Origin of the sequence: Megamonas hypermegale, assembly GCF_900187035.1 — a bacterium.
In the GTDB taxonomy this organism is placed as follows: domain Bacteria; phylum Bacillota; class Negativicutes; order Selenomonadales; family Selenomonadaceae; genus Megamonas; species Megamonas hypermegale.
Genome location: NZ_LT906446.1, coordinates 1,614,796 through 1,672,466, shown reverse-complemented (window position 1 = coordinate 1,672,466; position 57,671 = coordinate 1,614,796). Strand labels below are relative to the sequence as shown.

Annotated in this window: 54 protein-coding genes, 3 tRNA genes, 2 pseudogenes and 1 riboswitch (2 of these 60 only partly in view); of the genes and pseudogenes, 42 read left to right on the top strand and 17 right to left on the bottom strand. The window is 34.0% G+C overall.

Going from position 1 to position 57,671, the window contains the following annotated elements:
- The 6 genes from CKV65_RS08110 to CKV65_RS08085 all read left to right on the top strand — a co-directional run.
- A protein-coding gene (locus tag CKV65_RS08110; protein ID WP_027890538.1) for a MurR/RpiR family transcriptional regulator crosses the window boundary here: on the top strand, nt 1-659 show its 3' portion. The gene continues 229 nt to the left of window position 1, outside the view; only the last 659 of its 888 coding nucleotides appear in the window; its start codon lies off the left edge, out of view; its stop codon occupies nt 657-659.
- Nucleotides 660-1,103: 444 nt separating this feature from the next.
- Nucleotides 1,104-1,406 (top strand): PTS sugar transporter subunit IIA, encoded by a 303-nt coding sequence (locus tag CKV65_RS08105; protein ID WP_036254872.1) that lies wholly within the window; start codon nt 1,104-1,106, stop codon nt 1,404-1,406.
- A 15-nt stretch (nt 1,407-1,421) separates the two neighbouring features.
- The gene (locus tag CKV65_RS08100) at nt 1,422-2,876 is read left to right on the top strand and encodes a 6-phospho-beta-glucosidase (protein ID WP_027890540.1); all 1,455 of its coding nucleotides are present in this window, start codon (nt 1,422-1,424) and stop codon (nt 2,874-2,876) included.
- A gap of 9 nt (nt 2,877-2,885) precedes the next feature.
- Nucleotides 2,886-4,331, top strand: coding sequence for a 6-phospho-beta-glucosidase (locus CKV65_RS08095; protein WP_027890541.1), 1,446 nt, complete (start codon nt 2,886-2,888; stop codon nt 4,329-4,331).
- Nucleotides 4,332-4,482: 151 nt separating this feature from the next.
- Nucleotides 4,483-5,691 carry an MFS transporter gene (locus CKV65_RS08090; RefSeq protein ID WP_027890542.1) on the top strand — a complete coding sequence of 403 codons (1,209 nt, stop codon included), beginning with the start codon at nt 4,483-4,485 and terminating at the stop codon, nt 5,689-5,691.
- Nucleotides 5,692-5,837: 146 nt separating this feature from the next.
- A complete protein-coding gene (locus CKV65_RS08085; protein ID WP_231922657.1) occupies nt 5,838-6,980 on the top strand; it encodes an MFS transporter in 1,143 nt (380 codons plus the stop codon).
- A 44-nt stretch (nt 6,981-7,024) separates the two neighbouring features.
- Here CKV65_RS08085 and CKV65_RS08080 read toward each other — a convergent pair whose 3' ends face one another.
- Nucleotides 7,025-8,641 carry a bifunctional metallophosphatase/5'-nucleotidase gene (locus CKV65_RS08080; RefSeq protein WP_027890544.1) on the bottom strand — a complete coding sequence of 539 codons (1,617 nt, stop codon included), beginning with the start codon at nt 8,639-8,641 and terminating at the stop codon, nt 7,025-7,027.
- Nucleotides 8,642-8,755: 114 nt separating this feature from the next.
- Between CKV65_RS08080 and CKV65_RS08075 the strand changes: the two genes are divergently transcribed.
- On the top strand, nt 8,756-9,919 hold the full coding sequence (locus CKV65_RS08075) for an MFS transporter (RefSeq protein WP_027890545.1): 1,164 nt from the start codon (nt 8,756-8,758) through the stop codon (nt 9,917-9,919).
- Nucleotides 9,920-9,988: 69 nt separating this feature from the next.
- Here the strand turns inward: CKV65_RS08075 and CKV65_RS08070 are convergent, their stop codons facing one another.
- Nucleotides 9,989-11,608 carry a potassium/proton antiporter gene (locus CKV65_RS08070; protein ID WP_231922655.1) on the bottom strand — a complete coding sequence of 540 codons (1,620 nt, stop codon included), beginning with the start codon at nt 11,606-11,608 and terminating at the stop codon, nt 9,989-9,991.
- Nucleotides 11,609-11,750: 142 nt separating this feature from the next.
- On the opposite strand from CKV65_RS08070, the pseudogene CKV65_RS08065 reads away from it, so the two are divergent.
- Nucleotides 11,751-12,692, top strand: a pseudogene (locus CKV65_RS08065) (IS30 family transposase).
- A 101-nt stretch (nt 12,693-12,793) separates the two neighbouring features.
- Here CKV65_RS08065 and CKV65_RS08060 read toward each other — a convergent pair.
- The gene (locus CKV65_RS08060) at nt 12,794-14,689 is read right to left on the bottom strand and encodes a fructose-bisphosphatase class III (RefSeq protein ID WP_027890576.1); all 1,896 of its coding nucleotides are present in this window, start codon (nt 14,687-14,689) and stop codon (nt 12,794-12,796) included.
- A gap of 239 nt (nt 14,690-14,928) precedes the next feature.
- Here CKV65_RS08060 and CKV65_RS08055 point away from each other — a divergent pair, with 239 nt between their 5' ends.
- The gene (locus tag CKV65_RS08055) at nt 14,929-16,212 is read left to right on the top strand and encodes an LCP family protein (RefSeq protein WP_051177646.1); all 1,284 of its coding nucleotides are present in this window, start codon (nt 14,929-14,931) and stop codon (nt 16,210-16,212) included.
- 46 nt (nt 16,213-16,258) lie between these two features.
- Here the strand turns inward: CKV65_RS08055 and CKV65_RS08050 are convergent, their stop codons facing one another.
- From CKV65_RS08050 to CKV65_RS08030, 5 genes are all read right to left on the bottom strand, one after another.
- Entirely contained in the window at nt 16,259-16,471 is a 213-nt protein-coding gene (locus tag CKV65_RS08050) for a DUF2905 domain-containing protein (RefSeq protein ID WP_027890577.1), read from the bottom strand.
- 17 nt (nt 16,472-16,488) lie between these two features.
- Nucleotides 16,489-18,936 carry a DNA gyrase subunit A gene (gene gyrA, locus CKV65_RS08045; RefSeq protein ID WP_027890578.1) on the bottom strand — a complete coding sequence of 816 codons (2,448 nt, stop codon included), beginning with the start codon at nt 18,934-18,936 and terminating at the stop codon, nt 16,489-16,491.
- A gap of 177 nt (nt 18,937-19,113) precedes the next feature.
- On the bottom strand, nt 19,114-20,022 hold the full coding sequence (locus CKV65_RS08040) for a Ppx/GppA phosphatase family protein (RefSeq protein WP_027890579.1): 909 nt from the start codon (nt 20,020-20,022) through the stop codon (nt 19,114-19,116).
- Nucleotides 20,023-20,038: 16 nt separating this feature from the next.
- Entirely contained in the window at nt 20,039-20,806 is a 768-nt protein-coding gene (locus tag CKV65_RS08035) for a TSUP family transporter (protein WP_027890580.1), read from the bottom strand.
- Between the two features lie 108 nt (nt 20,807-20,914).
- The gene (locus tag CKV65_RS08030; protein ID WP_027890581.1) at nt 20,915-21,940 is read right to left on the bottom strand and encodes a pyridoxal-phosphate dependent enzyme; all 1,026 of its coding nucleotides are present in this window, start codon (nt 21,938-21,940) and stop codon (nt 20,915-20,917) included.
- A gap of 207 nt (nt 21,941-22,147) precedes the next feature.
- Here CKV65_RS08030 and CKV65_RS08025 point away from each other — a divergent pair.
- The 3 genes from CKV65_RS08025 to CKV65_RS08015 all read left to right on the top strand — a co-directional run bounded on the left by CKV65_RS08025 (nt 22,148) and on the right by CKV65_RS08015 (nt 23,634).
- Nucleotides 22,148-22,224: transfer RNA gene (locus tag CKV65_RS08025), tRNA-Pro, on the top strand.
- Nucleotides 22,225-22,280: 56 nt separating this feature from the next.
- Nucleotides 22,281-22,357, top strand: a tRNA-Pro gene (locus tag CKV65_RS08020).
- Nucleotides 22,358-22,428: 71 nt separating this feature from the next.
- Entirely contained in the window at nt 22,429-23,634 is a 1,206-nt protein-coding gene (locus CKV65_RS08015) for an MFS transporter (RefSeq protein ID WP_071601716.1), read from the top strand.
- Between the two features lie 46 nt (nt 23,635-23,680).
- Here the strand turns inward: CKV65_RS08015 and manA are convergent, their stop codons facing one another.
- Nucleotides 23,681-24,646 carry a mannose-6-phosphate isomerase, class I gene (gene manA, locus CKV65_RS08010; RefSeq protein WP_027890583.1) on the bottom strand — a complete coding sequence of 322 codons (966 nt, stop codon included), beginning with the start codon at nt 24,644-24,646 and terminating at the stop codon, nt 23,681-23,683.
- A 248-nt stretch (nt 24,647-24,894) separates the two neighbouring features.
- Between manA and CKV65_RS08005 the strand changes: the two genes are divergently transcribed.
- The 8 genes and pseudogenes from CKV65_RS08005 to yedF all read left to right on the top strand — a co-directional run bounded on the left by CKV65_RS08005 (nt 24,895) and on the right by yedF (nt 31,759).
- Entirely contained in the window at nt 24,895-25,803 is a 909-nt protein-coding gene (locus tag CKV65_RS08005; protein ID WP_027890584.1) for a cation diffusion facilitator family transporter, read from the top strand.
- A 25-nt stretch (nt 25,804-25,828) separates the two neighbouring features.
- Nucleotides 25,829-26,014 carry a DUF951 domain-containing protein gene (locus tag CKV65_RS08000; RefSeq protein WP_027890585.1) on the top strand — a complete coding sequence of 62 codons (186 nt, stop codon included), beginning with the start codon at nt 25,829-25,831 and terminating at the stop codon, nt 26,012-26,014.
- Between the two features lie 53 nt (nt 26,015-26,067).
- Nucleotides 26,068-26,155: transfer RNA gene (locus tag CKV65_RS07995), tRNA-Ser, on the top strand.
- A 298-nt stretch (nt 26,156-26,453) separates the two neighbouring features.
- Nucleotides 26,454-27,410 (top strand): annotated as a pseudogene (locus CKV65_RS07990) (IS30 family transposase).
- Between the two features lie 102 nt (nt 27,411-27,512).
- Nucleotides 27,513-28,733 (top strand): molybdopterin molybdotransferase MoeA, encoded by a 1,221-nt coding sequence (locus CKV65_RS07985; RefSeq protein WP_027890408.1) that lies wholly within the window; start codon nt 27,513-27,515, stop codon nt 28,731-28,733.
- Between the two features lie 17 nt (nt 28,734-28,750).
- A complete protein-coding gene (gene moaA / locus CKV65_RS07980) occupies nt 28,751-29,713 on the top strand; it encodes a GTP 3',8-cyclase MoaA (RefSeq protein ID WP_027890409.1) in 963 nt (320 codons plus the stop codon).
- Between the two features lie 65 nt (nt 29,714-29,778).
- Entirely contained in the window at nt 29,779-31,095 is a 1,317-nt protein-coding gene (locus CKV65_RS07975; RefSeq protein WP_027890410.1) for a nucleobase:cation symporter-2 family protein, read from the top strand.
- A 52-nt stretch (nt 31,096-31,147) separates the two neighbouring features.
- On the top strand, nt 31,148-31,759 hold the full coding sequence (gene yedF / locus CKV65_RS07970) for a sulfurtransferase-like selenium metabolism protein YedF (RefSeq protein WP_027890411.1): 612 nt from the start codon (nt 31,148-31,150) through the stop codon (nt 31,757-31,759).
- Here yedF and CKV65_RS07965 read toward each other — a convergent pair.
- Nucleotides 31,754-32,332: a nucleotidyltransferase family protein gene (locus tag CKV65_RS07965; RefSeq protein WP_027890412.1), complete on the bottom strand. Its 579-nt coding sequence runs from the start codon at nt 32,330-32,332 to the stop codon at nt 31,754-31,756. The genes yedF and CKV65_RS07965 overlap by 6 nt on opposite strands.
- Before the next feature lie 27 nt (nt 32,333-32,359).
- On the opposite strand from CKV65_RS07965, the gene yqeC reads away from it, so the two are divergent.
- The 3 genes from yqeC to CKV65_RS07950 all read left to right on the top strand — a co-directional run bounded on the left by yqeC (nt 32,360) and on the right by CKV65_RS07950 (nt 34,919).
- The gene (gene yqeC, locus CKV65_RS07960; RefSeq protein ID WP_027890413.1) at nt 32,360-33,082 is read left to right on the top strand and encodes a selenium cofactor biosynthesis protein YqeC; all 723 of its coding nucleotides are present in this window, start codon (nt 32,360-32,362) and stop codon (nt 33,080-33,082) included.
- 62 nt (nt 33,083-33,144) lie between these two features.
- Nucleotides 33,145-33,948: a selenium-dependent molybdenum cofactor biosynthesis protein YqeB gene (gene yqeB / locus CKV65_RS07955; protein WP_036254818.1), complete on the top strand. Its 804-nt coding sequence runs from the start codon at nt 33,145-33,147 to the stop codon at nt 33,946-33,948.
- Complete coding sequence (locus CKV65_RS07950) at nt 33,945-34,919, top strand: XdhC family protein (RefSeq protein ID WP_027890414.1); 975 nt, start codon at nt 33,945-33,947, stop codon at nt 34,917-34,919. Before yqeB ends, CKV65_RS07950 begins: the two co-directional genes overlap by 4 nt.
- Before the next feature lie 56 nt (nt 34,920-34,975).
- Here CKV65_RS07950 and CKV65_RS07945 read toward each other — a convergent pair whose 3' ends face one another.
- The 6 genes from CKV65_RS07945 to CKV65_RS07920 all read right to left on the bottom strand — a co-directional run bounded on the left by CKV65_RS07945 (nt 34,976) and on the right by CKV65_RS07920 (nt 39,577).
- On the bottom strand, nt 34,976-35,368 hold the full coding sequence (locus CKV65_RS07945) for a pyridoxamine 5'-phosphate oxidase family protein (RefSeq protein ID WP_027890415.1): 393 nt from the start codon (nt 35,366-35,368) through the stop codon (nt 34,976-34,978).
- 14 nt (nt 35,369-35,382) lie between these two features.
- The gene (locus tag CKV65_RS07940) at nt 35,383-35,871 is read right to left on the bottom strand and encodes a MogA/MoaB family molybdenum cofactor biosynthesis protein (protein ID WP_027890416.1); all 489 of its coding nucleotides are present in this window, start codon (nt 35,869-35,871) and stop codon (nt 35,383-35,385) included.
- The gene (locus tag CKV65_RS07935; RefSeq protein WP_027890417.1) at nt 35,872-36,309 is read right to left on the bottom strand and encodes an MOSC domain-containing protein; all 438 of its coding nucleotides are present in this window, start codon (nt 36,307-36,309) and stop codon (nt 35,872-35,874) included. It abuts the gene before it with no gap.
- A gap of 3 nt (nt 36,310-36,312) precedes the next feature.
- A complete protein-coding gene (moaC, locus tag CKV65_RS07930; protein WP_036254820.1) occupies nt 36,313-36,795 on the bottom strand; it encodes a cyclic pyranopterin monophosphate synthase MoaC in 483 nt (160 codons plus the stop codon).
- A gap of 21 nt (nt 36,796-36,816) precedes the next feature.
- On the bottom strand, nt 36,817-37,011 hold the full coding sequence (tatA, locus tag CKV65_RS07925) for a twin-arginine translocase TatA/TatE family subunit (RefSeq protein WP_027890419.1): 195 nt from the start codon (nt 37,009-37,011) through the stop codon (nt 36,817-36,819).
- 94 nt (nt 37,012-37,105) lie between these two features.
- Nucleotides 37,106-39,577, bottom strand: a complete 2,472-nt coding sequence (locus CKV65_RS07920; RefSeq protein WP_081654863.1) for a heavy metal translocating P-type ATPase — start codon at nt 39,575-39,577, stop codon at nt 37,106-37,108.
- Between the two features lie 192 nt (nt 39,578-39,769).
- Between CKV65_RS07920 and CKV65_RS07915 the strand changes: the two genes are divergently transcribed.
- From CKV65_RS07915 to CKV65_RS07865, 11 genes are all read left to right on the top strand, one after another.
- A complete protein-coding gene (locus tag CKV65_RS07915) occupies nt 39,770-40,360 on the top strand; it encodes a GNAT family N-acetyltransferase (RefSeq protein ID WP_036254821.1) in 591 nt (196 codons plus the stop codon).
- A gap of 49 nt (nt 40,361-40,409) precedes the next feature.
- Nucleotides 40,410-40,579, top strand: a riboswitch (cobalamin riboswitch).
- Between the two features lie 119 nt (nt 40,580-40,698).
- Complete coding sequence (gene cbiD / locus CKV65_RS07910) at nt 40,699-41,805, top strand: cobalt-precorrin-5B (C(1))-methyltransferase CbiD (RefSeq protein WP_027890421.1); 1,107 nt, start codon at nt 40,699-40,701, stop codon at nt 41,803-41,805.
- Complete coding sequence (gene cbiE, locus CKV65_RS07905) at nt 41,790-42,416, top strand: precorrin-6y C5,15-methyltransferase (decarboxylating) subunit CbiE (protein WP_027890422.1); 627 nt, start codon at nt 41,790-41,792, stop codon at nt 42,414-42,416. The genes cbiD and cbiE overlap by 16 nt, the downstream gene beginning before the upstream one ends.
- Nucleotides 42,417-42,449: 33 nt before the next feature.
- Nucleotides 42,450-43,031 carry a precorrin-6Y C5,15-methyltransferase (decarboxylating) subunit CbiT gene (cbiT, locus tag CKV65_RS07900; protein ID WP_027890423.1) on the top strand — a complete coding sequence of 194 codons (582 nt, stop codon included), beginning with the start codon at nt 42,450-42,452 and terminating at the stop codon, nt 43,029-43,031.
- A gap of 24 nt (nt 43,032-43,055) precedes the next feature.
- Entirely contained in the window at nt 43,056-43,814 is a 759-nt protein-coding gene (cobM, locus tag CKV65_RS07895) for a precorrin-4 C(11)-methyltransferase (protein WP_027890424.1), read from the top strand.
- Nucleotides 43,814-44,866, top strand: a complete 1,053-nt coding sequence (locus tag CKV65_RS07890; protein WP_027890425.1) for a cobalt-precorrin 5A hydrolase — start codon at nt 43,814-43,816, stop codon at nt 44,864-44,866. The genes cobM and CKV65_RS07890 overlap by 1 nt, the downstream gene beginning before the upstream one ends.
- Nucleotides 44,857-45,594, top strand: coding sequence for a precorrin-3B C(17)-methyltransferase (gene cobJ, locus CKV65_RS07885; protein ID WP_027890426.1), 738 nt, complete (start codon nt 44,857-44,859; stop codon nt 45,592-45,594). Before CKV65_RS07890 ends, cobJ begins: the two co-directional genes overlap by 10 nt.
- Nucleotides 45,591-46,358 carry a precorrin-6A reductase gene (gene cobK, locus CKV65_RS07880; RefSeq protein WP_027890427.1) on the top strand — a complete coding sequence of 256 codons (768 nt, stop codon included), beginning with the start codon at nt 45,591-45,593 and terminating at the stop codon, nt 46,356-46,358. The genes cobJ and cobK overlap by 4 nt, the downstream gene beginning before the upstream one ends.
- A gap of 31 nt (nt 46,359-46,389) precedes the next feature.
- Nucleotides 46,390-47,025 (top strand): precorrin-8X methylmutase, encoded by a 636-nt coding sequence (locus CKV65_RS07875; protein WP_027890428.1) that lies wholly within the window; start codon nt 46,390-46,392, stop codon nt 47,023-47,025.
- Nucleotides 47,026-47,064: 39 nt separating this feature from the next.
- A complete protein-coding gene (locus CKV65_RS07870) occupies nt 47,065-48,450 on the top strand; it encodes a cobyrinic acid a,c-diamide synthase CobB (RefSeq protein ID WP_027890429.1) in 1,386 nt (461 codons plus the stop codon).
- A gap of 70 nt (nt 48,451-48,520) precedes the next feature.
- On the top strand, nt 48,521-50,041 hold the full coding sequence (locus tag CKV65_RS07865; protein ID WP_036254826.1) for a cobyric acid synthase: 1,521 nt from the start codon (nt 48,521-48,523) through the stop codon (nt 50,039-50,041).
- 55 nt (nt 50,042-50,096) lie between these two features.
- On the opposite strand, the gene CKV65_RS07860 is transcribed toward CKV65_RS07865, so the two are convergent.
- Nucleotides 50,097-50,375 carry a metal-sensing transcriptional repressor gene (locus tag CKV65_RS07860; RefSeq protein WP_027890431.1) on the bottom strand — a complete coding sequence of 93 codons (279 nt, stop codon included), beginning with the start codon at nt 50,373-50,375 and terminating at the stop codon, nt 50,097-50,099.
- Between the two features lie 193 nt (nt 50,376-50,568).
- Between CKV65_RS07860 and CKV65_RS07855 the strand changes: the two genes are divergently transcribed.
- The 8 genes from CKV65_RS07855 to CKV65_RS07820 form a co-directional block, all read left to right on the top strand.
- Nucleotides 50,569-51,051, top strand: coding sequence for a MarR family winged helix-turn-helix transcriptional regulator (locus CKV65_RS07855; protein WP_027890432.1), 483 nt, complete (start codon nt 50,569-50,571; stop codon nt 51,049-51,051).
- Nucleotides 51,052-51,105: 54 nt separating this feature from the next.
- Nucleotides 51,106-52,218, top strand: a complete 1,113-nt coding sequence (locus tag CKV65_RS07850) for an HlyD family secretion protein (RefSeq protein ID WP_027890433.1) — start codon at nt 51,106-51,108, stop codon at nt 52,216-52,218.
- Nucleotides 52,196-53,332 carry an ABC transporter permease gene (locus CKV65_RS07845; RefSeq protein WP_331715166.1) on the top strand — a complete coding sequence of 379 codons (1,137 nt, stop codon included), beginning with the start codon at nt 52,196-52,198 and terminating at the stop codon, nt 53,330-53,332. Before CKV65_RS07850 ends, CKV65_RS07845 begins: the two co-directional genes overlap by 23 nt.
- Nucleotides 53,332-53,775 carry a universal stress protein gene (locus CKV65_RS07840; RefSeq protein WP_036254825.1) on the top strand — a complete coding sequence of 148 codons (444 nt, stop codon included), beginning with the start codon at nt 53,332-53,334 and terminating at the stop codon, nt 53,773-53,775. The genes CKV65_RS07845 and CKV65_RS07840 overlap by 1 nt, the downstream gene beginning before the upstream one ends.
- 95 nt (nt 53,776-53,870) lie before the next feature.
- Nucleotides 53,871-55,124 carry an Nramp family divalent metal transporter gene (locus CKV65_RS07835; protein ID WP_027890436.1) on the top strand — a complete coding sequence of 418 codons (1,254 nt, stop codon included), beginning with the start codon at nt 53,871-53,873 and terminating at the stop codon, nt 55,122-55,124.
- A 183-nt stretch (nt 55,125-55,307) separates the two neighbouring features.
- Nucleotides 55,308-56,582 carry a DAK2 domain-containing protein gene (locus CKV65_RS07830; RefSeq protein WP_027890437.1) on the top strand — a complete coding sequence of 425 codons (1,275 nt, stop codon included), beginning with the start codon at nt 55,308-55,310 and terminating at the stop codon, nt 56,580-56,582.
- Nucleotides 56,583-56,655: 73 nt separating this feature from the next.
- Nucleotides 56,656-57,393 (top strand): C40 family peptidase, encoded by a 738-nt coding sequence (locus CKV65_RS07825; RefSeq protein WP_036254827.1) that lies wholly within the window; start codon nt 56,656-56,658, stop codon nt 57,391-57,393.
- Between the two features lie 66 nt (nt 57,394-57,459).
- Nucleotides 57,460-57,671 carry the 5' portion of a sigma-54-dependent transcriptional regulator gene (locus CKV65_RS07820; RefSeq protein WP_027890439.1) on the top strand. It continues 2,512 nt past the right edge of the window, so only the first 212 of its 2,724 coding nucleotides appear in the window; its start codon is at nt 57,460-57,462; its stop codon lies off the right edge, out of view.

The following is a 57,671-nucleotide window of genomic DNA, read 5'->3' as shown; positions in this document are numbered from 1 at the left end:
CCGATTTTGAAAATGATGAACTGGAAAAGCCGATTAGGGATTTACACAGACCGATTAACGGCAAGGACGATGTAAAATCAGTGGTGCGGAGAATGGCTTTTTTGCAGATTGAAGCAATAGAGGAAACAAAGAATGAAATAAATTATAAACAGCTTGAAAGAGTAGCCGATATGATGAATGCGGCTGGTCAGATAGTGTTTTTTGGATTTGACCTAAATTATTATATATCGCAGTCCACCGTTTATCATCTGGTGCGGACGGGAAAGCCGGCAGTCGTATATGAAACAGTAAATAATCAGGTAGCAAAGGCGGTCATGTTCAAAAAGGAAGATATAGCTATTTTAATTAGTCGAACAGGAGAAAATAAAAATTTAATACGGATATCGCAGGTATTGAAACGAAAGGGGGCAAAAATTATTCTGCTTTCGGCAAGCAAGGATACATCACTGGACAAACTCTGTGATGAATTTATCTATATCGCCAATGTTATAGATTATCTGAGTATGGGAGGCGTTATTTTCAGTGTCGGCTGCCGGTATATTCTTGACGTATTGTTCGGTATACTGTTCAGCAAAAATTATAAGAGTGTGGAAAAATTTGTAGGTGAATTTGAAACCGTCAATGGAAAAAGTGTACATGACCCCAATCGTTTATGGTGATTTTGAGGTAAAACAGCTATTGGAACATTGTTTCAGAGAAATAAAAACACAGTTAGAGTTAGATATAACTTTCTGGCTGTGTTTTTTATGTTTTGCGCAATTTATGCGGTTTGCGTTAATGATATGAATTGTGTGAAAATCGTAAAAAATAATGAAACATTATTCCAGAAAATGGCGAAAGTATTGAGCTGGTAAAAAGGCTGTGGTATATTAAACGCAGTTGATGAGATGAAGATGTGCACAGATAAACTCAGAAAATAAATTTTTAGAGAAGTTTAGGAGAGGGATTTTCTGGAGAGGAGTTTATTATGTCTAAGCAGGCAATATTTGATAAGTTTATAGAATTAATGGGCAGATTTGCAGAGATTAAGGAAGTCGCGGCACTTAGGGACGGATTTATCTGACATTTTAGTTGAGCTTCTTAAGAATCCCCTGTCTTTAGACATGGGGAGTGTCAATTCCACAGTTGGAACGGCAAGAAGCTGTTATATTGAAGCCATTCAGAAGGCTAAAGAAGGTAAATGGGAAGAAATAGACGAACTTTTTAAAGCCGGCGACGAAGCATTCAATGAAGGTCATGATGCCCATATGGGTCTTTTGATGAAGGAAGCGGAAGGCAAATCGGAAGGAGTAAATCTGCTCTTACTGCATGCAGAAGACCAGCTTATGAGTGCGGAAGGATTTAAAACGGTAGCTTTGGAAATGATTGATGTCTATAAAAGATTGGAAAAACTTGAGAATAAATAAAAAAGAGGTGTTATAATGCCATTTTGTGAAGGCTTTTTATGGGGCGGCGCAGTGGCGGCGCACCAGCTGGAAGGCGGTTGGAATGAAGGCGGCAAGGGCGTAAGCATCGCCGACGTGATGACGGTTGGCGGCTACGGTAAGCCGCGCCGTATAACGGACGGAGTTGTCGCCGGCGAAAATTATCCTAATCATGAAGCGATTGATTTTTATCATAGATATAAAGATGATGTGAAATTATTTGCCGATATGGGCTTTAAGGCGTTCCGCACGAGTATCGCATGGACGAGAATTTTCCCGAACGGCGATGAAACGGAGCCGAATGAAGAAGGGCTGAAATTCTATGACGATTTGTTTGATGAATTGTTAAAGTATAATATCGAGCCCGTCATTACACTGTCGCATTTTGAAATGCCGTACAATCTCGTTACGAAATACGGCGCATGGCGTAACCGCAAGCTGATAGACTTTTTCGTAAGATATGCGGAAGTCTGCTTCAAGCGGTATAAAGATAAAGTAAAATACTGGATGACATTCAATGAAATCAACAATCAGGCAAGTATAGACAGTCCGTTTATGGGTTTTGTAAATTCGGGCATTATCTTTAAGGATGAACCGAACCCGTGGCAGTCGCTGTTTCAGGCGGCGCATTATGAACTTGTCGCCAGCGCGAAAGCTGTGAAAATCGGACACGCAGTCAACCCGGATTTTAAAATCGGATGTATGATAGGTTATGAACCGACATATCCTCTGACTTGTCGTCCGGAAGATATGGTGCTAGCAATGAAAGACATGCACAAACGCCATTTTTTTAGTGATGTGCACTGTCGCGGCCATTATCCGTCATATGCTACAACTGAATGGGAACGCAGAAATCTGGATTTGGATATCACGGAAGACGATTTGAAAATATTGCAGGAAGGCACAGTAGATTATCTGGCATTCAGCTATTATAAGACGAATATTGTTACTACGGATAAAAGTAAAATAGATAAAGATAATAAAGATGAATTTTCCACCGGTGTAGATAATCCGTATTTGAAAAAGACAGACTGGGGCTGGGCGATTGACCCGAAAGGCATACGATATACACTCGATATTCTGTCGGAAAGATATGAACTGCCGTTGATGATTGTGGAAAATGGTATCGGTCTGCATGAAACGAGAGAAAATGAACAATCTGACGGCATGATACACGATGATAAACGCATAGCATATTTTCAGGCACATATTGAACAAATGAAAAAAGCAGTCGAAGAAGACGGCGTCGATTTATGGGGATATATGCCGTGGGGCTGTATTGACCTTGTTTCCGCCGGAACAGGAGAAATGGAAAAACGGTATGGTTTTATCTATGTCGATAAAGATAATCAAGGTAAAGGAACTCTGAACAGAAAACCGAAAAAATCTTTCTATTGGTATAAAAAAGTTATCGCTTCCAATGGGGAAGATTTGAGTAATGATGAAGATTGAGGTGTAAAAATGCCATTTAGCAAAGATTTTTTATGGGGCGGTGCAGTAGCTGCTCACCAGCTCGAAGGCGGTTGGAATGAGGACGGCAAGGGCGTAAGTGTTGCAGACGTGATGACTGTCGGCGGCTACGGTAAACCGCGCCGCATCACGAGAGGCGTTGTTGCCGGTGAAAATTATCCGAACCATGAAGCAATAGATTTTTATCATAGATATAAAAAAGATGTGAAAATGTTCGCCGATATGGGTTTTAAGGCGTTCCGCACAAGTATCGCATGGACGAGAATTTTTCCGAATGGCGATGAAACACAGCCGAACGAAGCAGGGCTTAAATTCTATGACGATTTGTTTGACGAAATGCTGAAATACAATATTGAGCCGGTCATCACGCTGTCGCATTTTGAAATGCCGTATAATCTTGTCGTTAAATATGGCGGCTGGAAAAACCGTAAATTGATAGATTTCTTTGTCCGTTTTGCTAAAGTATGCTTTAAACGGTATCAGCATAAAGTAAAATACTGGATGACTTTCAATGAAATAAACAATCAGGCGAATATAGAAAATGATTTTTGCGGGTTCACCAATTCGGGCGTGGTATTGCGTAAAGAGGAAAATCCTTTGCAGGTATTGTATCAAGTGTCTCATTATGAACTGGTAGCTAGTGCCAAAGCAGTAAAAATCGCGCATGAAATCAGTCCTGATATGAAAGTCGGCTGTATGTTGGCTTATCAGCCGGTATATCCATTAACTTGTAATCCAGATGATATAATACTTTCCGTACAGGAAATGCACAAACGTAATTTTTACGGTGATGTGCATGTTCGCGGTCATTATCCGGCGTATGCACTGGCGCAGTGGAAAAATAAAAACATTCAGCTCGATATAACGAAAGAGGATTTGGTGGCACTTAAAGAAGGCACAGTCGATTATATCGGTTTTAGCTATTATCAGACGGCGGTTGTAACGACAGACGAAAGCAAGATAAAAACAGATGTAAAAGAAGCTGACGAAAAAGTCGATAATCCATATTTGAAACGCAATGACTGGGGCTGGCAGATTGACCCGGTAGGGCTCAGATATGCACTGATGGTTTTGTCTGAACGGTATGAGGTTCCATTGATGATTGTGGAAAACGGTATCGGGCTGCATGAAACGGAAGCTGACGAACAATCAGACGGCATGATACATGATGATGGACGTATCGCATATTTTCAGGCGCATATCGAACAGATGAAAAAAGCTGTGGAAGAAGACGGCGTCGATTTGTGGGGCTATATGCCGTGGGGCTGTATCGACCTTGTTTCTGCCGGAACGGGTGAAATGGAAAAACGGTACGGCTTCATCTATGTAGATAAAGATAATCAGGGCAACGGTACATTAAACCGCAAGCCGAAAAAATCTTTTTACTGGTATAAAAAAGTAATTGCTACTAATGGTGAAGATTTAAGTAATAACTAATAGTTGAATAGAATAGTTTCTTGTAAGATAAATGACTTCTGTTAATTAACAGGAGTCATTTATTTTTATAAGGTAATTGATTTTATTTTTTTATTTTGATAATATAATATTTTATCGAAATGAATTTATATGATTAAAGAAGGTATTTTTTATGGCTAGGTTAATTGACAAGGGAACAAAGGACTATTATCGTGCGTTATGTATGATGTTCTTTGGAAGTTTGGCGGCGTTTGGGGCAGAATATTGCTTGCAACCTGTTATTCCAATCTTGGCACAGGATTTTAATTTATCACTTACTAAAGCAAGTTTAGCAATGTCTTTTGGTACAATAGGTATGGCAATATCCATGATTTTAATAGCTAGTGTGTCTAAATATTTGGAACGCAAAAAAGTTATGGTATTAGCTTTAGGTATATCTGCGCTTATTATTTTACTCATGTCAGTTACAGAGGAATTTACATTAATTTTGTTATTGCGTTTTGCTCAAGGAATTTTATTAGCAGGATTTCCTTCTTTAGCTGTTGCTTATATTAATGAGGAATTTAATCCTAATATCATCGGGGCAGCAATCGGTGTATATGTAGCAGCAACACCTTTAGGTGGTTTGATTGGCCGTATTATGATAAGTACTTTTACAGATTTTGCTTCATGGCGTATCGGTTTAATGATTGCTGGGATATTGTATTTAATTTGCGCTATTATGATGTGGTTTTTCTTGCCACCATCTTTAAATAAAAAAATCGAACATGGCAAAGTACATATTGCTTGGCGAGAATTTCTTGGTTTATTAAAAAATAAAAAGATAATAATGATTTATTGCATAGCTTTTTGTGTAATGGGTTGTTTTGTCTGCACATATAATTTTATTTCATATGTGTTAATGAATGAACCATATAATTTAAGTCAAACAGTAATTGGTTTTATATTTATTTTATATCTTGTAGGTTCAATAAGTTCAGCTGTAATGGGAACTTTATCAGACCATTATGGACATGGGATTATAATTATAATTTCTATGGTAATTCAAATTGCAGGTATTATCATAACTGCATTTAGTCCACTTATTGTAAAAATTATCGGTCTTGCTGTATTTACCTATGGATTTTTTGGTGTACATTCCAATGCATGCGCGTGGGCACCTCAAAGCTGTAATAATGATAAAGCACAGGTTTCTGCGATGTACATGCTGTTTTATTACATTGGAGCAAGTGTATTCGGTACATTAGGCGGTGTCTTTTTAAGCGATTATGGCTGGATGGGTATTGTTGTATTTGAAAGTATAATTTTATTTGTAGGTCTTATTTTATCTGTAATAATATACAATATGGATGGCAAAAATAAATTAGAAAAAGTACAATAAACGATTGTTTATAAGTAAAGTAATTATTTAGTTAAATATATATGAAGTTTTTTATAATCGCTGGATATTGTTAGTAGTTTTAGTTATAATAGTTATCTATGATTTTATAAGAGTAGGTGATTTTTAAATTGAGCGGAGAAAGACATTTGAAAGATTTTAAGGTAGGGATAAAAGAACAATATGCAGCGAGAATAATATTTTTTGTTGCTGGTTTTGGCATAGCCACATGGGCACCGATGATACCGCTTGTAAAAGATAGATTAAATATCGGCGCCGATGTTTTAGGATTATTGATACTTTGCATGGGTGTCAGCTCATTTTTAATGATGCCTATTGCCGGTCTTTTTGCACAGAAATTTGGTTGTAAAAAAGTGCTTAGAGTGATGGGTTTACTCATGGGCGTAGAGATAGTATGTTTATCGATGTTACCTAATGTATGGCTTTATGGCGTATTTTTGTTTATTTTGGGAGCTATTGGCGGCACTTTAAACGTAAACATGAACATCCATGCTGTTATAGTTGAAAAATTATCGAAAAAGCGCATGATGTCCAGTATGCACGCTCTTTGGAGTGTTGGTTGCTTTTTGGGCGCTGGTTTGTTTAGTTTATTAGCTAAATTGGGATTATCTGCGACACAGATAGCTATTGTTCACTGTATTATAATTTTTGCAGTTGTGATTTATTTTAGTCAGTTCTTTTTACCGTATAAAGGCAGTGGCAATGAAAAAGCAATTGCAATACCAAAAGGTATTGTAGGTTTATTCGGCATACTTGCAGTCATATCATTCCTCGGTGAAGGTGGTATGATGGACTGGAGTGGTATTTTCTTAAATGAAGCTAAAGGTGTGGATTTATCTTTAGCTGGTGTTGGATATGCTGTTTTTTCAGCGGCAATGCTCGTTGGCAGATTGATTGGCGATAAAGTAGTACAATTTTTAGGTGAACAAAAAGTCGTTATTTTTGGCGGTTTAGTAGCAAGCTTCGGTTATATTTTAGCTATAGCAATTGATAATTTCTTTATCTTGCAAATAGGCTTTATTTTATTGGGATTAGGTGCTGCTAATATCGTGCCTGTAGTGTATACTTTGCTTGGCAAGCAATCAGTAATGCCAATAAATTCCGCTGTTACTGCTGTTACAAGTGTTGGTTATTTAGGTGTAATGTTTGGGCCAGCGCTTTTAGGTTTCATTGCACATGGCATAGGTATTACAGCTGTATTTTGTATTTTAGCAGGTTTATTTATCATACAATCATTTATTGCTCGATATGTATTTAAAGTTTTAAATTAATTAAAGAAAGGACATTTGATTTTACGTCAAATGTCCTTTTAGTTTTATTTGATGATAATTCGCCCTTGTCCATATGGATTTTCATACGTATTATCAATAGTAGCATTTAAATGATTTTGAATGTATTCGATTATGACATCTGTTTCAGACATCATTTCATCTTGAATTGAATGAGCATTTTTAAACATACTCATACCATTGCCACCGAGTTTTAAAATATAAGAAGTGCCACCAACAGTGTATTTTTTGTTTAAATTTAGTGGCTTATTGTCTATCATGACATTTTGCACGCGATATGCACCATTTACTTTAATAAAATTGCCTTTATCATCAGTTATAATATGAGAAGGGATTGTGCTATCAATGGTATAGGATAAACCGGATACTTGTAAAAATCCGCCATTTTCTTCGGGATAATTACTAGCACTCATCTCTAAGGCATCTAAAATTTGTTGACCAGTTGCTTCTATTATTACGCACATATTGCCAAAAGGAAAAGTGTTTAAAATATCGTTATAAGTGAAGCTTCCTATAGGAATTTCATTGCGTATGCCACCGCCATTACAAATTGCTATATCTGTATTCAATACTGTTTTATAAGCATCTGTTACAAAATCCCCTAAATTAGTTTCACCACTGCGAATTAATCGTTTATTGTTTTTAGGGTCGACAGTGGTCAAAAAAACATCAGATTTTCCGATTGTTTGATTTAAAATCGGTGCGAATTTTTGTTTTTCAGTTGCGATTAATGCTGTGATTTTTGTATCTTGAGTTGTCAAATTATCTATTAATTTAGTTGAAATCTGTCCATTTGTATCGATAGTTAATTGACCGAGATTTTTTAATTTAGTGCCTGTCTGTGTGATGATAACATTTTGTTGTTTAGCATTTTGTACGATATCTTCAGAAATTGTTTCATGTGAATGACCATCGATGATAGCATTGATACCTGTAGTGTGATTGGCGACTGCAATACTGCTCCAACGCGGGACATTTGCATGTTCACCGAGATGGGCTACTAATATTACATAATCTGCGCCGAGTTTTTTTACATTATCGACTGTTTGCTGTATTTTCCTGTAGAGTTTTTCGCCTGTAGCATCTTCATCAAACGAATAGATAAATTCGCCAGTTTCATTTTGAAAAAATGCAGGAGTGGAAGATGTTAAAGTTTCTGGCGTAGTTACACCGATTAAAGCTATTTTTACATCATCGAATTGCAAAATTTTATAAGCTGGCAATAAATTTATATTGTTTTTTAAATCGATTATGTTTGCAGAATAATAATTGCAGTTTAATTTGTCATTGAGTTTTAAAAATTGTTGCATGCCATAGTCAAATTCATGGTTGCCAGGAATAGCAAAATCGTAGCCTATAGCATTCATGATATTGATAATACTATTGCCATTAGATAATTTTCCGATAGGCGTTCCTTGTATGGCATCGCCTGCGTCAATTAAAGCGATATATGGTGTTTGGTGGCGTAAATCCTGTTTGTATTGGCTGATTTTAGCGTAGCCTAAATTGTCTTCAATACCGCAGTGAACATCATTCGTATAAAGAAGAATGATGGGATATTTAGCGGCAAAAGCATTGTTTGGCGATAAAATAAAAATAAGGACAAAAAAAGCAAGGGTTAGTGATTTTATTTTATTGAACATGACAATACCTCCTTATAAAGATAAATAGTGATAGAATTTACGGATAAAATATACTATCATGATAACTTGAGATAGATTTTATGTCATCTAAAAAATAATAGAAAGGAATTTTTTATGGGTGTAGAAGATAAGTATTTAAATCAATTTAAAGCTGGGAAAAAAGAACAGTATGCGGCACGATGTGCATTTTTTTTAGCAGGATTTACTGTTACTACATGGGCACCGATGATACCAGTCATTAAAGAACGCTTGCAAATAGGCGATGATGTTTTAGGTTTGTTGTTATTGTGCATAGGTATCAGTGCATTTGTGTTCATGCCTCTTGCTGGAATTTTAAATCAGAAATTGGGCTGTAAAAAGATGTTGCAAATAAACATTGTTTTGTTTGCTTTAATTTTAATAATAATCTCTTCGCTTGATAATGTATGGTCATTTGTCGTATTTTTATTGTTATTTGGTGCTGTTATGGGAACGATAGATGTCACGATGAATATGAATTCAGTTATAGTAGAAAAATTATCGAAAAAGCGCATTATGTCTAGTATGCACGCTTTTTGGAGTGTCGGTTGTTTTTGTAGTGCTGGTCTATTTAGCGTATTAGCAAAGCAAGGGTTAAATATTACAACAGTAGCAATTATTCATGGTATTATAATATTTGTACTTTGTTTAATCTCTAGTCCTTATTTTTTAGCGTATAAAGGTGCAAGCAATGAAAAGCCGATAGCCATTCCTCATGGAATTGTTGTTTTATTTGGTATTTTAGCTTGTATAAGTTTTTTAGCAGAAGGCGCCATAATGGATTGGAGCGGTATATTTTTGACGGAGGCTAAAGGCTTAGAATTGTCTTTGGCGGGCATTGGATATGCGATTTTTTCTGTAGCGATGCTTGTAATTCGCTTTATCGGTGATAGAGCAGTTCAATATATTGGGGAAGAGAGAATTTGTGTATTTGGTGCACTTGTAGCGGGTTTTGGATTTTTATTAGTGGTGCTTATTGATAATTTTTATTTAATGCCAATTGGCTTTATCTGCATTGGTTTAGGAGCTGCTAATATCGTGCCTGTACTTTATTCATTACTTAAAAATCAAAATGATATGCCGATAAATGCAGCTGTTACAGCTATAACTTGCATGGGTTATACAGGTGTAATATTAGGCCCTGCACTTTTAGGTTTTATTGCTCATGGCATAGGTATAAAATTTGTATTTTATTTATTATGTATGTTATTTATAATAGAAGCTTTATTGTCTAAGTATATTTTTAAACGTTTAAGTTAAGTAGAATTTTTAATTTAAAGAAATAAAAAAGCTATCGCACGATAATTATTTTGTGCGATAGCTTTTTTCTTAGGCTAAATGAAATAAATTTTTTTGTGAATATACAACGAGTACATCGCCAGCATTTATTTCACTATTGCCATCTGGAATAATATCTGTACCATTTCTTTGAATTAAAACAACGAGTGAATCTTTACCGATATCAGCTTCTTTTAATTTTTTGCCAATCAATAAACTGTCAGCATTTATGATGATTTCATTGAGTTTTATACCATCTTTATCTTGGTAACTTTTAGCACAGATGATTAAAGAGTCTTCATTTTTTAAAATGGTGTTGCCTTTTGGTGTGATGGTTGCTCCTTGGCGTAAGATAGCAGCAATTAAAGCACCAGGGATTGAACCAATTTCACGAATTTGTTTGCCTACCCAAGGATGGTCATTTTTTAGGTCAAGGCGAATGAAGTTTATATCGTTTTCATCGGAATAATCGTTAAATGTTTTGAGAACGTTTTCATTATCATCAATCATATTTAATTTTTTCGAAGCTCTAGGTAAAAGTGCTCCTTGGAATAATAATGAAAGTAAAACGACACAGAAAACAACGGAGAAGATAGAATCATTATGATAATTAGGCGAAACAACAGCAATTATGGCAAATACGATGGATGCTGCACCGCGTAAACCTGCCCAAGAAACTATATGCTGTTGATTAAGAGGGGCTTTAAATGGCGTTAAAAGAATAGCAACAGCTACAGGGCGAGCGATAAATGTCAAAAATAAAGCAATCAGCAATGCTGGTACAAAATATAAAATAAGGTTTGATGGAAAAACCAAAAGTCCAAGCAAAAAGAAGATGACCATTTGCATTATGCCATTGAAGGCATCAAAAAAGTTTACAAGGTTTTTCTTTTGTGGAATGCGTTGATTACCGAGAATGATACCAGCAATATATGCGCTTAAATAGCCGTTACCACCGATTAAAGAAGGCAGTGCATATGCAGCAAGTGCGATGGCAACGAGAAAAATAGAGTCAAAACCATCTTCACCAAAGCGAATATGACGTAGTACATAGCTACCGATAAATGCAAGAGCTACACCGATGATAAGACCGTAAGCAAGTTGAGCAAAAATAGAATAGCTTATATCAGATAATAAAATATCTCCGCCCATAGCAGAAAGTAAAAGAATTGTCATCATATAAGCACAAGGGTCATTACTACCACTTTCTATTTCAAGTAGTGGTGCAGTGCCATATTTTAAATTTAATCGTTGTGAACGCAAAATAGAAAATACTGAAGCTGCATCAGTGGAGCTTAAAACAGAGCCGATTAACATGCCTTCAAGTAAAGGTAATTTAAAGACGACATGGCAGAATAATCCTGTTAATATAGCTGTGATAAGAGTACCTAATGTACTGAGTAAAGTGGCTTTTAAGGCTACGGGGCGAGCAGTGCTCCATTTTGTACCAAAACCACCATAAAACATAATAAAAATAAGAGCGGCAGAACAGATTTTTTCAGCAAAGGAATAGTTTTCAAAATCAATTTTGAAGAGACCTTCTGAACCAAATAACATACCTAAGCCAATAAAAAATAATAATGTGGGAATTCCGAGCTTAGTAGAAATTTTACTGCCAATTACACAGGCGATTAATACTATAGCACCGAGTAAAATTATGGAGTTCATCATAATAAATAATCCTTTTCATATATTTTTTCTATAAGATGGATTGTATAATGAAGTGCAACATCTAAAAAAATAAAAAACTCATTATGAATTTTCGTGTAAAATAAAGTTACCACACAAAATCCACACGAAAGGAAAATTCATAATGAGCTATCATCATTTTACCATATCTGAACGTATTCGTATAGAGGTTCTTTCTATTTTAGGTTATTCTACTCGTTTTATTGCTAAATTTTTACATCGTCATCATTCTACTATTGCTCGAGAACTATCTCGTAATAAAATTGAAAATGAATATATCTCTTCATTTGCTCACAATAAATATCTTGAACGTCGTAAAAATTCTTCTTGCTCTAGTAAATACAATGATGTTCTTTCTAATCTTATTTCTGAAAAATTACATGAAAACTGGTCTCCAGAACAGATTTCTAATGCACTTTTAAATGGTAAACTTTCCTTTAAAACTATTTATAATTGGATTTATATTGGTAAATTAAAAGGTATTTCACTTAAGAATTTACGACATAAAGGAAAACGTAGAAAAAAGGAAACACGTGGTAAATTCTTAATAGGAAATAGTATCACAACTAGACCAAAAGATGTAAAAAGTAGAAAAACTTTTGGACATTGAGAGTTAGATACCATAGTATCTAGTAGAGGAAAAGCTAAAGCTTGTTTAGCAACATTTGTAGAAAGAAAAACAAGATTTTATGTGGCAATAAAAATAAAAGATAGAACAGCATCATCAATGCTAAAAGCAATAAAAAAGTTAGTGAAAGTACTACCAAAAAAGGCATTAAAAACATTTACAACAGATAGAGGAAAAGAATTTGCATGTTACAAAGAAGTAGAAAAATTAAATATAAAAGTATATTTTGCAGATGCTTATGCAGCATGGCAAAGAGGTAGCAACGAAAATTCAAATGGGTTATTAAGAGAATATTATCCAAAGAAAACAGATTTAGGACAAATATCTAATGATGATTTAATAAAAAAATTAATATTATTAAATAGTAGACCAAGAAAATGTTTAAATTGGGATAATCCATTTAATTTATTTTTAAAAGAAGTGTCGCACTTGGATTGACAATTCATCATAAGAATAAGTATAAAGGATAAAAACAGCAATAACAATTAAAGTTTGATTAAAAAAGCTCTCACCTTAAGATTTTAAAGTGAGAGCGGGTTTTAAGCTTTTTCTGGAATTAAGCCATTTTGATAAGCGAGCATCAAATGGTAAATATCATTGATTTGTTCTTGGATTTCTTCGCCAAGGTCTGTATCTGCTGTAGATGAATGGTAATTTTGAAGTTCTAAAGTACAAGATACAGATTCAATATCTTGATTTGCTTTTAAGGCTTCTTTGATGTTGGAACAAGTTTGGTGTTCTAATAATCTCAAACCGCGTGAATTAGATATCAATGTATAGCCAGCAATTCCTGTTTTATTATGATAAGCTTTACAAAAACCGCCATCAATGATTATGGTTTTGCCATTAGCTTTTACTGGGCTTTCACCTTCTTTTACCTTTACAGGAACATGACCATTAATGATATGACCACGTTTTGTCTTTAAGGAAAATTCTTCTAATATCATATTGCATACATTTTCATCATCACAATAATGGTAATAAGCATCAGAAGGTTCAATCCAAGTGGATTTATCTTCAATGTACATGCGTTCAAATGTCTTGAATTCACGACCAGAAAATGGTGAGAGGCGACCGCACCAAAAATAATACATCAAATCGATGACTTTTTGGTCGTATAAACCTAAATAAGCTTGACGAATGGTTTTGTCACAAAAATCAAGATAATTTTTGCCATAATACGTTTGATTATTGATTTTTATGCGTTTAAAAGTACCATCTTCATTGAGTGGAATGCAACCGTGATAAAGTAAATTATTGTTATAAGCTTTATAAACACTGCCTTTTTGATAGAGAAAATCAATGTGTTTTCGCAGTCTAGTGCTGTCATGGAAAGATGATTTTATTTCTTCTAAAACAGATTGTTCTTCTTCAGTTAGTTCATAAGGATTATCAGGATTTATTGTTGGGAAAGATGGGCTTTTTACAGGATATGATTTACCATTGATTTTAATATATTTAGAAATATAATCAATTTTATCTAAAAGTAAACGACTTTCCATATTAAAATCGGGGTTGCGTTTTATGAGTTGACCTTCTACTTTAAATAAAATTATAGAAATGGTACGTTTCATGGCTATGTTTAAATTTTTATCAGGATATAGTTTACTAGCGAGTGAAGAAAGTGGACGGAGGCTTATAGCATAGCCTTTTTCTAAAACTGCTGTATTGTTATAAGAAACGCTATTGCGAATGACTGTAGCGATACAAGCTTCATTGCCGCACATAGCTCCCATCCATAAAATATCATGATTGCCCCATTGTATATCGACAGAATGGTGTTGGCGTAACATATCTATGATGGAGTCTGGTCGTTGACCGCGGTCGAATATATCTCCTACGATGTGCAAATGAGCTACAGCTAATTTTTTTATAAATATGGTAAAAGCAATGATGTATTCATTGCCACTGTTAATATTTATTAAGGTATTTAAAATGGTGTTAAAATAAACTTCTTGGAAGGCATCGTCATTTGGGCGAGCCGTTAAAAGTTCTAAAATAATCGTTTCGTAACCTTTAGGCATTAAATTTTTTAATTCCGATTGAGGGTATTTATATGACATTAGGCGAGATAATTTGAGTAAGAGACGTAAGTTTTTTGAATACCAGCTGGGAGAGAGAGCTTTTTTTTCTTTTAAATCCATGATTTTTTCGCGTGGATAATAAATTAGTGTACAAAATTCAGCTCTTTGAGCAGGGGTTAAATCTTTTTCAAATAGATAATCGACTTTTTCTTTTATAACACCAGAACAATTATTGAGAATATGAAAAAACGATTCGTATTCACCATGTAAATCACTCATGAAATGTTCTGTTGGGCGGGCGAGATTTAAAATAGCTTTAAGTCGGATTAGTTCTGTTACAACTGATTGGCGGTTAGGATATTTCTCGGATAAAAGATAAAGATATTTATATTTTTGGCGGTTTTTATCCATGGAAGCACTTCCTTATATAAAGATTATTGATGATTTTAACAGGTATTAATAGACATATTATATAGTATGTATTTAAATAAATAAATAGTATTTTTATTTTTATGAAAAAAATAAAAATTTAGTATACGTTTACTAGTAAAGCAAATAATAATTGCAGAATAAGGCGTAAAATCTTATAATATTAAGATAGTTGTAATTAGAATAATATATTGTAAGCAAAATATTGTGAGGGGTAAAGAGTGTATCGTAGAGAAGATGTAAAGAAAAAGAAAAAAACAAGTTATTGGAAATATCTTTTAATATTGATTTTAGTATTTGTTTTGTCTGGAATAGGCGGAGCTTATTTTGCAAATGCATTAGTTGATAATAAGCCAATGTACAGCGACGCTGAAAAAGATGGTCTTTTAGTAGCGAAAGATAAAGCTACAGTAATGATTATGGGCGTAGATAAGCGCAATGATGATGTAGGGCGAAGTGATACCTTGATGGTGGCGACCTTAGACCCAGATAAAAATCAAGCGGCATTGCTTTCTATACCACGTGATACTCGTGTAAAAATAAAAGGTCATGGTTATGATAAAATTAATGCTGCCTATGCTTATGGCGATAGAAAATTGTCTCAACAGACAGTTGAGTCTTTATTAGGTATAAAGATTGACCATTATATTGTAATTGATGTACATGGTTTTACAAAAATTATTGATGCTTTAGGCGGTATAGATATTGATGTAGAAAAACGCATGTATTATGAAGATCCATGGGATGATGATGGAGGTTTATACATTGATTTACAGCCAGGTATGCAGCATATGGACGGAAAGACTGCTGTTACATATGTGCGATATCGCGATGAAGAAGGAGATATTGGACGTATTCGTCGTCAACAAAAATTTATGAAAGCAGTAATGGATAAACTTGTTTCACCAACAATAATTCCACGTCTTCCATCTATAGTATCAGCTATGTATGATGCGGTAGAAACAGATATGTCTATCAGTGAATTATTATCTTTCTTAGGTACATTGCAAGAAGCTAAAAATAATGGATTAAAATCAGAAATGCTTCCAGGTAAGCCTGTTTATATCGATGAAATCAGCTATTGGATACCAGATATCAGTAAGATAAGACAGATACTTGCTAATACATTAGGAATAAAAATGAACAATGCTTTAACTAATTCTATTGAAGATGATGAACAAGAATATAGAGAATCTATGCCTAAAAATGCAGTAGAAATTCCTGAGTCACAGCATATTAAAAATGAGATAGAACGCGAACGAAATGAACGCCGTCAAAATATGAGTCAAGAAAGAGAAGACGCGCAAAGATATAGAGCAAGACAAGCAACAGAAGATTATGAAGAAGGTTATAATCGCCGTACTCAGGAACTTAGAGAAACAGAAAATAGTGAAAGTACACAGACAACAGCTCCAAAATCAACAGATAGACAAACCCAGTCCGATACACCAGCTAAGAATACAGAAACTCCAGATATGAATAATCATAGTGAAGGTAAAAATTAAAAAAACAAAAAGATTGTAGTAAATATTTACTACAATCTTTTTGTTTTTAACGAAATAATAAATTTAAGATTATGGTTAAAATGATACTGATTAAAACACAAGAACCAAGTGGAAAATATACGCTAGAATTGGAACTTTCCCATTTAAAATCAAATGGCAATTTTCCAAGTGGCAAAATCTTTGAACCAAAATGGAAAAAGAGTCCTGCAATGATTAAAATAATTCCTGCATATATCATGATTTTTCCCATATTAGACATGATATTTCCTTATTTTATTATTCGTGACTGTTTTCATCATCTTCAAAAGCAGCAACAGCAGCTACTTTATCATTATCGTCCATGTTCATGACTTTTACGCCTTGAGTATTGCGATTGATGACGGAAACTTCATTGATGTTAGAACGAATTACAATGCCTTCAGTGGAGATTAGCATGAATTCTTGATTTTCATTTACGACTTTAACGCCTACAACAAAGCCAGTTTTTTCAGTGACTTTGATGTTGATAAGACCGATACCACCGCGACTTTGAGCGCGATATTCTTCAGTTGGAGTGCGTTTGCCATAGCCGTTTTCAGTTACAGTCAAGACTTCGCAGTTTTTGCGTAAATTATCCATGTCAATGACTTTGTCATCGCCTTTTAATTTTATGCCGATGACACCACGTGCGTTTCTGCCCATTGGACGAACATCTTGTTCATTGAAACTGATGGACATACCATCGCGAGTACCGATAATTATATAGCGATTGCCATCTGTGAGTTTTACGCTGATTAATTCATCATCATCTTTTAAGGAGATTGCAATTAAGCCAGTTTTCTTGCGGTTTGTATCGTAAGCGCTGAGTACTGTCTTTTTAACAACACCATTGCGAGTAGCCATGAATAAATATTTATCATCAGCAAATTTTTCAATTGGAATTATAGCAGTGATGCTTTCATCTTTTGCAAGCGGTAAAAGATTTACAATAGCAGTGCCTTTAGCTGTTCTACCGGATTCTGGAATTTCATAACCTTTTAACTGGTAAACGAGTCCTTTATTTGTGAAGAATAAGATAGTGTTATGTGTAGAAGTGATAATCATATTTTCTACATAATCTTCTTCTTTTGTACCCATGCCAGTAACGCCACGTCCACCGCGTTTTTGATTGCGATACGTAGTTAATGGTATGCGTTTGATGTAGTTATTATGAGTCAATGTGATAACTACGTTTTCTTCAGCAATGAGGTCAGCAAGGTCTACATCAGAAGTATCATCTGTAATTTGAGTGCGACGAGCATCGCCAAATTTTGCTTTGACAGCAGATAATTCTTCTTTGATGATATTTAAAATCTTGTGTTCATCAGCTAAGATTGCATTTAAGTTATCAATATAGCTCAAAACTTCAAGGTATTCTGTTTCGATTTTTTCACGTTCTAAGCCAGTTAAGCGCTGTAAACGTAAATCCAAAATTGCTTGTGCTTGTTTTTCAGTGAGTGTGTAATCGCTCATTAAGATTTCTTTCGCTGTTTCGCCATTTGGTGATTTGCGAATTGTTTCAATGATTGGGTCTAATTGGTCAAGAGCGATAGTCAAACCTTCTAAAATATGAGCACGAGCCTGAGCTTTTGTAAGTTCGTACTGTGTACGACGACGAATTACATCTTCTTGATGTTTGATGTAGTAATGAAGAACTTGTTTGAGATTTAAAATACGTGGGTGACCGTTGACGAGTGCCAACATGATTACGCCAAATGTTTCTTGCAATTGTGTATGCTGATAGAGTTGATTTAAAATAACTTCAGCATTAGCATCACGGCGCAAGTCAATTACAATGCTCATACCGTTACGGTCTGATTCATCGTTTAAATCTGTAATACCTTCAATTATTTTATTGCGTACAAGTTCAGCAATGCGTTCTACTAAACGAGCTTTATTTACTTGATATGGTAATTGTGTTACTGTGATGCGTGGTTTTCCGTTTGGCAAAGTGCTGATTTCTGTGCAAGCGCGCATTTTTATAGCACCGCGACCAGTTTTATAAGCGGAAATAATGCCATCGCGACCCATAATCATAGCGCCAGTCGGAAAATCTGGGCCTTTTATAGTTTTCATTAATTCTTCAATAGTAATATCAGGGTTATCAATCATCTGTAATACGCCATCAATTACTTCTGTTAAATTATGCGGTGGAATATTTGTTGCCATACCAACGGCTATACCAGAAGAACCGTTTACTAAAAGATTTGGTATTTTAGATGGTAATACAGTTGGTTCTTTTAATGATTCATCATAGTTTGGTGCAAAATCTACAGTTTGTTTATCAATATCCTGGAGCATGAGTTCAGCGATTTTGGACATGCGAACTTCAGTATAACGCATAGCAGCAGCGGAGTCGCCATCGATAGAACCAAAGTTACCATGACCGTCTGCTAAAACGTAACGGCAGGAGAAATCCTGTGCCATACGCACGATAGCATCGTATACGGAACTATCTCCATGTGGATGGTATTTACCTAATACTTCCCCGACAATACGAGCGGATTTTTTATATGGTTTATTAGAGCCCATACCAGCTTCTTGCATAGCGTATAAAATGCGGCGATGAACTGGTTTAAGACCATCTCTAACATCAGGAAGTGCACGCATAACGATTACACTCATAGCGTAGTCGATATACGAATTTTTCATTTCATCTTCAAGATTTACAGGAAGAACTTTTCCTGCAGATATCTCTTGTGTCACATTCTCACCTCAATTTTTAATCTACGGTCAAAATATGACCGAAATACTAATCAAAATTAAATCTTCTTAACTAATATATTTTATCATTTTTAGCGCTAAAAGTCCACGAAATAAGGCTTAACAGCGAATAAAAGCCGCCTGAGAATACCATCAGGCGGCGTAAATTGTAAATTTAAGTTAGTTCTTGATAACATGTGTGTATAAAAAGCCTTCACGCATGCCAGCGTCCTTGTAAGTTATGCTATGAGCGTTTACAATTTTGGCAAGTTCGTTAGCAATTATTAGACCTGGAATAATCGTGTGCAATCTATCGGGTACGGTTTTTAACAAAATAGTGATATCTTCGTCGGAAAATTCATGACCACGTGTAAAGTGAGAGATGATTTCAGGAATTTTATCGACTGGAATTGCATCATTGCTATCTGGTTTGTGATACATTTCATTGTAAAGCATGCGAGCACCTTTGCAAGTACCACCGATACCGCAGATTTCTGTATGCGTGATGTTTTTAAATTCTTCAGCATCATTGATGATTTTGCGCGCTTCAGCGACCATTTGCGCAATTTCAGCTTCATTAGGTAAGAAATCTGTACAGTATTTAGTGTGTAATGCTAATGAACCGATAGGAAGGCTGATTTTATGGAGAATTTTACTATCGGCAAAGCGGATTAATTCTGTGCTAGCACCACCGATATCGACGATGAAACCATCATTATAATCTAGGTCATGTGTAGCAGCGATAAAATCATATGTCGCTTCTTGGTCTCCAGAGATTATATGCAGATTAATACCAGTGCGTTCAATGATTTTAGCGACAGCTTCTTCACTGTTTTTAGCATTTCTTAAAGCAGCTGTAGTGAATGCTGATACATTTTTTATATTGAATGAAGTCAAAAAAGCATGGAATTTATTTAAAATTTCACAAGCTTTATCAATTCCTTCGGGCGTCATGATGCCATCTTGTACATAAGAAGCAAGTCCAACAGTGTATTTTCTTTTATGTACGAGTTCTAATTTATTTTGCGAAATTTGATAGATAGCCATGCGCATAGTAGTTGAACCGATATCGATAACAGCATATAACATAGTAATTCCTCCAAAATTATGATTTAAATAAATCTATTACTTGTTTACCAATTAATACTACTGACATGATGATGAATAATGTTTTTACATACGTAGCACCTTTAGCAATAGCCATACGAGCCCCACAAAATGCTCCTACCATCATAGCAAATCCCATAGGAAGGGCATAAGTGAAGTCTACAATGCCGGAAGAGATGAAAAACAGTGCACCAGCAATATTACTAGCAAAATTTAAACCGCGGGCATTAGCAGCAGCACCGATGAAGTCAAAACCAATCCAAAGAAATGCAAAAAGTAAAAAAGTGCCAGTACCAGGACCGAAGAAACCATCATAAAAACCAAAGATAAATGCAGCAACGGCACTTAAAACCCACATTTTTTTACTCATGCCATGGAAAGTGGCAATTTGACCAAAATTCTTTTTCGTTAGAGTGTAGATTGTAACAGCTACTAATAAAATAATAATAAGAGGGCGAAGAAAATCGGAAGGTATTAATTTTAAAATACTAGCTCCACAGATAGAACCGATAAAGGATAATGGCAATAAAAATTTTATCGTGGAAAAATCAACTCGACCTGACCGAACAAATGAAGCAAAACCAACTGTTGCTCCCATTGAAGCTGCGACTTTATTGGTAGCAATAGCGGTTACAGGTGGCATGCCCGTGAAAAGTAGTGCTGGTAAAGATATTAAACCACCACCTCCAACTACTGTGTCGATAAAAGCGGCAATGAAACCTGTAGCAATTAAGAATAAAAGCAAATAAAGATTAATATCGTCCATAATATGTTCCTTTCTAAAGTTTGGGAATATAAATTACATTATTAATCATTTTGCTTTATTTGTAAATGAAAAAGTCAGTGAACTATTTAGCTCACTGACTTATAAAAATTATCTATTTCTTTTTTTATCAGGTCCATTGAGGCCAGCTCCGGTAATTGGAATGACTACGCGATAGTTATCAGGTTTACCTTTGCGGAAGTATTTTAAAGCTCCAGCAATTGGAACAGCAGCTGTTGCTTCTACATAAATACCTTTGCGACCAGTTTGATGTTGTGCTTCTTCGATTTCTTCATCGCTTACAGTGATGACATCACCTTTGCTGCGAGTTATTGCCATAAGCATTTCTTTAAGACGTATAGGTTTTTCTACACGAATAGCATCAGCGATTGTGAATGATGGTGGAGATACTTTACGTTTCTTTTTGAACGCATTATAAAGAGGACAGCAGTTTTCACTTTGTACTGCTACAAAAGATGGTAAACGACCGATTTCTTCAAAGCCGTAATACAAACCAAGGAGCATAGTACCATTACCTACAGGTAAGAAAACGTATTCAGGAACATTATCATCAAGCTGATGATAAATTTCATAAGCCATGGATTTAATGCCTTCAAAGAATAATGGATTATAAACATGGGATGCGTAATAAGCTTCTTCTTGAACTACAGCTTTTTTTGCAGCTTCTGCAGTGGCTTCACGATTGCCAATTACAAGACGAACATGAGCACCATATGTTTCAATTTGATGTAATTTACCAGCAGCAATGCTTTCTGGAACGTATACTGTACAGTCCATATTTGCAGCAGCAGCATAAGCAGCTAAAGCAGAAGCACCATTGCCAGAAGAATCTTCAACTATGTTATCTATGTCTAAATGTTTTAACATATTAACCATAGCTTTAGCACCACGTGCTTTAAATGAGCCAGTAGGATTCAAATGTTCCATTTTAAAGAACATTTCTTGTTTACCAAATTTTATAGGAAGAAGAGGTGTTACAATCTCACCAATTGAAACATCTTGAGGAATAGTGTCTTTATCATCTTTATATAATCTGAACAACCCTCCGCAAGAGCATTGATAAGAAGTTGAATTTAATGGATATTCTTTTTTACATTTTTCACAATAAAAATGCATGTGCATCATCTCCGATTTCTGAAAATTTTTATATGCGTCCAGATAGTTAATATATTCTATAAATTTGCAAAAATACCCTTCTAATTAATATAAAAATGTAAACATAAAATTGATAAAAATTTTTATAAAAAAATTAAAAAAAGGTGTTGACATTTTTTATAATAAGCAATATAATAATACATGTTCTCACGAGGAACAAACGTGAAACGGGGCATGGCTCAGTTTGGTAGAGCACCTGGCTTGGGACCAGGGGGTCGCAGGTTCGAATCCTGCTGCTCCGACCATTAGAAATTTAGAGGAAGCGAAAGCTTCCTTTTTTTTGAATTTATACCATACACGGCGGGGCATAGCTCAGTTTGGTAGAGCGCTTGGTTCGGGACCAAGAGGTCGTAGGTTCGAATCCTGTTGCTCCGACCATAGAAGTTAGAGGAAGCGAAAGCTTCCTTTTTTTGTGTTTATAATTAAAAATTTTATAAGTGAGGTACATAATGACAGAATTAGCTTTACGAAGACAATCAGGAAAAAAATCTTATTTACAAGTAATATTGTTGTCGATGGGGCATTTTTTTAATGATTTTTATTGTAACTTTTTGCCTGTTTTATTGCCGATATTAATTCCTAAATTGGGATTATCGCTTACTTTGAGCGGCGTGCTTGTAATGGTGATGTCTTTTTCTGCAAATGTATTGCAGCCAGTATTTGGTTATTTTATGGATAAGTATAATTTTAATAAATTGATGCCATTTATAATTCCATTCGGTGCAATATTTATTTGTTTGACGAGTTTAGTCAGTGAATTTTGGATGTTAGCAATATTGATAGGCTTAAGTGGTTTAGCTGTATCGACATTTCATCCTATGGGCGCAGGTCTTATAAGTAAGGTATCGCCAGAAGGAAAAGTATCATCATCTATATCTATATTTGTAGCAGGTGGCAGTTTAGGTTTTGCATTTTCACCTATTTTGCTCGTATACTTTATGAATTTATTTGATTTAAAATATTTGCCTATTCTCATAATACCAGCATTTATTTTAGGCTTTTTCATGTACAGTTCTGGATTATCGAGACAGCGATTTGTAAATGAACAAGTAGCTAAAAATATGCATTTTAGTTTTAGACGTTTGTTTAAAAATAAACCTTTAATGTTTTTAAATATTTCCATGGGTATAAGAGCATGGGTATTTACAGCCCTTGTGACATTTTTACCACTTTGGGCAATGCATCAAGGTTACGATAATACATCAAGTGGTTGGATACTTACAGTTTACTTATGTGGTTCAGTTATAGGCGGACTAGTGGGCGGTATCCTTAATGATAAAATTGGCTATAAAAAAGTTATTTTATGGGCTTTAATTTTAGCTATATTTCCAACAATGTGTTTTCTATTTGTAAGTCAAATGGGAATATTGATTTATGTTGTTTTATTTTTATCAGGTGCTTTAGCAATGGCTGCTAATCCAGGGGCAATTGTTTGGGGTCAAAATTTCTTGCCAGATAATCCGGGAATGGCATCAGGCATGATGCTTGGTTTATCTTTTGGTTTAGGTGGTATCGGTACTATGCTTACTAGTAGTATTGCCGAATGGATGGGTCTTTCAATGGCACTTGGTCTTACAACAGCTTTACTTATAATAAGTGTTGTTCTTGTTTATATAACACCTGTAAATTTACCGAACAAATATAAAAATTTATAAAAAAAAGGCATTGAGTTTCTAGCGTGAAGCTCAATGCTTTTTTATTTTATAATGTAGTTAAAATAAATTCTCCTGTGCCGTTTAAGATGTATTCTCCCATATTGGCAGGAATGAAAATGCTTTCACCTTTTTTTACAGTGAAGCTATTTGCTTTATACGTTAAAGCCATTTCGCCGTTTAATATTAAAATAGAATGGAAGCTATCTTTTTTTGCTTCTAAATTGCAATTTCCATGTAAATTAAAATGACTTACATTAAATAAATCGCATTGCGCTAAAATTGTTAAATCATAATCAGTGAAATAATTTACTTTAGCAACTGGTTCAGGTTTTCTTGTTGGTGGTTCTAATTTTGTCACAGCGAGTGCTTTTTCAATGTGGAGTTGGCGAGGTTTACCATCTTTGCCGAGACGACCGTAATCATAAACTCGATAAGTAGAATTTGAGCTTTGCTGAATTTCAGCGATTAAAGCACCAGCACCAATAGCGTGAAGTGTGCCTGCTTCAATAAAAAATATATCACCTTTTTTTATTGGAACTTGATTGCAAACTTCGAGTAAAGTATTATCAGTTATGCGTTTTTCAAATTCTTGATGAGAGATTTTTTTATTGAAACCGTAAATTAATTTAGAATCTGGTTGAGCGTCCATTACGTACCACATTTCAGTTTTACCAGATTCGCCTTCATTTAAAAGTGCATATTTGTCATCAGGGTGAACTTGTACAGAAAGATTTTGCTTCGCATCAATAAATTTTATCAAGATAGGAAAATCTTTTTTATCTTGAGCTTTTGTGCCGATTACTTGTTTTCCTTCTGTTTCGATGTATTCAATTAAAGTTTTGCCAGCAAAAGAACCGTTTTCTATAGTGCTTTTACCATCGTGATGACAAGAAAGTTCCCAACTTTCAGCTACTGGATTGATTGTAGTTTGTTTGTTAAATTCATCGCGTAAACGTGTGCCGCCCCAAATATAATCTTTAAAAGCAGCTTGAAGTTTTAATGGATAGAGCATAACGTAAAATCCTTTCGTATATTAATGATATAGTTTCTAGCTTTATCTTAACATTATTTTTTATTTTGTCTATAGAAGAAATGTAGTGAAATTGTTAAGATAATCTTTACACTTTTAGTTTAATGTGTTAAGATAAAAACAATATGAAGAGCAATCTGCACACTAAAGTTAGTGGTGCAGATTTTTTTCTATTATAAAGGTCTTTAAATGATAATTAATAACATTTATTTGATTTTGGAGGTAATATAATGACAGAAATGGATGCTTTGAAAAAGCAAACGGCATGGATGTCAATTGTTTCTAATACTGTATTAGTTATTTTGAAATTGGCAGTTGGTTTATATGTAGGTGCTTTAAGTTTAATATCTGAAGCAATTCACTCAGGTGTAGATTTAATCGCTGCATTTATTGCCTTTTGGGCAGTGCGAAAAGCGGTTGCACCACCAGATAAAGAGCATGATTATGGTCATGGCAAATTTGAAAATTTATCTTCAGCTGTAGAAGCGTTATTAATCGTAGGTACTGCAATATTTATTATATATGAAGCAGTTCATAAATTTGATACGCCTCTTGACCCTGAATTTTTGCAATATGGTATATATATCATGATTATATCTATTGTAGTAAATTTTTTCGTTTCACGCCGTTTGATTGCTGTAGCGAAAAAAACAGATTCACAAGCCTTAGAAGCAGATGGATTACATCTTCAATCTGATGTATGGACTTCAGTTGGGGTAATGGTTGGCTTAGTTGGAATGAAAGTATTTGGTTTCTTATGGCTTGACCCAGTTATCGCAATTGTAGTTGCTTTGATAATTTTCCGTGCTGGTTATAAAATGGTAGTGGAAAGTGCAAGAGAACTCACTGATAGCAGTTTGTCTCCAGAAGAAGAAAAAATCATCGGTGAAATCATCATGGAACACAAAGATTTAATTGGCTATCATCATTTACGTACGCGTAAATCTGGTTCATATAAATTGTTAGATGTACATGTAACATTTGAAAAAGATATGCCACTTTATAAGGTACATGATATCTGTGATGATATCGAACATAAAATAAGACAGAAAATGGGTAATTTCGATGTAACTATTCACCCTGAACCAGTGGATAAAAATGGTGTTGTTATAAAAAAAAACTACGTTGAAGCAAATTAATTGAATAAAAGGGACGGTGTTATATTTGGAAAAAGTGCAATACAATGTTAATGATGTTGTACGCATGAAGAAAAAACATCCATGTGGTAGCGATACTTGGACAATCATTCGCACTGGTATGGATTTTGGTTTAAAATGCACAGGTTGCGGTCATTTCGTAATGATGCCACGCCCTAAATTTGAAAAGATGGTACGCGGCATAGTTAAATAAAACTTGTCTTTTATTTATATCAATGGTATAATTTTGCTTGATTTACTGATAATGGAGAGGTGTCCGAGTGGTCGAAGGTGATTGACTCGAAATCAATTGTACCGAAAGGTACCGTGGGTTCGAATCCCACCCTCTCTGCCAGAGATATTTAGAGCTTTGCGAGATTTTCGCAAAGCTTTTTTTGTATGTAATTTTGTATTTATAGAGTTTTTTATATTGTGTTGAGGTTTTGATTTAGGTTATAATATAGCCAATAAGAATAAATTATTAGATAGAAGGTCAAACATTATTTGGCATTACAGACCTGCTTTAAAGCAGGTCTTTTTTGTTTGATGGATTGTATAATGAAGTGCAACATCTAAAAAAATAAAAAACTCATTATGAATTTTCGTGTAAAATAAAGTTACCACACAAAATCCACACGAAAGGAAAATTCATAATGAGCTATCATCATCTTACTATATCTGAACGTATTCGTATAGAACGTATTCGTATAGAGGTTCTTTCTATTTTAGGTTATTCTACTCGTTTTATTGCTAAATTTTTACATCGTCATCATTCTACTATTGCTCGAGAACTATCTCGTAATAAAATTGAAAATGAATATATCTCTTCATTTGCTCACAATAAATATCTTGAACGTCGTAAAAATTCTTCTTGCTCTAGTAAATACAATGATGTTCTTTCTAATCTTATTTCTGAAAAATTACATGAAAACTGGTCTCCAGAACAGATTTCTAATGCACTTTTAAATGGTAAACTTTCCTTTAAAACTATTTATAATTGGATTTATATTGGTAAATTAAAAGGTATTTCACTTAAGAATTTACGACATAAAGGAAAACGTAGAAAAAAGGAAACACGTGGTAAATTCTTAATAGGAAATAGTATCACAACTAGACCAAAAGATGTAAAAAGTAGAAAAACTTTTGGACATTGAGAGTTAGATACCATAGTATCTAGTAGAGGAAAAGCTAAAGCTTGTTTAACAACATTTGTAGAAAGAAAAACAAGATTTTATGTGGCAATAAAAATAAAAGATAGAACAGCATCATCAATGCTAAAAGCAATAAAAAAGTTAGTGAAAGTACTACCAAAAAAGGCATTAAAAACATTTACAACAGATAGAGGAAAAGAATTTGCATGTTACAAAGAAGTAGAAAAATTAAATATAAAAGTATATTTTGCAGATGCTTATGCAGCATGGCAAAGAGGTAGCAACGAAAATTCAAATGGGTTATTAAGAGAATATTATCCAAAGAAAACAGATTTAGGACAAATATCTAATGATGATTTAATAAAAAAATTAATATTATTAAATAGTAGACCAAGAAAATGTTTAAATTGGGATAATCCATTTAATTTATTTTTAAAAGAAGTGTCGCACTTGGATTGACAATTCATCGTTTTAATAAAAGTATATTGTAGTCAGGAGTATTTTTTGACTTAGTAATAAAACTGCCGTAGTATTTTATTATAGAGTAAATGAGGTGAGTTTATGGGTTATCGTGAATATATCGAAAAAGGTCCAATGCCTACACGCGATGATATGAAGAGCTTTTTGCGTCAAAAAATGAATTTTAATCGTCGCTATGAAGAAGTGGATTTGTATCAAGCAGCGGAAAGAGTGGCATTTGAAGATATAAAAGCGCAAACAGTGTTGCCAAAACAACCTGTAAGCAAGATGGATGGAATTGGCGTGAAATTTGCTGATTTTGCAAATGGTATGCCGGATACAAGTTCATGGATAGAAGGTAAAGAATTTATTTTTGCCAATACGGGTTGTGTAGTTCCATTTGAATATGACACAGTTATTTTAATTGAAGATGTACGTTTTGAAGATGGTAAGTTAAAAATATTGCAAATGCCAGCTAAAAAAGGTCAATTGATTGACCCTGTAGGCAGTCTTATTGGTGAAGATGAAGTCTTAGTATATAAAAATGAAAAAATTACACCTCCGCTTTTAGGTCTTTTGGCATCTGGTGGAGTTAAAAAAGTAAAAGTCGTAGCAAGACCAAAAATCGTATTTTTGCCAACAGGTGATGAACTCGTTTCATGGCAAAATACAGATTATCCAGCAGATAAAAATGTAGAGTCAAATAGTATAATGTTATATGGTTTTGCTCAACAGTATCAAGCAGATTTGAAGGTATATCCGATTGTGCCAGATGATAAGCAAAAGATAAAAGAAGCTTTAACAAAGGCAAGCTGCGAAGCAGATGTAATTTTAATCAATGCAGGTTCTTCAAAAGGAACGAAGGATTTTACTTTAGATTTATTGGAAGTTGAAGGCGAAGTGCTCGTTTATGAGTTAGGCTGTAGACCGGGTAAACATTCTAGTTTTTCCGTGTTTAACAATAAACCTGTGCTGGGAATTGCTGGACCGCCAAATGGTGCAGAACTTGCCATGCGTTTTTATTTAAAATCCATCGTAGATGAATACTATAATCAAGCAGAAGATACAGTGATTAAAATATCTGCTATAGTGGATTTTGATTTTACTGCACCTAAAAATGCTGATTTTTGTTTACAAGTGCATCTTTTTAAACAAGATGGTAAATACCATGCTCAATATATTAATCCAAAAGGTGTTACACGTTCAACTTTGTTGCACAAATACAACGCGTTTATGTATGTGACAAAAGGTCATAGTTTAATAAAAGGGCAAGAATTTACAGCTGAACTTATCGTCGATGAAAAAGAAATAAGTTTAAAATGATACGATGAGGATTTTAAATGCAGGATTGTTTTAATCGTAATATAGAATATTTAAGAGTATCTCTTACAGCAAAATGTAATTTGTGTTGTGTGTATTGCATGCCTGAAAATGGTTGTGTAGTTACAAAAGAAACATTGACGTTAGATGAATTTTGGCGTTTAATAAAATTAATCTGTAAGACAGGTATAAAAAAGATAAGATTGACAGGCGGTGAGCCATTACTTTATCCAAAATTGCTTGATTTAATAAGAAGAATAAAAACCTCAACGCAGATTGAAGAAATTGCATTGACGACAAATGGCATTTTATTAGAAAATAAAATAGAAATGCTGAAACAAGCTGGTCTTGATAGTATTAATTTAAGCTTAGATTGCTTAGATAAGGATTTGTTTTTTAAGATAACACGTGGTGGAAATATCAATTCAGTATTAGCAGGAATAGATAAAGCTTGTACTAGTGGTATAAAATTAAAGATAAACAGTGTTATTTTAAAAGATATCAATGAAACAGAAATAATTCCTTTAGTGAATTTTGCACAAAAAAATAATATTTTATTGCGTTTTATTGAACTCATGCCAATAAATGCGGCACAAAATTATCAGGGTGTAGATGAAGTTATTATTTTGGATAAATTGACACAGTTTTTTGGCAAAGCTGAATTGATTTTAGAAAATAATTCACCGGCTCATTATTATAATTTTGCTGATTTAAAAGTACCCGTTGGATTTATTTCAGCTATGTCACATAAATTTTGTGCGAAATGCAATAGAATACGTTTGACATCAGTTGGCTTTTTAAAGCCATGTTTGCATGATAATAGGGGATTGGATTTAAAATCTTTGTTAAAAAAAGGCACTTCTGATGAAGAGCTTATGCAAAAAATAAAAAAGACAATATATACTAAACCACAATGTCATCATTTAAATGATGTATCATTTGCACAAAAAGAAACACAATCGATGTCGCTCATAGGTGGATAATTAGTGCTTAGCACTTAATTATATATTTTATTTTTTTATAAAAAACAATAGGAGGTTTTTTAGGAATGAATAATTCTGTACATCCGGTTGATGAAAGATTACCGTTGGGTCAGACTTTCTTGTATGGTCTTCAACATGTATTAGCTATGTATGCTGGTGCTGTAGCTGTACCGCTTATTGTAGCTTCTGCTATTGGTCTTAGTACAGAGGATTTAATTTATTTAATTAATGCAGACTTATTTACAGCCGGTATTGCCACATTGATTCAAACATTGGGGCCTTGCAAAATGGGTAGTAGATTGCCACTTATTCAAGGGGTTACTTTTGCAGCTGTTTCGCCAATGATTATGATTGGTAAAGCCGATGGGCTTACAGCGATATATGGTGCTGTTATAGCCAGTGGTATATTTATGTTTGTGGCTTCTCCATTTTTTAGTAAATTAGTTAGATTTTTCCCTCCAGTAGTAACAGGTTCTGTTGTTACTATTATTGGTTTATCTTTGTTGCCAGTTGCTGTAAGATGGGCTGGTGGTGGTAATCCAGCAGCAGAAGATTTCGGTAGCCTTCCGACATTGATGTTATCTACTTTTGTTTTATTGTTGGTAATAATTTTTTATCGTTTCTTTAAAGGATTTTGGAAGAATATCTCAGTATTGTTAGCACTTTTAATCGGTACCGTTGTAGCTTCATTCTGTGGTTTTACTGATTTTAGTGCAATTGGCGAAGCTGATTGGATAGGGCTTGTTACACCACTTCATTTTGGTATACCAACATTTGATATTCCAGCAATCATCGTTATGATATTAGTTATTCTCGTTGTTATGACAGAAACAACAGGTGATATTATTGCAATCGGTGCTATCGTTGGTCGTCCTGCTGATGAAAAAACGATTACTCGTGGTTTACGTGCTGATGGATTTTCTACAATGTTAGGTGGCTTTTTAAATACATTCCCATATACAGCATTTGCGCAAAATATCGGTCTTATTACACTCACAAATGTAAAAAGTCGTTTTGTAGTAGCAGGCTCTGGTGTTATTTTGATTTTATTAGGTTTATTTCCTAAAATGGCAGCTATTATAGCTTGTATTCCTGCTCCTGTTTTAGGCGGTGCTGGTATTGCTATGTTTGGTATGGTTGCAGCTAATGGTATTAGAGTATTGTCAAGAGTACAATATGAAGGAGATAATAACTTTAATCTTTTAATTGTTGGCATAAGCTTGGCAATGGGTCTTTTGTCCATGGCTGTTCCAGAAATATTCAAGCATTTCACTGGTATTTGGAGCATCATTTTCCACAGTGGTATAACGATTGGCAGTTTAACAGCTATTATCTTAAATGCAATTCTAAACGAAGCAAGAACAATACACATAAAGAAATAAAAAATAAACCTCCTTTAGTTTTTAAAGGAGGTTTTTTAAAAGGGTGATTTTTATGGAAAAGACAATTGATGCAAGAGGACAGAGTTGTTTAAATCCCTTAGCAATGGCAAAAAACGTTTTAAAAACTTTATCAGTTGATGATAAATTAAATGTAGTAGTAGATAATATTGTTTCAGCCCAAGATTTAGAAGAAATGGCAGAACAAATGAATTTGCCTTCACAAAAAATTCAACAAGGAACAGATTATGTTGTATCTTTATTTGTGAAAAAATCTTTTTTTGTTCCTCAATATGATGAAGTAAAAAAAGATGAAAGTTTAAAGTTAAAGAGTTCATTTATTGTAGTCATTGATAGTGAATTTATGGGTAAAGGCGATAATAAATTAGGTACTAATTTATTAAAAAGCTTCATTTACACATTGGCATCTTCAGAAGAATTTCCAACAAAAATAATCATGTATAACAGTGGTGTAAAATTAGCGGTAGATGGTTCTGCTGTTTTGGCAGATTTGAAGAAATTGCAAAATGTAGGTGTAGAAATACTCGTAAATGATACATCGTTAGAATATTATGGGCTTAAAGATAAATTAGCTGTTGGAAAGCTCATATCCATGGCTGATTTAATAAAAATACAAGTAGAAGCAAGAAAGATAATAAAACTATAATATTATTTTATCTATAGTATCGATATCGATAAGTTCGATAGCTTCATTGACTTCAACCAATGTTAATTCATTTAGATGTTTTTTTATGACTTCGCGCCCGCCAGTATCGCCATTGACTTTTAAAAGTTCGGGAATGTATTTTGCAGAAAAAATGACAGGATTGCCACGTTTTTGTTTATAAGACAAAGCGCATATACCATTTTTTTGTTGCCAAGTATCATAAAGCTTTTGAAGGCTATCGAATTTTAAATAGGGCTGGTCGCAAACGATAAATAAATATCCAGAAAAATTTTGGTTTTGCTGTAAGGCTGCTTTAATACCTAGTTTCATAGAATGAGATTGACCGAGATATGTTTCAGTATTTTTGATGATTAAAGTATCTTGGTCAATTTTTTTTGTGATTTGCGGGTATTTTGTGACGACAATATTAAAATCGGGTGATAGTTTTTTTATTAATTTAAATGTGTATGAATACATAGGGCGATTGTTTATCGGAAAAAGCAACTTATTTTGACCGAAACGAGAACTGTTGCCAGCTGCTAAAATAATGGCACATAAAGATTTTTTAGACATGATAAACCTCACGAAAGAGATGATTTTATGTATAAATTATATCAGTATATTGATGGTGAATTAAAGCAAAATAGTTTGAGTGATTTTTTGCAAGTTAGGAAAAAAGATATAATCTCTTTTGCTGGAGCAGGTGGAAAGACTTCAACTATTTTTGCATTGGCAAATGAATTAAAAGATATGAATTACAGAGTTTTAATTACAACGACGACGAAGATGTTTTTAGAAAAAGAAGCAATTACAGTACAAGATGAAAAAATCATAGAAAAAGCATTGCAGAAAAATAAATCAGTGATTGCTGGTACAGATTTAGGCAAAAAAATGGGTGCATTTGATGAGGACTTTTTAAAGAAGATAATAAATTACAGTGATGTAACTTTAATTGAAGCCGATGGAGCACAGCGAAAGCCTTTTAAAATGCCACGCGATTATGAACCTGTATATATAGAAAATACGAATAAAATCGTTTATGTAGTGGGAATGACATCACTTGGGCAAGAGATAAAAAATTTATCACGCGCAGATATCATAGCTGATTTTTTAGTTAAATCTTTAGATGAAAAACTTAGTGTAAAAGATATGATAAAAATATTGCTTAGTGAAAAAGGTGCTAAAAAAGATATAGGAAAAAGAGATTTTTATATAATTTTAAATCAAGTGGATAATGAAGTGTTATTGCAATATGCTATGGAAATATCGTCTGTTTTAAATAAATATGGTATACAGATAGCACTAACTAAACATAAAATTTAGTATAATAAAATATGATATGAATTGAAAACGATATTTTTAATATAAGAGAAAGAAGGATATATATGCAGAAGATTTTAATTAAAGGTGCAGGAGATTTAGCAAGTGGAATAGCGTGGCGCCTTAGACGAGCAGGTTTTAATGTGTTGATGACAGAAATCGCTCAACCGCTTACAGTAAGACTTACTGTTTCATATTCAAATGCTGTTTATGAAGGTGAAGTAGAAATAGAAGGCATTAAAGGTGTTTTAGTAAAAGATTACATGCAGGCACAAGAAGTCATGTTAAAGGGCGATATTGCTGTGATAGTTGATGAACAGGCAGATGTTAAAGATGAATTTAAGCCGAATGTGATTATTGATGCTATCATGGCAAAGAAAAACCTCAATACTAAAATCGATGATGCTCCAGTCGTAATAGGCGTTGGCCCTGGTTTTTGTGCTGGCAAGGATTGCGATTATGTAATAGAAACGAAACGTGGTCATTTCTTGGGCAAAGTTATTGAACAAGGTGAAGCGATAGCTAATACGGGTGTTCCAGGCAATATTGGTGGCTATACAATAGAGAGAATTATTCGCTCAAATGGTGAAGGTGTATTTAAATCAGTGGCTAAAATTGGTGATAGTGTAAAAAAAGGCGATATAGTAGCTTATACAGAAGATAGACCGATTTATGCTTTAATAGATGGCATTGTGCGCGGTATGCTTCATGATGGTATTGTCGTTTCAGATAAAATGAAATGTGGCGATATTGACCCACGTGCAGAAAAATCACATTGCTTCACTATTTCAGATAAATCAAGAGCCATCGGTGGTGGTGCTTTAGAAGCTGTTATGTATAGTTTAATAAAATCAGGAGAAATAGAATGATTAGATTAAAAAATTTTTGGCAGAAGATAAAAGCAGAACTTTTAGCAGAAAAAGATGTAGTGTTAGCGCTTATCGTGGAGAAAAAAGGCTCTGCACCGCGTGGTGTAGGTGCGCATATGTTGATTTTGCAAGATGGAACGACTGTCGATACGATTGGCGGGGGCATCTTAGAACATTTATCAGTAGAAAAAGCTAAGGTTAATTTAGTGCAGAAAAAATCATCAATAGAAGATTTTTCTCTAAATAATAAAACAGCAGCACAAATTGGCATGGTTTGTGGTGGACAGATAAAAGTATTGTTACAATATTTAAATAAAAAAGATTTACCGCAGATTGAAACAGCGATAAATTTATTAGAAAACGGACAAAAATTCATCGTGAAAATTGCTTGGAAAAATCAAATGAATGAATTTGATTTCACCATTTTAGCAAAAGAAGATAAAGAATTAAAACATAAATCTTCACTTGAAATAAATGCAGATGGTGGGATGTATTTAGAAAAATTTAAGCAAAATCCTACCGTGTATTTATTTGGTGGCGGATATGTAGCGCAAGAAGTGGCAAAACTTTTGCCTGATTTAGAATTTGATTATGTAGTTATAGAAGAGCGCAGTGAATTTGCTAATGAAAAATATTTTCCTAAAGCGCGAGACATTATAATAACTCAATATGAAGATTTTTCATCTAAGGTGAAAATCGCTAAGACGGATTTTGCAGTGGCAATTACAAGTGGACATGAAAAGGACACGATTGTATTAGAGCAATTATTGAAAATAAAACCGGCTTACATCGGTGCAATCGGTAGTAGACATAAAAAAGCGTATGTAGAAAAATATTTACAACAACATGGCTTTGATGAAGCACAGATAAAAAGTATAGTGATGCCGATAGGGATTGATATAAAAGCTGAAACGCCAGCAGAAATAGCAATTAGCATAGTAGCACAGCTCATACAAAAACGAGCACAATAAAAATAAAAGCCTTTTGTCATTATTTTTTAGACGAAAGGCTTTTTACTTATATTTTATTAGAATGTTACTGTTTTTGATTTACCAGTTAAAGAAGCAAAAGTAGCAGTTGCATCTTTTAAATAATAAACAACAGTATTACCATCGCCTGCTTTGTACATGCTTTTTAGTGTAGGATAATGGTTTAACATATCTTCTTGTGCACTAAGGCGATTATCTTCAACGAGTGTAGCAGAAATTCTAAGCCAAGTATCGTCTTTCATAGCACAAAGTTCTACTTTAGGATTTTTAGCAATTTGCTTAGCTACATCTTTTTTCTTGCCAGTTTGAATATACAATTTATCTTCAAATAAGTTGATGGTGCCAAATGGTCGTACGCGTGGCTGTTCATCTTCTATTGTAGCTAAATAATAAGTTTTTGCTGATTTTAGAAATTCATAAACTTCTTGCATGATAAAACCTCCAATTACTTTCTAGCACATTCACTGTCAAGATTAAGCATGATTTTTAAGCCATGGTCTAAAGTTGGCAGTATATAATCTAAACATTCTTTGACAGCCTTAGGACTGCCAGGAAGGTTGATTATCAAAGATTGTTTTCTGATACCAGATGTAGCGCGACTGAGCATAGCGCGCGGTGTTATCTTAAGGCTATAAGCGCGAATTGCTTCAGAAATTCCCGGTGTTTCTTTTTCAATGATATCGCGGGTTGCTTCAGGTGTATTGTCGCGTGGAGAAAATCCAGTTCCACCAGTAGTGAAGATGAGCGGAATTTTTTTATCGGATAGTTCTATTAATTTATCGGCAATTAAATTTCTCTCATCGGGCAAAACATCGATAGACACAACTTCATAATTAGCTTCTTCGAGAATTTTTTTTATGCAAGAGCCACTTAAATCTTCGCGCAATCCTTTATAACCTTTATCACTAGCTGTTATAATAGCGGCTTTAAACATTTAATCACCTTCTATTGTAATCACATCATTTGCTTTTATAATGCCACCATTTAAAACGATAGCAAAAACACCTTCATTAGGCATGATACATTCACCTGTTTGTTTTTGAATATTACAGCCTAAATGACATTTTTTGCCAATTTGTGTTATTTCAAGCAAGATATCATTACATTTTAATTTTGTACCTACGGGCAAATGTTTTAAATCAATGCCTTCAACTAAGAGATTTTCACCGAATGCGCCAGCAGGTACTTTCATATCGTATTTATTTGAAAATTGTCGAACGGCTTCTACTGCGAGTAAACTTATTTGGCGATGCCATTTGCCAGCATGAGCATCATTTTTTAAACCGAAGTCTTTTATCATTTCGCCAACAGGTATTGCCTTTTTTAATGTTCCTTTTTTTTCACTGATACATACAGCTAAAATTTTTCCCATATATTACGCCTTTCTATCATAAATTCCAGATTTGCCGCCTTCTTTATGCACTAAATGGATGTTTAATATTTCCATAGAGCGGTCAAGTGCCTTACACATATCATAAATGGTTAAAAGTGCAACGCTTACAGCATGGAGTGCTTCCATTTCTACACCTGTTTTTCCACTAACTTTCGTTTGTACAATGGCATTTATTAAAAAATTTGTTTCATCTAATTCAAAATCGACAGTGGCTTTAGTTATAAAAAGCGGATGACAAAGTGGAATTATATCGCTTGTTTTTTTTGCCGCCATGATACCAGCAATGCGAGCGACAGCTAGGACATCGCCTTTTTTAGCTGTATTATTTTTAATGGCATAAAAGACATCTTCATTTACTTTGATAGAGCCTTTAGCAATGGCAATGCGGTCTGTGATGTCTTTGTCATTGACATCTACCATGATAGCATTTCCTTCATTATTAAAATGAGTAAAATTTGTTGTCAAAATATATACCTCAAATGATTGTTATTTTAATTTTTTTGCAACATCAGATACATCTTTTATGGTTTTAGCTGTTTCTGTGATATCTGAAGTGGAATTTCTAAATTCTTTAATGCTTTTGCCGAGTGCTTTGCTGATTTCTGGCAATTTTTTAGGACCGAAAATCACGAGAGCAATCACTAAAATTAAAATAAGTTCAGGAATACCGAGTCCAAACATTTTAATTCTCCTTTATGTTTATATGGTTTTCATAATTAAATTATATCATGAAAATAAAAAACTGCTGATAAGAAAATCAGCAGTTTAAGGATTTTTAGTATTTTTTATAGAGAATTCTAATTGAGTTTAAAATACATATCATGGCAACGCCAGTATCAGCAAATACGGCTGCCCACATGGAAGCATATCCTGCAAGACCTAGCACCATGATTAATACTTTTACAGCTATGGCAAATACGACATTTTGCCAAGCTATTTTGAGCGTATCACGAGAAATATTTATAGCTTGTAAGATAGAATGAACTTTAGAATTCATGAATACGACATCAGCGGCTTCGATTGCGGCATCAGCGCCACTTCCCATAGCTGCGCCAACATCGGCACCAGCTAAGATTGGAGCGTCATTTATGCCGTCACCGACAAAAAATACATTGCCGTATTCACTGCGCAGCGAAGAAAGTTTTTCCAATTTACCATCTGGCAAAAGTTTTGCATGAACTTTATCAATGCCGACTTCATTAGCTACGGCATGAGCTGTATGTTCATTATCTCCCGTTAACATAGCAGTTACTAAGCCTAAAGATTTTAATTTTTGAATAGTTGTTTTAGCGTCTTTTTTTATCGTATCTCCAATGATTATAGAGCCAGCATATTCATTATTTATAGCTATGAATATTTCTGTGCTAGCAGAATTTTTTATATCATCAGGCAATGCGATATTAAAGCGTTTCATCAAGCGCTTATTACCGCAGAGGATATTTTGATTATTTATTTTGCAGACTAAACCTTCACCAGCGATTTCTTGATTTTCTTGTGCTGTTTGGAGCGTGATTTGTTGATTTATAGCTTCATTTACAATACTTGTGGCGATTGGGTGTGTGGAAAATTTTTCAGCGCTAGCACAATAGGATAATAATTCTTTAGCGGAATGTTTTTCTGTAGGATTGATTTCTTTGACTTTGAAACTTCCTTCAGTGATAGTGCCTGTTTTATCCATGACGATTGTCTTGATATTTTTGAGCGCTTCAATGGCTAAACCGCCTTTGAATAATATGCCTTGGCGAGAACCTCTGCCAATACCAGAAAAGAATGCGAGTGGCACGCTTAATACAAGAGCACATGGACAACTGATGACGAGAAAAGTCAATGCTGTATAAATCCAGTATTCCCAATTGCCCGTTATAAGTGATGGAATGATGGCAGTGATAGCAGCGATAGCGACGACGATTGGTGTGTAAATGCGAGCAAAGCGAGTTATGAAGCGGTCGATTTTAGGTTTATTAGCAGCAGCATTTTCAACCGATTGTAAAATGCGAGAAACCATGGATTCTGAAAGAATTTTATCTACACGCATTTTTATGACGCCAGATATATTTAGACAGCCAGAAGTTACATGGCTATTTGGTGAAATTTTTATAGGGACTGGCTCGCCCGTTACAGGTGAAGTATCAAGGCGGCTTTCACCTTCGATGACTGTTCCATCTACAGGAATTCTATCACCAGCGCGAACGAGAATTATATCATTTACTTGCACTTTTTCAGCAGGAAGAGAGATGATTTTATCATCTTTTATTAAATTGACTGTTTCCGGTCGTAAATCAACTGCTTCCATAATTTGACTGCGACTTTTTTCTGTAGCGCGTTCTTCAAAATATTCGCCAATGCGATAAAAAAGCATTACGCCGACAGCTTCTGGATATTCTTTAATGCCGAAAGCACCGAGCGTAGCGATACTCATTAAAAAGTTTTCATCAAAGACATTGCCACGGAAAAGATTAGTTATGGCGGTTTTTATTATTTTCCAGCCAAGAATTAAATATGCGATGATATAAAGATAAAGTGAAAATTTGTCGGGAACTAAATCAGTGAATTCACCGATTACAAATAAAATTGCGCCGATAATGATTTCAGCAATGGCTATATTTTTTTTATTAAAGAAATTTGTATCTTGTGTATCAATAGATTTTTTATTTTCTGAGCGCAAAGTGATAGTAGTGCCGGGTTCTACACTATTGGCTATTTTGCGCATAGTAGGCAAAAGTTCATCGGGATTTTTAGCTACGATTTTCAATTGCTTTGTAGCAAAAGTCAATGTAGCGTTATAAACTTCTGGCAGTTCATTTAATTTGTGTTCAATTTTAGCGGCACAATTAGCGCAATCAATATTGTCAATCGTGTAAATTTTTTCTACATAACCAGATGGAATAGCATTATTTTGAAATGGTGTAATAGTAACACCAGGTTCAATAGTATTTGCTATTTTAGTGATGGTATCGAGTAATTCATCGGGATTTTTAGCTGTGATTTTTAACTGTTTAGTCAGAAATGTCAATGAAGCATGCTCAATTTCGGGTAATTCATTGAGTTTAGTTTCAATTTTAGCGGCACAGTTAGCACAATCAATATTATCTATTTTATAAATTTTTTGTTGGTATTCATGGAAATTTGCTTCGTGATGTGTATTATCATCTTCATGATGACAACAATTACAATGGTGTTCGTGTGTGGAATGATTATGGGTATTTAAATTTTTGTCGTGTAAAGAACAACTGTCAGAAGTAGTCATGGTAATCCCTCTTTTCCCTATTTTATCTTTAATTTTATATACCCATAGGGGTATACTTAAAATATATCTTATTGTATATTAAATGTCAATAATGAATATCAATTATAATTTTAAATTTAAATAGATGTTGAAATTAAATCTTTTATCGTTTTAGAATATTTAAAGCTAAAAATTTTTTGAGGTGAATTATTCATGAATATAAAATTTCGCTTAGCGCAGTTAAGTGATGCTGAAGATTTGTTAAATATTTATGCTCCATATGTAAAAAATACAGATATTACATATGAGTATGAAGTACCAAGTATTGATGAATTTAGACGGAGAATGGAAAATGTATTGAGTAAATTTCCGTACATCGTAGCAATAGTCGATGATAAAATTGCAGGTTACGTATATGCGTCTACATTTAGACAGAGAGTAGCGTATAATTGGGGACTTGAAACTTCTATCTATATAATGGAACAATTTCAAGGCAATCATTTAGGTGAAAAATTATATAAAATATTAGAAGCGATACTGCAAAAACAAAATATCACTAATTTATATGCGAGCATAACGTATCCCAATCCGCAAAGCATAATGTTTCATACAAAAATGGGTTATAAAAAAATAGCTCATTTTACAAAATGCGGTTATAAAGCTGGAAAATGGCTTGATATGATTTTCATGGAAAAGATGATAAACAAGCACTGCATTCCAGCAAGGAAAATTATTTATCTGCCTGATATGCCGAAAAGTGAAATTGATGAGATTTTAGATATGTATAGCAGTAAAAATAGGTGATTGAATAATCAGTTGCAGTATTAAAAGATAATGCCTATAATATTATTATGTTAATTTTATAAAGACAGGTGCGTTAGCTTAATAAGGAAACCGGAAAGCCGGTACGGTCCCGCCACTGTAAGGGGAGCTTGCTTCAATTATGTCACTGAATTGTATTTGGGAAGGCGAAGTACAGCGAAGAACCTAAGTCAGGAGACTTGCCTGTTGGGAAAACACCGCGAAAATTTATTTATAGATTTTCAGACTCACGAGAGATGGGCAGGTGGATAGATATTTTTACATTGAGGTAAAATCTGATGTAGGAGTAGTATATCTTCCTGTCTAAGGGAGATTTTTTTATGCACAAAAAGATGAAAAGTGGCTATACAACGGGTTCATGTGCTGCGGCAGGAACTAAAGCGGCAATCTTAGCGCTACAAGGCAATATCGTAAATGAAGTAGATTTATATGCTTTAAGTGGTGAGCTATTGCATATTCCTATTAAAAACATAGAATTTACTGAGCACGGTGCAAAGGCAGAAGTCATCAAAGATGGTGGCGATGACCCGGATATTACACATGGTTCTTCTGTGTTTACGGAAGTAGTAATAAATCCGCAAGGTGAAATGATAAATTTTCATGCTGGTTTAGGAATTGGCACGGTGACACAGCCTGGTCTTTCTGTAGCACCGGGACAGCCTGCAATAAATCCAGGCCCGCGCAAGATGATGACAAATGTTGTACGCGAATTATTGCCAAAAAATTATGGCTGTGATATTACAATTTCAATACCGAAAGGTGTGGAATTAGCTAAAAAAACTTTAAATCCTATATTAGGAATTGAAGGTGGCATCTCAATCATTGGAACGACAGGTATTGTGCGTCCGATGTCCGAAGAAGGCTTTAAAAATTCTTTGACGCCACAGATTTCCGTAGCAAAGGCAAATGGTTTTGATGATATAGTATTTGTTCCGGGAAAAATAGGCGAAAATATAGCAAAGAGTTTAGAATTGCCACAAAAAGCATTAATTCAAACGAGTAATTTTATCGGTCATATGTTGGAATTTGCCGCTGATGAAGGTATAAAATCCGTATTGCTTTTAGGTCATTTAGGCAAATTAGTAAAAGTTTCTGGCGGAATTTTTTATACACATAGCAAAATAGCTGATGCGAGATTAGAAATATTAGCTTCATATGCTGCTTTACTCGGCATGGATAAAGAAGGTATAGAAGAAATTTTTAAAGTTAAGACGACAGAAGCTGCTATGCCAATTATTGAAAAATATAATTTAAAGCAAAAGGGTTATTATGATTTATTAGCACAGAGAGCTAGTTTGCGCAGTCAACAACATGTATTTAATGCGCTGAATGTTGGCACTGTCATTGTGACTTTAAAAGGTGAAATCCTAGGTATGGATGATAATGCAAGACAAATAGGTGGTAGATTGGGTTGGAATTTAAAATAATTGTAGCTGGCATTGGTCCCGGTGCAAGAGAATATGTAGTGCCAAAAGCTTTAAAAGCTATTGAAAATGCAAAAGTATTAGTCGGTGGCAGTAGGGCTTTAGCTGATTTTGCACGAGAAGGTCAAAAGACTTTTGCTATAAAAGCTGATATCAAAGCAGTTATGAACTTTATCGGTGAAGAATTAAAGCAAAATGATGTAGTTGTGATGGTGTCAGGAGACCCAGGTTATTATTCTTTGCTGAGTTCATTGAGAAAGAATTTTTCGCTTGAGCAGATAAAAGTCATTCCGGGGCTTAGTTCAATGCAAGTTGCATTTGCTAAGATAGCACTTCCATGGCAAGAAGCAAGTTTACTTAGTTTTCATGGCAGAGTGCCAAAAGATGAAGATTTAGTATACGTTAAAGGGCGAATTATCGGTATGCTCACGGATAATAAATTTAATTCAGGGCGTATTGCAGAATATTTAATAGAACGCGGTTGGGATAAAAATGCAAGAGCGTATATCTGTTCAAGATTGTCTTATCCCGATGAAAAAATTGCTTGTTTATCCTTAGAAGAAGCACAGACAAAGGAAATAGCTTCTCATTGCGTGATGATAGTAGAAGGTTGATATAAAAATTATAGAAAGAAAGTTGGTGTATTATTGAATTTACCAGGAATAGCAGATGAAGAATTTATTCGCGATAAAGTGCCGATGACAAAAGAAGAAATTCGCATTTTGACGATGTGCAAAGCGAAGGTTAGACCAGATGATATCATTTGGGATATTGGCGCTGGCACAGGCTCTTTATCCATTGAAGCGGCTTTACTTGCTCCACAGGGAAAAGTTTACGCTATAGAGAAAAAGGATTTAGCAGTTAATTTATTGCATCAAAATATCGCTAAATTTAAATTAGAAAATAATGTAGAAGTCATTGCTACAGAAGCACCAAAAGGTTTAGATGATTTACCTAGTTGCGATGTTGTGTTCATCGGTGGCAGTGGAAAGCATATGTTTGAAATTTTGGATTTAATTGATACTAAATTAAAAACAGGTGGCAGAATTATCGTAAATGCCGTTACCATTCAAACGATAGCACAGATTACAGAATACATGACAAAAAAAGAAAATTACACATATGAAGCAATTCAAGTGCAAGTTAATCGTTTGCGCAAGATTGGTTCTTATGATATGTTTAATGCACAAAATCCAGTTTATATTGTTACTTGTAAAAAAGTAAAATAACGTGAATTAGGGAGGATATTTTTTATGGTTTATATTGTTGGCGCAGGCCCTGGAGACCCAGAACTCATCACAGTTAAAGGACAGAGATTGTTAAAAGAAGCAGATGTAATAATTTACGCTGGTTCACTCGTAAATCCAGCTTTATTGGATTATGCTAAACCAGAATGTGAAATTTATAACAGCGCTTCAATGACTTTAGGTGAAGTTATTGAAACGATTACTGCTGCTGAACAAGAAGGTAAAATGACAGTTAGACTTCACACTGGTGACCCAGCAATTTATGGCGCTATTCAAGAACAGATGGATGAACTTTCCCGTCGCAATATTGAATACACTGTAGTTCCTGGTGTAAGTTCTTTCTTAGCTACAGCCGCAGCATTAAAACAAGAATATACTTTGCCAGAAATTTCTCAAACAGTAATCATTACGAGAAACGAAGGTCGTACACCTGTACCTGAAAAAGAAAAATTAAAATCATTGGCATCACATCAAGCTACTATGTGTATTTTCCTCAGTGTACATATGATTTCTGATGTTGTTGAACAATTGATTGAAGGTGGCTACGATAAGACAACACCGATTGCTATTGTGCAAAAAGCTTCTTGGCCAGAACAAAAAATAGTACGCGGTACACTTGAAACAATAGCTGATATTGTTAAAGAAAATAATATTTCTCGTACAGCAATGATTGTCGTTGGCAAATGCTTAGACACAGAATATGCAAAATCTCGTCTTTATGCACCAGATTTTAGCCATATGTATCGTCAAGGTACAGATAAATAATGAAATATGCACTAATCGCTGTAACTGAAAATGGCTTAAATTTAGCTGAAAAATTGCAGCTTGAATTACAAGACTGCGATATTTATGTAAAAGAAGGACGACAAAATCTGTCGAAAAATGCTATTTTATTTGCTAAAATGCGAGATTTAATAGCAGAGATTTTTTATAAATATCAAGCATTGATTTTTTTCACTTCAACTGGTATTGCAGTGCGAATGATAGCACCGTATATAGTTCATAAATCTAAAGACCCAGCTGTTATAGTGGTAGATGAACAGGCAAATTTCGCTATAAGTCTTCTTTCTGGTCATTTAGGTGGAGCAAATGAACTCACCGATAAAGTGGCTAAAATATTAAAAGCAGTACCTGTGATTACAACTGCAACAGATGTAAATAAAATGATTGCTCCAGATGTCATTGCGCGCAAATTACAATTGAAAACAATTCCGTTTAGCCATATAAAAAATGTAAATGCTGCTATGGTAGCTGGCATAAAAGTGCCGTATTATGTAGATGAAGATTGGCAAAAAGCTGATGAATACGTAAAAGCTTTGCAACAATTTAATATTACGGCAAAAAAAATCAAAATGAGCAAATTGAACTTGAGCTATACGCCTTGTGTGTTTATTTCACCGAAAAGGCATATTATGACAAATGTGTTGATGCTTTCGCCACTTCGTTTGATTGCAGGCGTTGGCTGTAGAAAAAATGTCGATAAAAATTTGATAGATAAAGCGATAATTGAGGCAAAAAAAATGGCTAATTGTGAAGCTTTAGAGATAAAAAATCTCACTTCTACAGTTGTAAAAGAACATGAAGTAGGATTACTTCAATGGGCAAATGAACATGAAGTAAAAACACATTTTTTTGCCAATGATATCATGCAGAAAATGATTGAAAAATATAATTTGCAAAAATCTGCATTTGTGGAAAAGCAAATTGGTATAGGCAATGTTTGTGAAGCGGCAATATTGTCGTATAACGAACAGGCAAAGATAATTTTGCCAAAAACAAAATTTGAGAAAGTGACGGTATCTTTAGCATGGGAATAATTAAAGTTATAGGTATAGGACCTGGCGGTAAAGACGATATGACACCGCGCGCATTAAAAGCAATTCAAGAAGCTGATACAGTAGCTGGTTATAATACGTATATAAAATTGATAAATTATCTTTTAGATGGAAAAAATGTCATTGGAACAGGCATGATGCAAGAAATTGACCGTTGTAAAATGGCACTTGCTGAAGCTGTAAAAGGTCATAATGTAGCCGTAGTTTCAAGCGGTGACTCTGGTGTTTATGGAATGGCAGGACTTATTTTGGAATTGCTTTTAAAAATGCCAAAAGAAGAACGCCCACAAGTTCAGATTGTAGCAGGACTTAGTGCTGTAAATGCGGCAGCTGCTGTATTAGGTGCACCACTCATGCACGATTTTGCTATCATCAGTTTGAGTGATTTATTGACTCCTTGGAAATTGATTAAAAAACGTGCAGACCTTGCAGCTCAAGGCGATTTTGTAATCGGTTTGTACAATCCGAAAAGCCATAAACGCGTACACCATATCGAAGAAATCCGCGAAATCATGTTAAAACACAAAGACCCTAAAACTCCAGTTGGCATTGTAAACAATGCGAGTCGTGAAAATGAAACAATGGTTATTTCTGATTTAGAAAACTTCACTAAAGAAGATATCAATATGTTCTCTATGGTAATAATCGGTAATAGCAAAACATTTGCTAAAGATGGTTTTATGGTAACACCTAGAGGTTATGAAGTATGATATTTGTAGCTTCTGGAACGCAAGACGGCAGAGGCTTAGTAGAATGTTTATTGGCTAAAGATTACAAAATAATGGCTTCTGTTGTGACCAATTATGGTAAAAATTTATTGCCAAAACATGAGAATTTAATAATCAATGACCATAAGCTTGATGAAGTGGCTATGCAAGAATGTTTAAAAGAGCACGATATAAAAGTATTCGTAGATGCAACGCATCCATATGCTGTTAACGTATCACAGACGGCAATGCGAGTTTGTAAAAAACTTAATATACCGTACATTCGCTATGAACGTGAAGTTACGCCACTACCTGATTACGATAAATTGCATATAGTGAAGACATATGAAGAAGCTTCAGAGCTTGCTATGCAATTAGGTCAAAATATATTTTTGACGACAGGTAGCAATCGTTTGGATTTATTTGCTGGAGATGGCAAAAAATACAATCGCCATATTGTAGCAAGGGTATTGCCTGCCATAGCTTCTTTAGAAATCTGTGAAAGATGTGGTATTTTGCCACGTGATATAGTGGCATTACAAGGGCCTTTTTCAGAAAAACTCAATATAGATTTATATGAAAAATATAAAGCTGATGTAGTCGTTATGAAAAACAGTGGCACACTTGGCGGTACAGAAACTAAATTAACAGCAGCTATAAAAATGAATTTAGAAATCGTGCTTATCGATAGACCGCGCATAGATTATCTTAATATGGTACATGATTATGATAGTGTTGTTGATTTTGTAAAAAAATATGAAGGTTGATTAAATCTTATTGTATTTTAGGAGGTATATGATGAGCTTTATTAAAGACCCAATGGCTATTGAGGTTCGTAGCTTTGAAATAATTAAACCGTATATTGAAAAATTAAATTTAGATGAAGCACAGACAAAAATTTATTCACGCATTATTCACGCTTCTGGTGACGTGGATTATGCACCACTCATTCATATTCATGAAGATGCTGTAGAAGCGATGAAAAAAGCATTGCTTTCTGGTTGCAAAATTTATACTGATGTAGAAATGGTTCGCACAGGTATCAATAAACGCAAATTAGCAACTTGGGGCGGTTCTGTAGAATGCAAAATTGCAGACCCTGAGATTATAAAATATGCAAAAGAAAATGGTGTAACTCGCTCTATTGCCGCTATGCGTTATTTTGGCAAAGATTTAAATGGCGCTATTGTTGCTATCGGCAATGCACCAACAGCTTTATTTGAAGTAATTCGTTTGATGAATGAAGAAAATATTCGCCCTGCTGCTATTGTTGGTACACCAGTTGGTTTTGTTGGCGCAGCAGAATCAAAAGATTTATTGATTGCAGAATCAAAAGTTCCATATATCACTGTAACAGGTACAAAAGGCGGTAGCCCGATTGCAGTAGCATGTATCAATGCTGTAATGTACCTCATTGATAATACACGCATTTAATTAATGTATTTTTGAGTATTTTTATATGGGTGGATAATCATGAAAGAAGTAAACATTCCACGTGTAGTAATTGCAGCTACGCAAAGTAGTTCGGGGAAAACTACTGTAGTTACAGGTATTTTGCGTGCGCTTAAAAATAGAGAGATGGTAGTTCAACCGTTTAAAGTTGGACCGGATTATATTGACCCATCATATCATGGTATGGCAGCAGGTAGAGCAGGTCATAATCTCGATACTTGGCTCGTCGATGAAAGTAAGATAAATGATTTATTTGTGCATGAAACAGATGGAGCAGATATCGCTATTATCGAAGGCGTTATGGGGCTTTATGATGGCGGCAAAAATGGCATAAGTTCTACAGCACAATTAGCTAAAAAGTTAAATGCTCCAGTTGTTTTAGTAATCAATGTGCAATCCATGGGCGACTCAGCAGCTGCAATCGCTTTAGGCTTTAAATTATATGATGAAGAAGTCAATTTAGCGGGTGTAATTTTAAATAGATTGGGTTCACCAACGCATAAAGCGCTTATAGAAGAAGCTTTGGCAAAAATAAATATTCCAGTGTTAGGTGCAATTTATCGAGATGATAGTGTTCATATGCCAGAACGCCATTTAGGACTTACACCAGCACAGGAGAATAATGCTAAAGAAGTCATAGAAATTATTTCTGAAAAAATTGCTAAAGAAGTGTATTTAGATGAAATAATAAAATTGGCAAAGACAGCTCCACCAATAAAAGTGCAAGAACATCAGCAAAAAGAAATCGCTAAAGATGTAGTGATTGCAGTAGCAAATGATAAAGCATTTTCTTTTTATTATCCAGCTAGCTTAGCACAATTAGAGCAATATGGAGCTAAAATTGAATTTTTTAGTCCGCTAGAAGATGAAGCTATTCCGCAAAATGCGTCTGCTTTAGTTTTTGGCGGAGGATTTCCAGAAGTTTTTGCCGATAAATTAGCGCAAAATAAATCCATGTTGAACTCTATTAGATTGGCAAATGAAAATAAAATGCCGATTTATGCTGAATGTGGTGGTTATATGTATTTGATGAAAGGTATTTTTGATTTCGAAAATAATTTTCATGAAATGGTAGGCATTATACCAGCTACAGCTAAAATGAATAAAAAATTGCAGACTGTTGGCTATGTAAAGGCACAGAATTTGCAAGATAATATTTTGGGCAAAAAAGATATGGAATATCATGGACATGAATTTCATTTTTCAACTCAAAATGAAGATGATGATAAATCATTTCCATGGGCTTTTGAATTCACAAAGATGCGTAACAATGCTAAATATAAAGCAGGCTATGCTAAAGATAATATTTTAGGTTCATATTTGCATTTGCATTTTTTAGGCTCTATGAAAGCAGCGCAATCTTTAGTGGAAAAAGCTAGAGCATATAGTTTATCTAAGCAAAAATAAATATATGTTAAATCATGTATATCGTTTTGTTAAGAGATATTAAATAAAATAGTAATAAGGGATAATGGATATGAAACATATAATGTTACAAGGTACTTCTTCTCATGTAGGAAAAAGTATACTTACAACTGCATTGTGCCGTATTTTTTATCAAGAAGGCTTGAGCGTTGTTCCATTTAAAGCGCAAAATATGGCTTTAAATTCATATGTAACAAAAGATGGCGATGAAATGGGACGCGCGCAAGTGGCACAAGCTGAAGCGGCAGGACTTGAACCATTTGTAGAAATGAATCCTGTATTGTTGAAGCCAACAGGCAATTCTTGTTCACAGGTAATTTTAATGGGAAAACCTATTGGCAATATGTCTGCACGCGAATACCATAAAGGATATTCGTTAAAAGCATTTGATACAGTAAAAGAAGCCATTCGCCGTTTAGAAGAACGCTTCGACATGATGGTAATTGAAGGAGCAGGCAGTCCAGCAGAAGTCAATTTAAAAGCAAATGATATCGTAAATATGCGCATTGCAAAATACTTAAATGCGCCAGTGCTTTTGGTGGCAGATATTGACCGTGGCGGTGCACTCGCTTCACTTGTTGGAACTTTAGAGCTTTTAGAACCAGATGAACGCGATTTAGTAAAAGGTTTAGTGATAAATAAATTTCGCGGTGATGTTACGATTTTGCAACCAGCACTTGATTTTCTTGAAGAAAAAACAGGTAAACCAGTGCTTGGCGTAATTCCGTATTTACCAGATTTAGGTATTGATGATGAAGACTCTGTTTCACTTGATGATAAAGTAGTAACGAAGGATAAATCAAATGCACCGATAAAAATTGCAGTAATTCAGACGCCGAAAATTTCTAATTTCACAGATTTTGATGCATTAAGTAGAGAAGATGATGTAAATCTTTATTATGTAAAAGAAGGCGAAGAAATCGGTGAAGTTGATTTGATTTTGCTTCCTGGCAGTAAGAATACGACAGAAGATATGTTGTATTTGCGTAATAGTGGCATGGAAGAAGCTATAAAAAAAGCTCATGCTAAAGGTACGCCAATTATTGGAATTTGCGGTGGCTATCAGATGCTCGGTGAAAAAATTAGTGACCCATATCATACGGAATCCGATAATGATAGTGTAAAAGGTTTAGGCTTCTTGCCAATGGAAACGATTTTCGCTGAAAAGAAATTGACTTCACAAGTAAAAGCAAAATGCTTTAAATGGCATTTCATGGGTGAAAGCTTAGAAGTTGATGATTTATTCGGCTATGAAATTCATATGGGTGAAACTTGCTTTACAAAAGAATGTTTAAATCCATTTTTGATAACACAGAGAGCTGGCAAAGATGTTGAAATCACTGAAGGATTGATAAATGATGAAGGTAATGTAATGGGCGCATATATTCATGGAATTTTTGATAATGATAAATATCGTCGTGGTTTAATCAATATATTGCGCAAACGCAAAAACTTAGAACCATTGCCAGTATCTGTAAATTATGCAGCAGCTAAACAACATGCTTATAATCGTTTAGCGCAAACAGTTCGAGAAAATCTTGATATGGAAAAATTGAGACAAATAATAGGTTAATAATAAAAAATGCAGATGAAAGCATTACGCTTTTATCTGCATTTTTTTGATGATTTTAGGATAATCGAGAGAAATGTTCAATAGCTTTAGCAAATTCTTCAACTGTTTTTTCAGCATCACCGTGTTGAATTCCATCGATGACACAGTGTTTTAAATGACCTTCTAAAATGACTTTACCTACACTGTGCATGGCGGATTTAGCTGCATTTACTTGCATTAATACATCTTCACAGGGAATATTTTCATCATCAATCATTCTATCAATAGCGTTTAATTGTCCAATTATTTTTTTTATACGACGGTGGAGTTTTTGTGTATCCATACATTGTTTCATAAGCTGGTCTCCTTTTTGTAATAATATAATTATTATATCATGAAGCTAAATGTAGTTAGTAATGTCATTTTATTTCGAAGAAAATAAAAAAACTTTGATAAAAAATCAAAAAATATATAAATAGTCTTTGCATTTTTTAAAGTAAAGTTTTAAAATGATAGTTAGCTAGCTAATCATATTTAGGAGATAATAAATGACAAAAAAGATTATTCCAACAATGGAAGAATTAGAGCAACATGCGAAAAAAATTCCAGAGATAAATCCATCTTCAGTTTTAGCAATGTTAATTGTTAAACAAGTAGCAGATGATATTCAACATGAAATTTTTGATATTTTACAAGAAAAATATCAGTTATCAGAAGGAAAGTTGCATGTAATGATTATTTTACATCAACAAAAAAATTTAATAACACCATCTTTTTTAGCTAAAAAAGCAGGCGTTACAAAAGCTACTATTAGTATTATGTTAAAACGAATGCAACGAGATGGTTTAATAAATTTAATTTCTAGTAATGAAGATGGAAGAGTTAAAAAAATTTGTTTTACAGAAAAAGGTAAAACATTAATGGATGATATTTTGCCTGCACATTATTTGCGTATTAGTAAATTAATGGGAAAGTTAGATGCCGAAGAACAAAAAGAATTAATAAAATTATTACGAAAGATTGCCTCTTAAAGAGGCTTTTGTCGAAAAATAGTTAGCCGACTAACAAAAATAGGAGAGATATTTATGAATTTAAGGAAGAAATCTATTGTATTTTGTGGGATTTTTGTTTTGTTATTTCTTATTAGTGGAATTACTTTAATGTATAAAGGTAATGATGCTATAGCATTGGCGATTGAGAAGAAAGATGGAATTTTAACGGCTGAACAAGTGAAATTATCGTTTGATTCAGTTAGTGGTCGCTTAATTAAAGAGGCTATAAAAGAAGGGCAAGAAGTAAAAAAAGGCGATATTATAATGCAGTTGGATAGTACAGATACAGATTTATCTATTGAAAAAACTAAAGCACAGATTGCTCAATTAGATGCACAAATAAATTCGCAAAATGGTGCTATTAATGTAGAGTATGCTATGACAGATACACAAGAAGTTCAGACATTTAATCAAATTGATCAACAAAAAGCAGCTATTGCTTCAGCTCAAGCTACTTATAAAAATAAACAAATAGATTACAATAGAAAGTTACAACTTTTAGAAGTAGAAGCTATTGCACAATCTGATTTAGATGATGCGAAAATGGCTTTAGATGTGGCTTCGGCTGATTTAGCACAACAGCAAGAACTTTTAAATCAATTGTTAGGTGGAGCAAATGATAATGCAAATACACAGGATATTAATTTACCTACAATAAATCAACAACGCCAAGAAATTGATAATAAATTAAATGATGTGGAAGCTTTAATAGAGCAGAAGAAACAACTTGAAGTACAGTTAAAAGAATTAGAAGTAACAAAATCTCGTTTGACTTTATATGCTCCAGAAGATGGTAAGATTATTAAAATTTTGGCAAAGCAAGGGGAAATGATTTTGGCAAATACACCAGTAGTGTTATTAGAAAGCAATAGACGTTATTATGATATTTATATTAGTGAAAATCAAGTAGCTAACCTAGCAGAAGGTGATACTATAAATGGTAAAAGTATTGCAAATGATTTAACTGTTCCAGGAACAATACGGTTGATTACTCAAGCACCAGGGTTTGCAGATTTAAAACAATCACGAGAAAAAGGGCAGGCTGATTTATCTGCATTTCAAATTCGTATTTATACAGATGATGTAGAAGGTTTACAAACTGGTATGACTATAGAGGTAACCGATGATGAATTCACTAAGAGATGAAATAAAATATTTGTTTTCAGGGCAGGGAATGCCATATGAAAAAGTTTCTATTATGGTAGCAGTTATAATTACAGTTTTTTTTACAGTGATTTTAGGCAATAATTTTATCAAAGATGCTAATGTAGCTATTATCGATTTAGATAATTCTAAATATAGTCATGAACTTATTGACAAAATAGATACTTCTCAATATATGAAGGTTACGGCTGTAATTAATACACCTGTAGAGCCTAAAAATTTATTTTATCAAGATAAAAATATAGTAGTTATTTATTTACCAAAAGATTTAGAGAAAAATCGCTATACAAATACAGCTGGCAGTATTGGGGTTTTTTATGATAATACAAATACGGCTCAAACATCAGAAATTAAAGAAGCGTTAAATGAAATTATAGTTGAAGATAATTTAGTGACACAAACTGATACACAAACAGGCGGAATAACATTAAATGCTAGAAATTTATTTAATCCAGCAGCTTCTACAAGTAATGGTGAAACACAGGGTTTTTTGTTTTTTTTCTCGTCCATGTTTTTTACCTTTGCTACGATTGGAATGATACCACGTTTAAGAATTACTGGAAAATTAAATTCCATTTTAAAACAAGGGACGCCTTTTGATTTAATGATACGAATTTTACCGTATGGAATGTGTTTATTGATAAGTATTTTCATTGGTTTAGCTATTTTACGTATTTGGGGAGATATGGTTTTTTCAGGTTATATTGTTACTTTTATTATTACACAGGTATTTTATATTTTTATAGTAGGTATATGTTCTATTTTAATTGGCTGGACTGCGGCAAATCCGGGAGTGGCTTCTAGTAGAATGATTTTATTTATTCCAGGTGGTTTTATTCTTGGAGGAGCAACAGCTCCAGCCCAAATTCTTTCAACGTGGGCATATGTTTTGTCTCATATTTTCCCTTTAACTTGGGAATTCCATTTTGTGCGAGATATTTTAATGCGCGGAGCTAATTTGGCGGATATAGCACAGATATTTGGCGCATTTTTGATTTATTGTGCGGTGATAATAACAATATTTTGTATAAGTTTTTATAAAGCTAAAGCGAATTTATTGTTATCTGAAATGAAAGAGAAAGAAGTGAATGCGTGATGTTATTACAAGAAATTGTTTTGCATAAGGTATTAGTGCCTATAGATGGTTCAAAAGCATCGTATAAAGCTTTGTCGCATGCTGTGTATATAGCTAAGCATAATAAAATAGAACTTACTTTATTGTATGTAGTAGATTTAAATAAAGAAGTGAGTGATTTTGAACGGGTTAGTCTTAGCGGTTATGTTCCTGAAAATATAAAAAGTAAAGGAATAGAGATATTAAATAAATTAGCAAAAGAAATTCCACAAGAGATAAAAGTTAATACATCTATTGAAATAGGTTTTCCAACAGAAGTCATTGTGGAAAAAGCTAAAAATGAAAATTATGATATTATTGTTATGGGAAGTAGAGGTTTAGGGAAAATAAAAAGTATTTTTATGGGAAGTGTTAGCCAATATGTTTTAAAATATGCGCATTGTCCAGTCTTAATTGTACGTTAATTTTATATAGAATTTATTCGTCATATTTGCTATAATTTTAATTAATAATTAATTGATAATAATTTTCAAAAACGAAATAGCAAAGGAATAAATTTATGTTAAAAGATTATAGTAAAAAACATTTGGCTAGTGAAAGAGCTAGAGAAATTCTTCGTTATATTGGACCGGGACTTTTAATCACAGTTGGCTTTATCGACCCAGGTAATTGGGCTTCAAATTTAGCGGCTGGTGCAGATTTTGGCTATTTATTATTGTGGATGGTAACTCTTTCGACGATAATGCTCATTTTGCTTCAGCATAATGCAGCTCATTTAGGAATTGTAACGGGGCTTTGTCTTTCAGAAGCGGCAACAAAATATTTGCCTAAATGGCTTTCACGTCCTGTGCTTTCAACTGCGATGATGGCTTCTATTGCCACAGCTTTAGCGGAAATTTTAGGTGGAGCGATTGCACTTAATTTGTTGTTTGGTGTGCCACTTGTTTTAGGTTCCATAATTACCGCTGTTTTTTGTGCTGTATTATTAAAAACGAATTCTTATCCTAAGATGGAAAAAATCATCATTGCATTTGTATCCATCATCGGATTTTCATTTTTAATTGAGTTGAATTTAGTGCCGATTGAATGGAATAGTGCGATGAGTGGTTGGGTAACGCCATCTCTTCCTGATGGTTCAATTATAATTGTCATGAGCGTACTTGGTGCAGTTGTCATGCCACATAATTTATTTTTACATTCTGAGGTTATTCAATCGCGTCAATGGAATTTGCAAGATGAAGCAGTCATAAAAAAACAACTTCGATTTGAATTTCTCGATACTATTTTTTCAATGGGAATAGGTTGGGCAATTAATAGTTCCATGATAATTGTTGCGGCAGCGGTATTTTTTACAAATAACATTCAAATAGATGATTTATCTCAAGCAACAGAACTTTTAAGACCGATATTAGGAGAAAATGCAGCAATTATTTTTGCTGTTGCGCTGTTATTTGCGGGAATTTCATCGACAGCAACTTGCGGAATAGCTGGAGGCAGTATTTTTGCAGGGATTTTTGGTGAAGATTACAATATTAAAGACTATCACTCTTGGCATGGGGTGCTGTTGACGTATGGCGTTGCAGTGCTCATAATCATGTTTATCTCTGACCCGTTTCAAGGGCTTATCTATTCGCAAATGTTACTCAGTATGCAACTTCCTATAACGATTATATTGTTAATGTATCTTACATCTTCTCGAAAAGTTATGGGAAAATATGTAAATAGTTTGCGTTTAAAGATAATTTTAGGAATTATCAGTGCTGTTGTCATAGGTTTGAATATTTTATTATTGTATCAAATGCTTTTTGCATGATATATATGACATGAATTTGATTGATGATAGTTGTATAATAAAATACTGTGTTAAAAAATAGATGTACTTATTTTAGGTGCATTTATTTTTTTGCAAATAACACAAAGGATTTTTTTATGGTTTTTTAGAATAGTATTTGATAAAATATAGATAACGTTCTCGTTAGATATTGGAGTGATTTTTATGACAGGAAATAAAGAAGTAATTACAGGAAATGACTATAAAAGAATGATAGCAGGCGCGTATAGTGCATTTTTGCTGGAATATGAAAATATCAATGCTCTTAATGGTGAATCTTTATTGGATAGAAAAGCTGGCACACATATTTTACGCACAATAGGTGCAGCAGCAATGTCTTTGCGTGATTTACAAGCAGAAAGTATCGGCGGTGTATCAAAACGTGTTGGCAGTGCGGCAGTTTTAGGTGCTAGAGGTAATGCAGGCGTATTGATTTCACAGATTTTACGCGGTATTGCTAAGGGTTTATCAGGAAAATATGAAGCATCTTCATCTGTTTTTGGTAAATCATTTCAGTATGGTATTTTATATGCACAGCGTGCTGTGAATGATGAAGTAGAACGTCCAATTATTGTAACAGCAAAAGCTGTAGCAAAAGGTGCATACAATGCAGTTCGTGCAAATTTGCCAATTACAGAAATTTTGACAGAAGCTATTAACGCTGGCGGAATTGCACTTAGCCAAGTAGAACATAAATGTGGTTTTGTAGATGCAGGTGCAAAGGCTTTAATGGTATTTTTACAAGGTTGTCGTAACGGTCTTGATGGATATTATGTTTCACCTGTTTTATTATTTTCTTCTGGTTTTAAAACTTCACATGATGTGCCAAATCCACGCTATGATTTGGTTTATCCATATGCAGTATCTTGTAGATTGGAAAAATGTAGAGCAAGTAAAGATGATTTAGCTAAAATGCTTAAACCTATGGGTAAAGTAATTGTTATAAAAAGCGAAGGTCGCGATGTTTTATTATATCTACATACAGATTATCCAGGCAATGTACTTGAACAAGCTGTTGATTGGGGCACAATGGAAGATGTAAAAATACAAAATTTAGCTATGCCACATAATTTAAAATCAGTAGATAAAACAATGTTAGATGTAGCAGTATTAGCTATAGCAGATGATGAAGCAAGTGCACAAGCTTTAGAAGAGTTAGGTGCTATAGCTGTAATTACAAAAGATAAAGTCAGCGGTCCATCTGTTGGCGATTTAATAAACTTAATTCACAGTGATATTGCCAAAAATTATATTATTATGGCTAATAATGTAGATAATTCCTTAGTAATGGCACAAGCAAAACGTTTATTAAATAATAATATAGAAATTTTATATTCAACTAATTTAGAAGAACAAATAAAAGCTTTAAAAGTATTTAATCCAGAAATTCCAATGAAGGAAAATATAAAAAATATGAATGAAACTTTAAATGTTCAATAAAATTGGACGAAGAATAAGAGAAGGTGGAGGCTCAGTGGGGCAGATAAAAAAACAGAATATATTTTTCTGTCAAATGATAGTTTTTTTAGCAGCATTTTTATTTTTTAATAATATAAGTTTTGCAGCGCCAATTTTAAAATTAAATTCACATGGACATGATGTAATTGTTTTACAGCAAAATTTAATGCGTTTAAAATATAGCGTAAGTAAAGTAAGTGGCAATTATGATAAAGAAACACAAGATGCAGTAAAGGCATTTCAAAAAGATAATAGACTCAGTGTAACCGGTATTGTAAATAGAGAAACATGGTGGGCGATAAAAGGCGGTAGACCAACAATAAGTACTAGTTCTACTAGTAGTCAAACAGCAAAACCTACTAATTCGCCTATCTGGGATAATATATCTTCAGTACCATATGGTAGAACTTTTTTAGATAAAAAAGAAGTATCTTCAATTATTAGTACTGCTAAAAATTATATGGGAGTTCCATATGTTTTTGGTGGAGCATCGCCAGAGGAAGGCTTTGATTGTTCGGGATTTTTGGAATATATTTTTGCTAGAAATGGTATAGAGATACCACGAACAGCTGATGAACAGTACAAATTGGGAAAACTCGTAAGACAATCTCAACTTGTTGCAGGTGATTTAGTATTTTTTACTACGTATGAACCAGGTGCTTCACATTGTGGAATTTATTTAGGTAATGATAAATTTATTCATGCTTCTAGTAGTAGAGGTATTAGAGTTGATGATTTAAATGATTCTTATTGGGCTAGTCGATATTATGGCGGAAAACATATTGTAAAATAGAAAACAGCAGGATTTTTCCTGCTGTTTTTCTAATAATATAGAGCATAGAACAGAAAGGCATTTGAGATGAAGCGAATTGAAAAGATTTATGAGTATTTACAAGATTTTGCGGCTAAAAATAAAGAGGCACAAGGATTAACAGCTACAGAAATTGCAGATAATCTTGGATTTTTACGTAGTAATGTCAGTAGAGAATTAAATAAATTATACCGCATGGGAAAAATAACGAAAATAGCAGGACGACCAGTATTATATAGTATATCTAAAATATCTAACAT

Bases quoted from the DNA above. Each gene is read 5' to 3' on its own strand.
- CKV65_RS08105 (WP_036254872.1), top strand. From the start codon at position 1,104: ATGGGGAGTGTCAATTCCACAGTTGGAACGGCAAGAAGCTGTTATATT.
- CKV65_RS08100 (WP_027890540.1), top strand. From the start codon at position 1,422: ATGCCATTTTGTGAAGGCTTTTTATGGGGCGGCGCAGTGGCGGCGCAC.
- CKV65_RS08095 (WP_027890541.1), top strand. From the start codon at position 2,886: ATGCCATTTAGCAAAGATTTTTTATGGGGCGGTGCAGTAGCTGCTCAC.
- CKV65_RS08090 (WP_027890542.1), top strand. From the start codon at position 4,483: ATGGCTAGGTTAATTGACAAGGGAACAAAGGACTATTATCGTGCGTTA.
- CKV65_RS08080 (WP_027890544.1), bottom strand. From the start codon at position 8,641: ATGTTCAATAAAATAAAATCACTAACCCTTGCTTTTTTTGTCCTTATT.
- CKV65_RS08075 (WP_027890545.1), top strand. From the start codon at position 8,756: ATGGGTGTAGAAGATAAGTATTTAAATCAATTTAAAGCTGGGAAAAAA.
- CKV65_RS08070 (WP_231922655.1), bottom strand. From the start codon at position 11,608: ATGATGAACTCCATAATTTTACTCGGTGCTATAGTATTAATCGCCTGT.
- CKV65_RS08060 (WP_027890576.1), bottom strand. From the start codon at position 14,689: ATGGATAAAAACCGCCAAAAATATAAATATCTTTATCTTTTATCCGAG.
- CKV65_RS08050 (WP_027890577.1), bottom strand. From the start codon at position 16,471: ATGTCTAATATGGGAAAAATCATGATATATGCAGGAATTATTTTAATC.
- CKV65_RS08040 (WP_027890579.1), bottom strand. From the start codon at position 20,022: ATGTTATATGCTGTTATCGATATCGGTTCAACTACTATGCGCATGGCT.
- CKV65_RS08035 (WP_027890580.1), bottom strand. From the start codon at position 20,806: ATGGACGATATTAATCTTTATTTGCTTTTATTCTTAATTGCTACAGGT.
- CKV65_RS08030 (WP_027890581.1), bottom strand. From the start codon at position 21,940: ATGCATTTTTATTGTGAAAAATGTAAAAAAGAATATCCATTAAATTCA.
- CKV65_RS08015 (WP_071601716.1), top strand. From the start codon at position 22,429: ATGACAGAATTAGCTTTACGAAGACAATCAGGAAAAAAATCTTATTTA.
- manA (WP_027890583.1), bottom strand. From the start codon at position 24,646: ATGCTCTATCCATTAAAACTTCAAGCTGCTTTTAAAGATTATATTTGG.
- CKV65_RS08005 (WP_027890584.1), top strand. From the start codon at position 24,895: ATGACAGAAATGGATGCTTTGAAAAAGCAAACGGCATGGATGTCAATT.
- CKV65_RS07985 (WP_027890408.1), top strand. From the start codon at position 27,513: ATGGGTTATCGTGAATATATCGAAAAAGGTCCAATGCCTACACGCGAT.
- moaA (WP_027890409.1), top strand. From the start codon at position 28,751: ATGCAGGATTGTTTTAATCGTAATATAGAATATTTAAGAGTATCTCTT.
- CKV65_RS07975 (WP_027890410.1), top strand. From the start codon at position 29,779: ATGAATAATTCTGTACATCCGGTTGATGAAAGATTACCGTTGGGTCAG.
- yedF (WP_027890411.1), top strand. From the start codon at position 31,148: ATGGAAAAGACAATTGATGCAAGAGGACAGAGTTGTTTAAATCCCTTA.
- CKV65_RS07965 (WP_027890412.1), bottom strand. From the start codon at position 32,332: ATGTCTAAAAAATCTTTATGTGCCATTATTTTAGCAGCTGGCAACAGT.
- yqeC (WP_027890413.1), top strand. From the start codon at position 32,360: ATGTATAAATTATATCAGTATATTGATGGTGAATTAAAGCAAAATAGT.
- yqeB (WP_036254818.1), top strand. From the start codon at position 33,145: ATGCAGAAGATTTTAATTAAAGGTGCAGGAGATTTAGCAAGTGGAATA.
- CKV65_RS07950 (WP_027890414.1), top strand. From the start codon at position 33,945: ATGATTAGATTAAAAAATTTTTGGCAGAAGATAAAAGCAGAACTTTTA.
- CKV65_RS07945 (WP_027890415.1), bottom strand. From the start codon at position 35,368: ATGCAAGAAGTTTATGAATTTCTAAAATCAGCAAAAACTTATTATTTA.
- CKV65_RS07940 (WP_027890416.1), bottom strand. From the start codon at position 35,871: ATGTTTAAAGCCGCTATTATAACAGCTAGTGATAAAGGTTATAAAGGA.
- CKV65_RS07935 (WP_027890417.1), bottom strand. From the start codon at position 36,309: ATGGGAAAAATTTTAGCTGTATGTATCAGTGAAAAAAAAGGAACATTA.
- tatA (WP_027890419.1), bottom strand. From the start codon at position 37,011: ATGTTTGGACTCGGTATTCCTGAACTTATTTTAATTTTAGTGATTGCT.
- CKV65_RS07920 (WP_081654863.1), bottom strand. From the start codon at position 39,577: ATGACTACTTCTGACAGTTGTTCTTTACACGACAAAAATTTAAATACC.
- CKV65_RS07915 (WP_036254821.1), top strand. From the start codon at position 39,770: ATGAATATAAAATTTCGCTTAGCGCAGTTAAGTGATGCTGAAGATTTG.
- cbiD (WP_027890421.1), top strand. From the start codon at position 40,699: ATGCACAAAAAGATGAAAAGTGGCTATACAACGGGTTCATGTGCTGCG.
- cobM (WP_027890424.1), top strand. From the start codon at position 43,056: ATGGTTTATATTGTTGGCGCAGGCCCTGGAGACCCAGAACTCATCACA.
- CKV65_RS07890 (WP_027890425.1), top strand. From the start codon at position 43,814: ATGAAATATGCACTAATCGCTGTAACTGAAAATGGCTTAAATTTAGCT.
- cobJ (WP_027890426.1), top strand. From the start codon at position 44,857: ATGGGAATAATTAAAGTTATAGGTATAGGACCTGGCGGTAAAGACGAT.
- cobK (WP_027890427.1), top strand. From the start codon at position 45,591: ATGATATTTGTAGCTTCTGGAACGCAAGACGGCAGAGGCTTAGTAGAA.
- CKV65_RS07875 (WP_027890428.1), top strand. From the start codon at position 46,390: ATGAGCTTTATTAAAGACCCAATGGCTATTGAGGTTCGTAGCTTTGAA.
- CKV65_RS07870 (WP_027890429.1), top strand. From the start codon at position 47,065: ATGAAAGAAGTAAACATTCCACGTGTAGTAATTGCAGCTACGCAAAGT.
- CKV65_RS07865 (WP_036254826.1), top strand. From the start codon at position 48,521: ATGAAACATATAATGTTACAAGGTACTTCTTCTCATGTAGGAAAAAGT.
- CKV65_RS07860 (WP_027890431.1), bottom strand. From the start codon at position 50,375: ATGAAACAATGTATGGATACACAAAAACTCCACCGTCGTATAAAAAAA.
- CKV65_RS07855 (WP_027890432.1), top strand. From the start codon at position 50,569: ATGACAAAAAAGATTATTCCAACAATGGAAGAATTAGAGCAACATGCG.
- CKV65_RS07850 (WP_027890433.1), top strand. From the start codon at position 51,106: ATGAATTTAAGGAAGAAATCTATTGTATTTTGTGGGATTTTTGTTTTG.
- CKV65_RS07845 (WP_331715166.1), top strand. From the start codon at position 52,196: ATGATGAATTCACTAAGAGATGAAATAAAATATTTGTTTTCAGGGCAG.
- CKV65_RS07840 (WP_036254825.1), top strand. From the start codon at position 53,332: ATGTTATTACAAGAAATTGTTTTGCATAAGGTATTAGTGCCTATAGAT.
- CKV65_RS07835 (WP_027890436.1), top strand. From the start codon at position 53,871: ATGTTAAAAGATTATAGTAAAAAACATTTGGCTAGTGAAAGAGCTAGA.
- CKV65_RS07830 (WP_027890437.1), top strand. From the start codon at position 55,308: ATGACAGGAAATAAAGAAGTAATTACAGGAAATGACTATAAAAGAATG.
- CKV65_RS07825 (WP_036254827.1), top strand. From the start codon at position 56,656: ATGATAGTTTTTTTAGCAGCATTTTTATTTTTTAATAATATAAGTTTT.